The following is a 57163-nucleotide window of genomic DNA, read 5'->3' on the forward strand; positions in this document are numbered from 1 at the left end:
CCGCGGGTCACTCGCGGGCCGCCGCCGTGCTGCTCATGTCCGCGTAGCGGGTACCGGCCACCTGCGCCGCCAGCGGTTCGAGCGCGGAGAGTTCGGCCGCGGACAGGGTGAGCGCCGCCGCCGCGGCGTTCTCCCGCAGCCGGGAGGACCTGCGGGAACCGGGTATGGGCAGGACCGTGAGGCCGTGGACGCGGGACTGTTGGTGCAGCCAGGCCAACGCGATCTGTGCGGGGGTTGCGGCGTGGTCCGCGGCGATCGCGCGGACGGTCTCGAGGAGCGCGAGGTTGGTGCGAGCCTGCTCGCCGGTGAACCGGGGCATCGTCAACCGGGTGTCGCCCGCGCTCAGTTCGCTGCTGTCGGGGAGCGCGCCGGTGAGCAGGCCGCGGCCGAGGGGCGAGTACGCGACGAACGCCACGCCGAGCTCCGCGGCAGCGGGGACCGCCGACGTCTCTACATCGCGGCTGAAGAGCGACCACTCGGACTGCAGGGCGGTGATCGGGTGGACGGTGTGGGCCGCACGCAGTTCGGGGCCGGTCACCTCGCAGAGCCCCAAGTGGCGGACCTTGCCCTCCTGGACGAGTTCCGCCATCGCGCCGACGGTCTCCTCCAGGGGGACCGAGGGGTCGCGGCGGTGCGCGTAGTACAGGTCGATCGTGTCGATGCCGAGGCGCTTCAGGCTCGCGTCGGCGCACTGGCGGACGTAGGCGCGGTCGCCGCGGACCTGGTTCCAGGTCCGTTGGCCAGGCTGCCGCACGATGCCGAACTTGGTGGCGAGGAAGACGCGTTCGCGGTGGGCGCGGACGAAGGGGCCGAGGAGCACCTCGTTCCCGCCGTCCCCGTACAGATCGGCGGTGTCGAACATGGTGACGCCCACGTCGAGGGCGGCCTGCAGGGTGTCCTGCGCCTGGGCCGGGCTGGTGGGTCCATAGACCTCACTGAAGCCCATGCAGCCCAGGCCCTGCGCGCCGACTAACGGGCCATTGGTGCCGAGAGGTACGAGCGGGAGGGTGAGGGCAGACATGGGAAGGCTCTCCTTGTTGCGGTGGGTGGCCGGGAGGGCGCGAGTGTCACGCGTGGCGGGGGATGGTGATGTCGATGATCTCCTGTACACGGTCCGTGAGATCCTCGCGATTGTGCTGGACCCAGGAGATGTGCTGGCTGCCGAAGAACGCGGCGACGATGACCCGCGCCACGGAGGCGATGTCGGTGGTGGGCCGCAGCATGTCCTCGTCCTGGGCCTGTGCCAGTAGCTCGGTGATGAGCTGGGTGAACCCGCTGAACGGCGTCGGCATGTCGGCGTCGACCAGGTTCCGCTCGATCTGCAGCCGGGCACCGGCCTGCATCACCGGGTTGTCCCGCAGGGCGACCGCGGTCTGCAGGAGGAGCTCGGCGACCGCGTCGAGCGGCGGGAGCTGCCTGGCCGTGACCGCTTCGGCGATGGCGGGCAGCTGTGTGTAGAACTCCTCGGTGACCGCGACGGCCACCGCCTCCTTGTTCGTGAAATGGAAGTAGACGGCTCCCTTGGTCATCTCGGCGAGGTCGGCGATGTCCTGGAGCGTAACGGCGGGGAACCCCTTTGCGGCGAAGGCTGTCGCGGCGGCGTTGAGGAGCACCCTCCGGGTGCGGCCGGCCCGTTCCTGCTTGAGTTCCCGCGGGGCGGCCTTGGCTACGGCGGCTGTCCGGAGATGCTTGCTCATGATCCCTCTTCCGTACGTTTCGGCGGTGCCCGGTGCGCATGCCACGCACGAGATAAGTCCCTTGCAAGATACCTCTGCGAAGGTATATTTTCACGTTGCGCCACCACGGTATTCCCGAACCCGATGGGGGAGAGACCATGGACCAGTTGTACGAACTGTCGACCAGGGTCCCAGGCGAAACGGGCACCGCAGTAGTGGATGCCTCTCTGAAGTTTCTTCAACCGGTCTCCCGGCAACTGGTCCACCGGGCCGCCGTCGCGGAGGTCTTCATCACGGACGCCTTGCAAGTGGGCCAGGACCGGTTCCTCGTGGGAGCCCAGTGGCCTCGGGACCACGCAATGTACTATCCCGACGCTCAGGGCATGGCCGACCCCCTGCTGCTGACCGAGACGGTGCGTCAGGCCTTGGTCTACCTGGCGCACGAGTACTGCGGGGTCCCGCTGGGACACCGCTTCGTCGGCAGCGATACCCACTTCGAGATCACCGACCACGAGGCCCTTCTGGTCGGCGACACTCCGTTGCACGTCACCCTGGACGCCCAGTGGTCGTGGGTGGCGAACAGGCCGCCCCGGCGCTTCGGCATGCAGGTGGACGCAGTGGTGTCCGTGGCCGGGCGCGAGTGCGCCCGGGCCGGGCTGAGTGTCTACGCCGTCGACGAGGAGCTGTACCGGCGGCTCCGCTGGCGGGGGAGGCAGGGGCAGGGCCGTGACGAGGTCGCCCGCGTCGGGCACTGCGCCGCAACTCGCCTGCCGGCGGCCGACGTCGGGCGTCTGCGGGCCAAGGACAGCGTGCTGGGCCGCACGGAGGCGGGGGAGTGGCAGCTGCTGGTCGATCTTCACCACGCCGTGCTCTTCGACCACCCCGGAGACCACATACCGCTGATGGTCACCCTGGAAGGCGCCCGTCAGTTGGGCCACCGGCTGGTCCACCGCCGCCAGGACGCTCCCGCGGGAGCGGTACTGCGCGCCGTCCAGGTGGACTGCCCTGCCTTCGCCGACCTCGACGAACCGGTGTGGCTGTGCGCCGAGTTGCAGCCGTCGGTGACCGCGTCGGACGTCACGGGGCTGCACATCACGGCCGTACAGCGGGAGGAGACCGTCGCCACGGTCACCATGGAGTGGCTGCCCCGAGTCCTGCCTGCCGCGCCCGAGAAGGTCACCTTCTCCCCTGACACGGTCGGCTCCAGCGCGGCGGTGTAGCGGTGAGCACAGACCGGCGGGCCTTCCTCGACCGCTGCCGCTGTCTTCGATGTATGAGGGAACCAAAGGCCCACCGCACCCTGTGAGTTGCGCGGACCGCGTCGGCCGGCTGACGTCCGAACTCGAAGCGGAGTCGATCAGTGGGCCCTTCACGGCCGCGAGTGCCTCCCGTGTCGGGACGTGCGCGGAGGCGTGGGTAGGCAGGGAGCGCTCCTGCTCTCGCGGCATCGACGCCTCCAATTAAGAAACCGTTTAGAAAGTATTTTTCCACATCCCTGTCCGGCTCGACAAGGAGCTGAATGATGCTCGATCATGCTGAGCCGCAAGAAAGGCAACGATCCCGCCTTTGCCGTCCGGAGCGAACAGGCGACAGGCTTGCCGAGGACGCCGTACTGCGAGCCGCCCGGGCGGCAGGGCGTGCCGCCCGGGCGGCGGACCGAGACCGGCGGCTGGCTCCCGAGGTCGTGACCGCGCTCAAAGAGGCGGGTTTCGCACGTCACTTCGTGCCCCGCCGATGGGGCGGCCGGGAAGGCGGCTTCGCCGACCTGATCACCGCCACTGCGCTGATCGCCGGACAGTGCCCCTCGGCGGCCTGGTGCGGCATGCTCTGGGCCGCGCACGGGCGCTACGCCGCCAGGCTGCCCGAAGAAGGACAGCGGGAGCTGTGGGGGAAGGGCCCGGACACACTGATCGCTGCGGCCCTGACCCCGCCCGCCGGGGCGGCCCGCCCGGTACCGGGCGGCTGGCTGCTGGACGGCCGGTGGGACTGTGTCAGCGGCGTGGACCTCTCCCACTGGGTCCTGCTCGCGGCCCCGGTGGACGACAAGGTCGCGGCCGGTGTCAGCCCCGCCGGTCCGGCGCAGGCCGCGGCATGGGTCCTGGCGGTGCCGCGCTCCGAGGTGATCGTGCGCGACACCTGGCGCAGCACCGGGCTGCGCGGCACCGGCAGCAACTCCGTCGACGTACGCCGGGTGTTCGTCCCCGATCGGCGCGCCTGCCCGCTGGGCGACGTGCTCGCCGCCGTGGTCGAGCCCGGCGCATCACCGGCACGCCAGGCGCCCGCACATCTGGCCGGCGGCCCGATGTTCTGCGCGCCGGCGCTCGGCGCGGCCCGGCTCGCTCTGCGGTCCTGGACACGCTGGGCGACGACCTCGCCCGCCGGGCGCCCTGCGGCCCTGGGTGACCCGGCCGTCCGGCGGGTGCTGGCGCGCTCCGCCGGCGAGATCGACGCCGTGGCCCTGCTGTTGGACCGGGCCGGAGCCAGCGCCGACGCCGAGCCCACCGCGCCACGCGTCGAGGCGGTCAACCGGCGCGACGCCGCGGTGGCGGCCGAGTTGCTGGTGGAGGCCGTCGAACGACTGTTCAGGACGGGCGGTGTCCATGCCCGGGACGACACCAGCGAGGTCCAGCGGGCCTGGCGGGACACGCACACGGTGGCGGCGCACGGCGCCCTGCGGCTGGACGCCGCGGCTGGCGCGTACGCCGCCTGGGGCGAGGGCGAGTGGTCGGCGCCGATGTCGTGGGGTCCGCGGTGAGCCGGCCGGCCCGCCTGGTTTTCAGCGACGTCGACGAGACACTCATCGCAGTGAAGTCCATGTTCGACTTCCTCGCGTACTACTTCTGCGGCACCCGTGGAACGTCGGGCGCCCGCCACGCGGCGGACGTCCGCCGGGACCTGTCCCGTCGGGCGTCCGCCGGCACTCCCCGGGAAGCCATGAACCGCCTGTACTACCGCGCCTGGGCGGGCGAGCCCGCCGCCCGGGTCGCGGAGCTGGCCGAGGCCTGGTACGCCGAGCGGTCGGGGGCTCCCGGCTTCTACCTGGCCTCCACGCGCCGGGCGCTGGAACTGCACCGCGAGGCAGGGGACACGGTGATCCTGGTGTCCGGATCGTTCCCTGCGGTCCTCGCGCCCATCGCCGCCGAGGTGGGGGCGACGCGCCTGCTGTGCTCGGTCCCCGGGATCCATGACGGAGTACTGACCGGCCAACTCGTGGGTGATCCCTGTATCGGAGAGGGGAAGCGCGCGGCGGTGCGTGACATGCTGCGGAGCCGGCCAGCCGTGGACCCGGCGCAGTGCTACGCGTACGGGGACCACGTCTCGGACCTGCCGATGCTGGCGGAGGTGGGGAACCCGGTCATCGTCGGCGGATCGGCGCAGCTGCGGGCGCGGCTGCCGCGGGCGCGGGTGCTACGCCCGCAGGCCGTGGACGACGTTCCCGCCCTCCTGCGCCCCACGCGGGAGCAGCGCGGGGAGGAGTCCCACAGGGCCGGTGCCTGACCGGCTGTATGAGCGAGCGCGTCCTCGGCACGCGCCCGCTCCCTCCGGCGGGGCGAGGAAGGGATGCCGTCCGCGCCGGAGGGGGCGGGTGCACCTCACCGGTGCTGCGTACGGGCTCGTGACGCCGGTCAGCCCGGCGCCGTCGCGGACAGGGCCGCCCACAGGTCATCGAACCGTCGAGCCGCGTCGGCGTCGTCGCCGGGCACGGGATGGGGGATCCCGAAGAAGACCGACATCAGCAGGCGGGCCACGGCCTGCGGGGGCAGTCCGCCCGAGCCCCCGTCGTCGGCCTGCGTCTGGGCGACGGCACGGGCCAGCAGCAGGCAGATCCGCTCCACCAGCCCGTGGTCGTTGCGGTCCAGGTGGGGGACCTCCACGGCGAGCCGCAACGCGGACCGGGCCCGCGCGTCCTGGCGCAGGTGCCGGGTGAGGTCCAGGACCGTCTCGCGCAGCGTGTCGACCGCCGCGGGTCCCGGCCGGCCGGCCCGCGCCGCACGCAGGCTCAGTTCGGCCCCGGCCTCCTCGACCAGCGCCGCCGCGAGCTCCTCCTTGGAGGAGAAGTGACCGTACAGCGCGCCCTTGGTCATGCCGGTGCGGTTGACCACGTCGAGCAGCGTCGTGCCCATGTAGCCGTGCGCGGCGAACTCCTCAGCCGCCGCGTCGAGCACCTGCTCCCGTGTACGCACTGCACGCTTCTGAACCATGCTGAGCCTCCACCCGAAGAAAACCTTCAGAAAGGTATGTTATGTGGCGGTGTGCCGAACGCATTGATATGACCTTATCCAGGTGTCACCGGAGCGTGGCGATATCCCGCCATGGCCGCGCTCCGGGCCGCCCCGGCCCCAGCAGGCCGGGACGGGCCCGGAGTCCGGCGCCCGCGTCCTCCCCCGGCAGCAGTGCTCTGATCGGGCTTGGCGGCGGACTTTTGCAGGGGGCCGCGCACTTTGCCGCCTCCTGCGGCGCGCGTCGCTCCGGAAAGCAACGCACCGCCACTTCCCCCGGGGGGCGGGTTCTACGAGATCAGGCCCAGGTGCCGCAGGTCCGCCACATACTTCTCGATCAGCGGCCGGGACAGGTGCGGGATGTCCTGCTCGGTGCCGATGCCGGCGCCGCGCACGGCTGCGCGGAACTGCTCGGCGGGCAGCGCCGACGTCGTGCGAGGGGTGAGCGGCTCCCGCCAGGCGGCCATCAGCGGCAGCAGGGAGTACGGGCGCTGCGCCTGCGGCAGCGTCTGCAGCGCGGCCTCGAACTGCTCGCGCCACTGCCGGTGGCCGCCGACCCGGCGGACGGTGATTCCGCTGTCGACCAGCCAGTCGACCACGGTGTCCAGCGAGACTCCGTCGTCGTGCGGGTTGACCACGTTGAACGTCCGGAATTCGGCGTTCCGGTAGCCCAGGGCGGCCACGGCGGCGGCGACGAAGTCCCCCGGCAGCCCGTCGTAGTGTGCCCGCGGTCGCCGGCCGTCCTCCGCGCCGCGGTAGAAGGACTCGGGCGCGATCCCCGTGGCGATCAGGCTCACCAGCAGGCGGGTGAAGGTGTCCGGCACGTTGAGCTGCCCGGCGTAGCGGGCGTGCGCCAGGATCATGCCGCAGCGGAACACGGTCACCGGCAGCCCGCACAGGTCGTGGGCCTCGCGCAGCAGCACCTCGCCGGCCCACTTGCTGGTGGCGTAGCCGCCCGCCTGCCGGTCGTCGATCGCGCGCTCCGGGCTGTCCTGCCTGATGTCGGTGTCCTCGGCCGCGGTGGCAGCGCCGTGTGCGGCCAGGGCCACGGTGGACACGTACACGACCGGCTTCAGCCGGGTGGTCAGGGCGGCGCGGACGACCTCGGCGGTGCCGACCACGTTGGGTTCGAACAGCTCCCGATACGGCAGCACGTGGTTGACCAGCGCCGCCGGGTGCACGATGAGGTCCACCGTGGCGGTCAGCTGCTGCCAGTGCTGTTCGCTCAGGCCCAGGCACGGCGCGCCGATGTCGCCGGCCAGCACGCGCAGCGCGCCGCCGGCCGTCAGTTCGGCGAAGCGGCTCTTGAGCGCGGTGTCCCCGCTGTCCAGGGCCTCCTCCAGGCGCTGCCGGGCGGTGCTGTCGTCGGCGGCACGCACCAGGCAGACCAGCGTGCCGCCCACCGGGGCCAGGCGCTCAAGCCATTCCAGGCACAGCAGACGGCCGAGGTAGCCGTTGGCCCCGGTGAGCAGTACCGTGCGCGGCTCGCCGACCGGCCGGGGCAGTGCCGTGCTCGCGGTGAGGGTCGCAGCGTCGATGAACTTGTCCAAAGTGAGGTCCCCGGCACGCACCGAGGTGGCGTGTTCGCCGTGGACGGCGGCGAAGGTGGCCCGCTGCGCCGCGGCGGCGCCGCGCAGCCGCTCCACATGGGCGGTGATCTCGCCCAGGGTGTTGGCCGGTCCCAGGACGGTTCCGACCGAGACCTCGACGCCGAAGACCTCCCGCAGGAGGTTCGCGAACGACAGCGCCGACAGCGAGTCGCCACCCAGATCGGTGAAGCGCTGCTCCGGGTCCGGCTCGACGTCGAGCCCCGGCAGCAGCGCCTGCGCGGCGCGGGCGACCGTCTCGGCCACCGGGCGGTCGTAGTCCCGCCACACCGCGCGCAGCTCCGCGGCCTGACCCGCGGCGAGTTCGGCGTAGCGCTGTTCGAGCCGTTCGCCGTACCGCTCCTTCAGCCGCGGGCGCAGTTGCTTGGTCGAGTCGGTCAGCAGACCGTTGTCCTGGCTGAACGGCACGGTCTCGACGATCAGGTCGCGCGGGACCTCGTACGGCGCCAGTCCGGCCTGCGCGGCGACGCTGTGCAGCGACCGGCTGAGTGCTGCCTTCAGCGCCGCCTCGTCGCCCGCCTGTGCGATCGCCTCGGGGGTGGGCACCACCACGGCGAGCAGGTACGCACGGGAGCTGTTGCCGTACGCGAAGATCTGCCGCACCAGCGGGCTGGCGACGAGCGCCGCCTCCACCTTGGACAGCGCGACGAACTCGCCCTGGGAGAGCTTGAGTACGTTCTTGCGCCGGTCGACGTAGACCAGTTCGCCGGGTGCGGTCTCGGCCATGATGTCGCCGGTGCGGTAGTAACCGTCCTGGTCGAACACCTCGGCGGTGTCCTCGGCGCGCCGGTAGTAGCCGGGGGTGATGATCGCGGTCTTCACCAGCAATTCGCCGCGCGGGTAGGGGGAGTCGGTGGTGGAGTAGCCCAGTTCGGGTACGTCCACGAGCTTGTAGTCGAGCACCGGGGGGCTCTGCACGCGGTGGTCCAGCATGACCAGGCCGGTCTCGGTGGTGCCGTAGCTGTTCAGGAGCGGGACATCGAGGGCGTCGCGGAGGAAGGCGGCCAGCTCCGGGGCGAGCGGGGCGGACCCGCAGGGGGCGTGGATGACTCGCCCGCCCAGCACGTGGTCGCGCAGATGCGCGATCACCTCGGCGTGGTCGGCGTCGTGCAGTTCGCCGCGTGCCGCGCGCTGGTTGAGCTGGGCGTGGTAGCTCTCGAAGAGCAGTTCGCAGACCCGCGGCACCATGGCGATCTCGGTCGGCCGGATCAGCGCCAGATCGTCCAGGAGGGTGGACAGGTCGCTGTTGGCCACGAAGTGCGCGGTGCCGCCGGTGGCCAGCGTCTTGATCACCAGCCTCCTGGCGACCAGGTGGCTCTGCGGCAGGAAGTTGGCGGTGATCAACGGATACTGGTTGTCGGCCCCCGAGGGCGGACGCCACATGAGGGACACCGTCGACTCCGGGAACATCACGCCCTTGGGCGTGCCGGTGCTGCCCGACGTGTAGATGAGGGCCGACAGCGCGCCGTCCGCGCTGCTGTCCGGCGGCAGTTCGGGCACCGGCGGCAGCGAGCCCGCGCGGCCGACCACGTCGGACAGCAGCTCCAACGCCATCGGGGCGTCCGCCGCGGCCAGCAGCCGCTCGGCGTCCGCCAGCGCCTCCCGGTGCTCGGCGAGCTCGGGATGGTGGTCGAAGACGAGGATGCGGCGTACGCGGCTCTGCCCGGCCAGCGCTTCGAGCACGGTAGCCAGCCGGTCGGTGCTGGTGGCGAAGACGCGTGGGGCGGCCTCCGCCACCAGGTGACGGATGTGGTCGACCGAGGCGTTGGTGTGCAGGGGCACGGCGACCGCCCCAACCTGACCGCACGCCAGATCGACGGTGGTGTAGTCGGTGCCGGCAAAGCCCAGGATCGCGACGAAGTCACCTTCGCGCAGCGGGTGTTGCGGGTGGTGGTACCAGTCGGCGGCGACCGCGCCCAGCCGTGACCACAGCTCGCCGTACGAGATGGTGTCGAACCGGGGCAGCAGTCGCGCGGTGACGCGGCCGTCCACGCTGACGTACTGCCTGGCGCGCTCGCCGAGTGCGGGCCGGTCGGCGTACGCCGCAAGGGTGCGCCTGACGATCTCGGACAGGCGCGGCCCGCGTCCGGCCCTCTCCTCGAAGACGCCGGCCACCGGCATGCTGTCGGCGAGTTCCGGCTCGGCCCGGAACAATTCGGCAATACGCTCCTTCCGAGTTTTCCCTGCGGAAGCGCGCACAGTGGTGCCTGGTGAATCATTACCCATGACCACGCCTTTCTGTGACCGCGAATTCTTTCCGGCACATGAGCCCGGCTGAAAGCCGAAGAGAGCCACCACGGGCCGGGCCGGCGCATGGGAGCAGAAGGCTCCGGAGGCCAAGGCGCGGTCAGCTTAGCGTGCGGAAAGAAATGGGCGCCAGGCTGTCGCGGTGGTGGGGGAGGGGTGGGGAATGGTGTCAGCGATGCCGTTCGGAATTGCTCTCGTGCGGGTGGGCGCGGCGACTTCGTGGAGATCGCCGCGCACCGCGTCCGGGGCCGTGCTCTCGCGTCGCACCGCGTCCGGGGCCGTGCTCTCGCGTCGCACCGCGTCCGGGGCCGTGCTCTCGCGTCGCACCGCGTCCGGGGCCGTGCTCTCGCGTCGCACCGCGGGCGGCCCGGGCTACGCTGCCCCCGGCGGCCGTCGCACGGTTCACCCCCCGAGGGTGTGCGGCGGCCCCGTTGTCTTTGTCCGCCGGCACGGCCCCCTGTCTGCCGGCGGTGTGCAACCGGGGATTTCCCCGGTTGCACACCGCGCAGAGGGTGTCGCTGGGCGCTGTAAAAGATACCTTGGCGAAGGTATTCTTTGGCTGGGTCCGTCGGAGTGCGCACAGACTCTGCGGCCCTGACCGACAGCGGCAGGTGTGGCTGAGGAGTGGTCGAACGTGGCAGACAGCGAAGCAGTGCTCCAACGACGGGACGCGCGCATTCACCCACCGGATCGCGTGGACGCCGAGGCGCGGTACGCCGGATCGGACGCCGGCACGGAAACGGAATGGATACCGATCGCGGACCTCGATCTGTCCCACTCGCCGCGCTCCGCGGGGGAGAACGGCGAGCACATACGGGTCCTGGCGGAATCGCAGGCCGACCTGCCGCCCATCGTCGTGCAGCGCGGCACCAACCGGGTCATCGACGGCGTGCACCGGGTCCGCGCAGCCCGGTTACGAGGGCAGGAGGCCATCCAGGCGCGCTGGTTCGACGGCGACGACGCGAGCGCCTTCGTTCTGGCGGTCCGGCTGAACGTACGGCACGGACTGCCGCTGTCGCTGGCCGACCGGAAGGCGGCGGGCACCCGCATCCTGTGCGAGCAGGAGGGCTGGTCGAACCGCGCCATAGCGTCGGCCGTGGGGCTCTCGCCCAAGACGATCGCCGCTCTGCGCGAGGCGATCGGGCGGCCCGGCGGGCAGACCAGGCTCGGCAGGGACGGCCGCGTGCGGCCCGTCAGCACCGCCGCCGGGCGGGAGCGCGCCAAGGAGATGCTCCTGCGGGAACCCGCCTCCTCCCTGCGGGCGGTGAGCGCGGTCGCCGGCGTGTCCCCGGGCACCGTCCGCGACGTACGCGACCAGCTCCACCGGGAGACCAGGGCCGTGATCCCCGACAAGCGCCGCCTCCCGCCCGCGCGTCACGTGGAGACCGGGCGGGCGCAGGCCGCGTCCTCGGGGCAGAGCAAGCTCGACCGGTCCACCGCGCTGCTGCGCTCCCTGCGCACCGATCCCTCCCTGCGGTTCAACCAGTCCGGCCGGCTGCTGCTGAGCATCCTCGCGGTGGCCGCCATGGACCCGCAGGCGCAGGAGGGGCTCGTCCTCGACCTGCCCGACCACTGTCTCGACTTCGTCGCGGAACTCGCGCAGGCGAGCGTGCAGGCGTGGCAGGGCCTTGCCGCGCGCGTGTCGCAGCGCCGGGCGCAGCCGCCCGAGCAGAGGCAGCCCGCGCCAAACGCTGAAAAGCGAGAAAAACGCGGGGCTTGACGGGCTGGTGAATTCCTTGGTTTGGTCGTTGAGGCAACACCGGAAACACCGCAAAAAAACTTCCACAGAAAGCGCGTCGAATGCGCACCGGACAACTGATCTGGTCATCTGGGTTTGGGACGGGGTGTTGGTAAAATGACCGATGCATACGGCTGGACCGGAAAGGATCGCCGGGTTCAGCGAATTGTCCACTCGGCTTCCGGGACGACGTTCCTGGTTCCGCTCGACCACTCGCTGGCCGACGGCCCGGTGGCGTCCGCCGCCGGATTCGCCACACTCGTCGAGGAAATGGCCGCCAACGAGGTGGACGGGATCATCGTCCACAAGGGGCGCGTGAGGTTCCTGCCGGCCGACGCGCTCGGGCGGATGGCACTGATCGTCCACCTCAACGGCAGCACACAGCACGCGCCGGACAAGGACGCGAAGATCCTGGTGGGCGCCGTGGAAGAGGCGGTCGCCCTGGGCGCCGACGGCGTCAGCGTGCACATCAACCTCGGGTCGGACACCGAGGCCGCCCAGCTCACCGACCTCGGCGCGGTCGCCGGCCACTGCGCACGCTACGGCCTGCCGCTGCTCGCGATGGTCTATCCGCGCGGCCCCCGCATCACCGACCCGAGGGACCCGGTCCTGCTGGCCCACGCCGCGAACGTCGCGGCCGACCTCGGCGCCGACATCGTGAAGCTGCCCTACACCGGCTCGCCCCTGACGATGCGCGAGGTCGTCGCGGCCAGCCCGATCCCGGTCGTCACCGCCGGCGGCGGCGTACTGGAGGACACCGGGAAGTTCCTCGACCTCATCGACAGCACGATGGAGTCCGGCGTGCTCGGCGTCGCCGTCGGACGCAACGTCTTCCAGGCGGCGGACCCGGGCGGACTGGCCCGCTCGGTGGCCCGCCGGGTCCACGCCGGACCCCGCTCGCTCGAGGACCTGGCCGTCCTGCGCCAGGAACTGTCCGAAGCGACCCTCTGACAGCCCCCACCCGGCCGTCCTCACCAGGCCGGCCACCCACCACACAACGTGACGACCCGTCACCGACAGCCAGGCGCGACCACGACAGCAAGCCACCCACAATCAAAGGTGCGAACATGAAATCCGCATGGATCGACCTCCGCGGCACCGCTTCCGAACTCGCCACCGCCATCGTCGAGGAAAGCACCCACATCGGCATCGAGACCGTGGTGCTGGACGACCCCGAACTGGCCGGCAAGGTCCCGCCCAACGTGCAGAAGGCCGCCGTGGTCAACGGGGAGACGCCCACCACCCTGATCGACCAGCTCGTCGATGTGGTCGACATCCTCATCGCCGACCACAGCATCGCCGAGAAGTTCGAGGGACTCCGTCCCGACCTGCGCTCCGGTGTCCTGGTCAAGGTGCTGGACGAGCAGACCCTCGACCTCGCCTGCCGCATCGCCAACGAGGCGGACCTGACCCTCGTCGAGTTCCGCCAGGACCCCAGCAAGATCCCGCTGGAGATCCTGCTGGCCGCGGCCGACAAGGCCAAGGGCTCCATCGTCACCGTCGTCGAGGACGTCGAGGACGCGGCCACCACCCTCGGCGTGCTGGAGCGTGGCTCGGACGCGGTGCTCCTGGCCCCCAAGCGGGTCGGCGACGCCACCGAGCTGATGCAGGTCACCCGGGGCGAGGCCGCCTCCCTGGAGATGGAGGAGCTGGAGATCGTCCAGCTCACCCACCTCGGCCTGGGCGACCGCGTCTGCGTCGACACCTGCTCCCACCTGCGGCCCAACGAGGGCATCCTGGTCGGCTCGTACTCCACCGGCCTGGTCCTGGTCAGCAGCGAGACCCACCCGCTGCCGTACATGCCCACCCGCCCGTTCCGGGTGAACGCCGCAGCCTTGTCCTCCTACACCCTGACGCCCGGCAACCGCACCCAGTACTTGTCCGAGCTGCACTGTGGTTCGGAGATCCTGGCCGTCAGCACCGACGGCAGCGTGCGCACGGTGGTCGTGGGCCGGATCAAGATGGAGTCCCGTCCCATGCTGCGCATCGAGGCCCGCACCCGCAGCGGCCAGCTCGTGGACATGGTCGGTCAGGACGACTGGCACGTGCGGGCGCTCGGCCCCGGCGGCAGCGTGCACAACTTCACCGAGCTGCGGCCCGGCGACGTCATCCTCGGCCACACCATGACCGACCAGCGCCACGTCGGCTACGCGATCCGGGAGTTCCTCCACGAGCAGTGAAGCCCGCGTCGGTCACGTGACCGCCTGCGGGATGCGGCGGTCACCGCGGCGCTCGGGCAACGTCCTCCACGTCCCACGGATTTGAAGGAAGAGAGTGCGTGAGATGGCGCTCATAGTGCAGAAATACGGCGGAACGTCGGTCGCCACACCTGAAAAGGTCATCGAAGCTGCACGGCAGATCCGGGCGGCGCGCGAGGACGGAAACCAGGTCGTCGTCGTCGTGTCCGCCATGGGCGGGGCCACCGACGAACTGCTGCACCTGGCATCCGCGGTGACCGCCCGCCCCGACGCACGCGAACTGGACGCCCTGCTGTGCACGGGCGAGGCCGCGTCCGCCGGACTGGTGTCGCTGGCACTCAACCACCAGGGTGTCGCGAGCCGCTCGTTCAGCGGTCCCGAAGCGGGCATACGCACCGACCACCGCCACGGCCGGGCCACGATCGTGGAGGTGGACCCACACAGACTGCGGGAGGAGCTCGCCCGCGGAGCCGTCCCCGTCGTCGCGGGCTTCCAGGGCGAGTCGATCGTCACCGGGGCCCGCACCACCCTGGGCCGCGGCGGCTCCGACACCACCGGTGTCGCCCTGGCCGCCGCGCTCGGCGCGGACCACTGCGAGATCGTCACCGACGTCGCCGGCGTCTACACGGCCGACCCCCGCACGGTCGCCGGCGCCCGCCGGCACACCGCCCTGCTGTACGAGGAGATGGCCGAATTGGCCGTCAGCGGTGCGAAGGTGCTCGCCTCCGACTCGGTCGACTACGCGCGAACCCACGGCGTCGACCTGAAGGTACGCTCCAACAGCGCCGCGATCGGCCCGCAGACCTGGGTCGGCGACGGCCGACGCGCGTCCGGGGCGGCGTCCGGGGAGTTCTGGACGCCCGCAGGCCGCCTGCGCCCGATCGCCGGGGTCGCGGGCCGCTCCGGCCTGGTCCGCTGCGTCCTGCGGCGGATCACCTCCGACCACGTCCTGCGCCTGCTCGGCGAACTGGTCGAGCGCGAGACAGAGGTCGAGCTGCGCCGCTACGGCAACCTCGGCACCGAGGACGCCGGCGACATCGCGCTCACGCTGCCCGAGGACAGCGTGGAGGAGATGCGGGAACTGCTCGCCGACACCGACCGCGGCATCCGCCTCGACGAGGCGCACTGGACGTCGAACCTGGCCCGGCTCTCCGTCGTCGGCCTGGGCATCGGCCGGCAGCCGTACGCACCGCTGCGGCTGCTGGAAGCCCTGCGCTCGGTCGGCGCCGCACGCACCGACCTCCACGTCACCTCCAACCGGCTCAGCGTGCTGACCGGTCGCAGCGACCTGGCCGCGGCCACCCAGATCGTCCACGACACCTTCCTGTCCGAGCCGGCGACGCCCCTGGTCCACCCGGCGGACCCGGACCACGCCCGCGCCCCCTGGCCGCTGGCCGCCGGGCGCGGACAGCTCGACGCGCTGCCCGCCCTGGCCGCCGCCGAGTGACCCCGGCCCCCACACCACGAGGGAGAACACCGATGTCCGTCATCCCACTCGACCCCGGCCGTCCGGGCGGGCCGACACCGCCCGGCCTCGCCGGCGGGCCGGGGCCGGAGGGCCTTCGATGACCGCCACACCGACCTTCGACCCCACCTCCGACGACCAACTGGCCGACCCCTACCCCCTCTACGCGCAGATGCGCGCACAGTGCCCGGTACTCCACGACTCAGGCCGGGACATCTGGATCCTCACCCGCCACGAGGACGTGGCGCGCGTCGTCCACGACCCCGAGACCTTCTCCTCCGAAAGCGCGGTGCGGATCACCACGGGACCCGAGTCCGACGAGGTCAAGCAGGTCCTGGCCGAAGGCTGGGCGCTGACGCCGAACCTGACCGAGAGCGACGGCGAGGAGCACACCCGGCTGCGCGTGGCCGTCAACCGCGTCTTCACACCGCGGCGCGTGGCGGCGCTGGAGCCCTTCGTCCGGGACACCGCCGAGGAGCTGATCGACCGGTTCGCCGCGGACGGCCGGGCCGACATCATCGAGGGCTACGCCTGGCCCCTGCCGCTGATCGTCATGGCACGGATCCTGGGCGTGCCGCCGAGGGACGTGCCGCTGCTGCGGCAGTGGAGCTCCAACTGGCTGAAGCTGTCCGTCGGCACCGGCGAGCCGGCCGAGCGCGTCGAGTGGGCCCGCGACGTCGTCACCATGCAGCACTACGTGATGGGGCTGCTGGAGGACACCGACCGGGCCGGCGAGGACTCGCTCGTCTCCTCGCTGGCGCAGTACGGCCTCGAGCACGGACTCGACGACGTGGAACTGATGCGCATCGTGATGAACCTGATCATCGCCGGGCACGTCACGGTCACCCGCGCCATCGGTAACGGCCTGGTCACCCTGCTGCAAAACCCCCGCCAGCTCGCCGCTCTGCGCGCGGGTGAGGCGTCCGCCGAGGCAATGGTCGAGGAGATCCTGCGCTTCGAGTCCCCGGTGCAGGGCCTGTTCCGCACCGTGACGCGCGAGACCGAACTGGGCGGCAGGCACCTGGTGCCCGGCGACCGCGTGATGGTCCACTGGGGCTCCGCCAACCGGGACGGGTGCGTCTTCGACAACCCGGACGAGTTCACCCTCACCGGCAGGCCCCGCCGGCACCAGATGGCCTTCGGTCGCGGCGTCCACGCCTGCCTCGGCGCATCCCTGGCACGACTGCAGCTGCGCGTCGCCATCCCGCTGCTCTTCGACCGGCTCCCCGGGCTCCGCCTGGGCCCCGCCGGATCCCGCACCCGCGAACGCCTGGTCATAGCCCGCGGATTCGAGGAACTGCACCTCCACTGGAACGTCCCACCGCTGCGAGAGGCCGCATCATGACCGCACCAGCGCCCGGCCCGCAAAGCGTCGCCGGCCGGCCCGGGACCGTGTAGGCGGCCGCCATGACCTACGACGTGATCGTGATCGGCGGCGGATCCGCCGGCTGCGTCCTCGCCAACCGGCTGAGCGTCGACCCGCGGCGCTCGGTCCTGCTCCTCGAGGCGGGCCCCGACTTCGCCACCACCGACGACACACCATCGGACATCAAGGACGCGACCTACGCCCCGTACACCTACGACTGGGGCTACCGCTCGGTCCCGGACGCCTTCGGCAACGAGGTGCCCGTGCCGCGGGGCCGCGTCATCGGCGGCAGCTCAGCCGTCAACGTCTGCGTCGCCATGCGGGCCCGGCCCTCCGACCACGACGCGTGGGCCGCCGCGGCCGGCCCGGCTTGGGGCTACGCGCAGATGCTCCCCCTCTACCAGCAGATGGAGCACTACCCGTACGGCGAGGAGAAGTACCACGGCCTGGGCGGCCCCTACCGCATGACGCTGAGCGCCCCCGAGGACCTCGGCCAGCACGCCGTCGCCGCCCAGCGGGCCGGCGTGCGCCTCGGCCACGCGGAGGTCGTCGACTTCAATGCGCCCGGTGTGCCGGGATTCGCCCGCACCCCACTCAGCGCGGCCGGCGGCATACGGTTGAGCACCGCCATCGGCTACCTCAACCCCGTGCGCGATCGGCCCAACCTGCAGGTGCGCGGTGAGACGCTGGTCGACCGGGTGCTGTTCGGCGGCACCCGGGCCCGGGGCGTGCGGCTGGCCACCGGGGAGGAGATTCCCGCCCGGCACGTCGTGCTCAGCGCCGGCGCCTACAACTCGCCCGCCATCGCCCTGCGGTCGGGTATCGGCGACCGCGGCGACCTGAGGGCACTCGGCATCGATGTGGTGGCCGACCTTCCCGGGGTGGGGCGCAACCTCACCGAGCACCCCGCCTACTGGAACGTCCACGCGGCCAAGCCGCCCCAGGCCGAGGCCCGCTCGGTGTTCGGCAGCGTCCTCAGCGTCGCCACCGGGCCGGACGAGCACGACTTCGACGTGCAGATCCTGCCCTCCGCTGCCGTACCGGCCGGCAGTCTGCCCGAGCAGTTCGTGCCGCGGGCCGAGAATCATCCCACCGGCTGGGACATGGTCTTCTTCGTCTCCTGCGTCCAGCCCCGCTCCCGCGGGAGCGTACGGCTGGCGTCGCGCGACCCCGAGGACGCGCCGACGATCGACCTCGGCCTGTACACCGCCGCCGATGACGCCGAACGGGTCGCCGACGGGGTACGTCTGGCCCGCCGCCTGGCCCGCACCCGCCCGCTGGCCGACCTGCTGTTCGACGAGCGGGTGCCGGGCCCGGACATCAGCGACCGGGAACTGGCCGACGCCGTCCGCCGCGCCCCGGCGCACTACAACCACGGCAGCGCCACGATGCGCATGGGCCGCCCCGGCGACCCGACCGCCGTGGTCGACGCCGACGGCGCCGTGCGCGGCGTCGAGGGACTGACCGTCGCGGACGCCTCGGTGTTCCCGGCGATGCCCCGCGTGGCCACGAACGTCCCCGCCATCGTGGTCGCCGAGCGCATCGCCTCGGTACTGCGCGAACGACTCGCCCCGCACACCTGATCCCCACCACCAGCCGAAGCCGGGCGAGCCCGGCGCACCAACAGGAGGATTCCGTGTCCACGACCGTCGAAGCCGTACAGGTCCTGCGTACCCGCTGGTCGTCCGAGAACGAGGCCGACCGGTTCACCGTGGACGACCCGGCGACCGGCCGGCCCCTGACGGTCGTCCAGGGGGCCGACGCCGACCGGGTGGATGAGGCGGTCAGGACCGCCCACGAAGCCCACTACGCGTGGAAGGCCCGCACCCCACGCGAGCGCGGCCGCTGGCTGTGGAAGGTCGCCCAGGTGATCCGCGAGCACGCCGACGAGATCGCGGCGCTGGAGTCCAGTGACAACGGCAAGCCGTTCACCCAGGCGCGCCAGTTCGACCTGGAGGGTGCGGTCACCATCTTCGAGATGTTCGCCGGCCTGTGCGAGGCGATGCCCGGCCAGGCCCGCGACGCGGGCAGCATGCTCGACGTCACGGTGCGCGAGCCGTTCGGCGTGGTGGGCGCGATCGTGCCGTTCAACTGGCCTCCACTGCACACCGCGGGCAAGCTCGCCCCCGCTCTGGCGGCAGGCAACGCGGTGGTCATGAAGCCGCCGGAGCAGGCGCCCCTGTCGGTGCTGCGCATCGCCGAGCTGGTCCAGTCGGTGCTGCCGGACGACGTCGTGCACATCGTGCCCGGCGGCGGTGAGGTCGGCGCCCACCTGGCCGGCCACAAGCTGGTCGGCAAGATCTCCTTCACCGGCGCGCCCACCACGGGCCGGGCCGTGATCAAGACGGCTGCCGACAACCTGACGCCGACGCTGCTGGAACTCGGCGGCAAGAACGCCCTGATGATCTTCGAGGACGCGGATCTGGAGTCGGCCCTGCCCTGGGCGGTCGAGGGCGGCTACTTCAACCAGGGCGAGGCGTGCACCGCCTCCTCGCGGGTCCTGGTCCACGCCGACCTGCACGACGAGGTGGCCCGCCGCCTCGCGTCCGCCGTCCGGCGGCTGAAGGTCGGCGCCGGCTCCGACGCGGGCACCCACGTGGGCCCGCTGGTGAGCCCCGCACAGCGGCAGCGGGTGCTGGACTACCTGGACATCGGTGTCGGCGAGGGCGCCACCATCGCCGCGCAGGCACCCCTGCCCACCGACCCCGAGCTGGCCGACGGCTACTACGTGCCGCCGAGCCTGTTCACAGGCGTCACCCCCGACATGCGGATCGCGCAGGAGGAGATCTTCGGGCCCGTCGTGTGCCTGATCCCCTTCCGGGACGAGGCCGAAGCCGTCCGCATCGCCAACGGCACCGAGTTCGGCCTGGTCGCCGGCGTGTTCACCCGCGACTCCGAGCGCGCCCTGCGGGTCAGCCGCGAGCTGCGGGCCGGCGTCGTGTTCGTCAACCACTACAACCGCGCGTTCACCGGCACGCCGTTCGGCGGTGTGGGCGCCAGCGGGTACGGCCGTGAGCACGCCCTGGAGACCTTGCAGGAGTACAGCTTCAGCCGCAGTCTGCGCCTGCCCTCCGGCCGCGAGTCGATTCCCCGCTGGGCGCCCTCCCTCGACGTCGTCGACGAAGCCTGACCGGCATACGGACATCCGCAAGGTGGTGGCATGTGAGTACGACGATGCGCGCGGCGGTCTGCGTGGAAGCGGGCGGTCCCGAGGTCCTGCAGATCCGCGACCTGCCCATCCCGGAGGTCCGCGACGGCTGGAGCCTGGTCCGCGTGGAAGGCGCGGGCCTGAACCGCTCCGAGCTGAGGACCCGTCAGGGACACTCCCCGAGCGTCTCCTTCCCCCGCGTGCTGGGCATCGAGTGCGTGGGTACCGTGGCCGACTCCACCGACCCCCGGCTGCCGGTCGGGACGACGGTCGCGGCGGTCATGGGCGAGATGGGCCGCCAGTTCGACGGCGGCTACGCGCAGTACGCGCTGCTGCCGAACGCCCTGCTGATGCCGGTGACCACCACCCTGCCGTGGGAGGTCCTGGCCGCGCTGCCCGAGACCTACCTGACCGCGCACGGCGCCCTGGACGCCCTGGGCATCCTGCCTGGCGGGGGACGGCTGCTGATCCGCGGCGGGACCTCCTCGGTGGGGTTGGCGGCGGCGCGGATCGCCGCCGCCCACGGCATCGAGACCGCGGCAAGCACCCGCAACAGGGGCAAGGCCGATGCACTGAAGGCGGCCGGCGTCGACCATGTCCTCCTGGACGACGGCCGGCCGCCGGTTGATGCCGTGCGCGCGCTATGGCCCGACGGACCGGACCACGTCTTGGACCTGGTGGGGACCCACTCCGTGCCGGACTCGCTGCGGCTGGTGCGCCGCGGCGGGACGGTGTGCGTGGCGGGTTCGCTCAGCGGCTGGCTGATCCCCGATTTCGAACCGATCGCCATGATCCCGACCGGGACCAGGCTCACCGCCTTTCACAGCGACACCCTCAAGGGCAGCAGCGGCCAGGCTCTGTTGCAGCGGATCGTCGACGCGGTTCAGGCGGGCGTCTACCGCCCCCACCTCGACCGCGTCTTCGCCCTGGACGACATCGTGAACGCCCACCGCCGCATGGAGGCCGACCAGGCCACCGGCAAGACGGTCGTGCTGCCCTGGGCCGACGCCACCGGCGGACGAACCGGCCGATGACCCACCACGGCGCGAGCAGAAACCACATCCCCAGCGGACCAGGAGCGCAGCCATGATGACCGAGTTCGTCGAGACCGCCGTCGTCGGAGGGGGCCAGCAAGGGTGCTCGGTCGCGGGCTCCCTCGCCCGGCTCGGCTACCGGGCGGTGGTCTTCGAGCGGGGAGAGATCGGCCAGGCTTGGGCGAAGGAGCGCTGGGAGAGCCTGCGCGTCAACACGCCCAACCGGACCGTCACCTTCCCCGGCATGCCCTACGACGGCGACGACCCCGAGGGCTACATGCCCGCCCGCGAGGTCGCCTCGCGGCTGCGGCGCTACGTGGCCGAGGCGGGCATCGGCGTGCGCGAGCACACGCCCGTGCGGTCCGTCGAGTCACCCGTCGAAGCCCCCGCCTACCCCGACGCACGCTTCCGGCTCCACTTGGAGAACGGCCAGAGCGTCGAGGCCCGCAACGTCGTCGCCGCCCTCGGCGGCTACTGCGCGCCGCGCCTGCCCGAACTGACCGCCCGGATCGATCCGTCGATCACCCAGCTGCACACCCGCTACTACCGCACCCCCCAGTCCCTGCCGCCCGGCGCGGTGCTCGTCGTCGGCTCGGGCAACAGCGGCCAGCAGATCGCCGAGGACCTCAGCGACGCCGGCCGGCAGGTGTACCTGGCGGTCGGCCGCCACAAGACCTCGCCGCGCCGCTACCGGGGCGCCCAGGTCCTGGACTGGCTGCAACTGCTGCCCCTGGAGGGCAACTTGGAGTCCGCGTCCGGCGGGCGCGGCAACTCGCCGGTCCTGCCCGGCGTGTCGGTGCTCACCGGCAAGGCCGGCGGCCGTGACCTCAACCTCGGTGTGCTGGCTCGCAAGGGCGTCACTCTCGTCGGCACCGTCCGCGATGCGCACGGTGACGTCCTGCACCTGGAGGACAACGTCCGCGCCATCGCGCGGGACGCTGCCCGCGCCGAGTCCGAACTCCTCACGGCCATCGACACCGCGATAGCGCGGCACGGCCTGGTCGTGCCCGAGCGCACGCCTGTAGCTCCTTTCGACGACTCGCTGTTCGCGGACTACGGGGACAAGCTGGACCTGGCCGCCCAGAACATCACGTCGATCGTCTGGGCCACGGGATTCGTGCCCGACTACCGCATCCTGCCCCCCGCCGCCCTGGACGACAGCGGCATGCCGGTGCACCGTGCGGGGGCAGGCACCCTGCCGGGGCTGTACTACGCGGGCCTGCCGGAGGGCGGCTCGGTGATGCCGCTGCTCATCGCCTCCACCCGGATCCAGGCCGAGCGGGTCGCCCGCGGCATCCAGCTCGACAACACGCTGCGCCACCGCTCGCCGGCGGCGCTCGGCCGGCTCTGGGGCTGACCCGAGCCGGCGTTCGGCAACCTGGCCGACGCGAGCAGCGGCGCCCGGCGGGTCCTCCCGCCGGGCGCCACTGCGTTGACCGCGCGTCGGCGGCCCGTTCGTGCTGCGCTGCTGTCTCGCCCTGCCTTGTCGCTGGTGCGTCGTCTGCTGCCGCCCGGCCCCGCACGCACAGCCCGTCGGTGGCCGCACCGGCCGGGACCGGCGGATGGCGCCGGCGTCTTGATGGGCGAGGCAAGGGTCCGGCGATCTCCAGCGGGGCAGCTCCGCTAGTCGGTGATCCGGTAGTGGACAGCTCGCTTCCCGGTCGCTTCACCGAGCTGGAGGGCGATCTCGGCCGCGATATGGTCGGCTGTCTCCAGCGATGGCGCGCCGTCGACATCGACATACCAAGTACCGGCCAGCTCCCAGGATGCCTGGATGGTGGTGCCTCCAGTGCGAAGTGTGAGTAGGTGATCGTCCTGGACGATCTCGCACTGGAAGGACCTCGGCTGGAGGGCTGTGGCCAGGCTGACGCGGAGGGCCGGCCAGTCGTCGCCTTCTGCCGTGCTGATCGTGTATTCGGGCATGGACGCATCGTGTCAGCTTCGGTGGGTGCGTCATGTGGGTGGTGGTGGGACTGTGGTGGAGGGGCGGTTGTCCCGGAGCAGTGCCCGGAGCTGCCGGTGTCTGACAACCGGTGAGCAGGATCGGCGCGCCCTTGCGGTCGGCGTGGTCGAAGGCCCTCTCCAGCGCGGGAAAGATGCCGCTGAGCGCGTCGTGGAGCCGGTTGAGCAGGCGCACTCGGTCGGCGATCAGGTCGGAAGGGTCAGAGGTGAGCAGGGCCAGGTCCGCGGCGAGTCGGGCGGGCACGTCGACGAGTTGGACGTCGCGCCGCGGGCGCGCTGTCTCGGCGATCACGTAGGCGTCCCTGGCATCGGACTTGGCTTCCTCGCGGCAGGCGCCCGACATGCGGTTGACTGTCCGGCCAGAAACAGAGACGGCGCGTTGACCATGGGCGGCCGGTACGGCGAGCAGGAGCGCGGATGCGGTGCCGGTGATGTCCACGGCCCAGCACGCCTCCTCCGCCAGGTCGAGGATCTCGCCGGGCGCGCTCAGGGTCTCGCGTGCATCGTTGAGAACTTTCCGGAACTTACGGAGCGGCCCTGGTCATCCGGCCGATGACACGGACACGCCGACGGCGCCGCCCCAGGTTCCTGGCAGGCGGCGCCGGCGGCGCGGGAGCGTCAGGCCGGTCGCGGTACGACCTCCAGGTGCTGGGGCCCGTTGATGATGAAGGACTCCACGCGCGCGGGCTGCTGACCCGGGTGGGCCAGGGCGAGCTCGGGCAGCCGGCTGAAGAGCGTGCTCAGGGCGACCTCCGCTTCGAGGCGGGCGAGGTGCGCGCCGAGGCAGAAGTGGGGCCCGTGACCGAACGCGAGGTGTTCCTTGCTGGACCGTGTGGGGTCGAAGCGTTCGGGGCACTGCGGGTGCAGTTCCGGGTCGCGTCCGGCGGCCGCGAAGGCGACGGTGATCGCGTCGCCCTTGCGGATGACGACGCCTTCACCCAGGTCGATGTCCTCCAGGGCGCAGCGCATCGGTATGTGCATGATCGGGCCCTCGATGCGCAGCGTCTCCTCGATGACGTCCTTCCAGTCGATGGTCCCCTCGTGGATGCGGGTGAGGGTCTCGGGGTGGTCGAGCACGGCGTGGACGGCGCTGGTGATGAGGTTGACGGTGGTCTCGTAACCGGCGCCGATCATGAGGAAGAGCGTGCCGAGCAGTACGTCCTGGGACAGCGGCTCCTGGCCGGGGTCGGAGGGCAGCAGCAGGTCGCTGGTCAGGTCGGCGGCCGGGTGCTCCCGCTTGTAGCGCAGCAGTTCGCCGAGCCGCTCGTACAGGGTGTTGTTGGCGGCCAGTGCTTCCTCCGGGCCGAGGGAAGAGTTCAGCACCGCGTCGATCCCGGTGCCGATCTTGGTGCGCAGGTGGTCGGGGACGCCGAACAGGTCGCAGATGACGGTGATGGTCAGGGGCAGGGCCAGGGCCTGGCGGATGTCGGCGACGGCCCCCGGGGGCAGTGCGGCCAGTGCGTCGATCAGCCGGTCGGCCGTCGCCTGGACCTGCGGACGCATGCGTTCGACCTGCCGCGGTGAGAACGTGGGGGCCACGCGGCGCCGGGACCTGCGGTGCTCCTCGCCGTAGAAGTTGAAGAAGCTCTGCTGCAGGGCGAGGGCGGCCAGCGGCCAGCCGTCGGGCATGTGGGCGAGGTCGGGCCAGTGCTGTCGTATGTCGCGCGAGACGCGCGGGTCGTTGGTCAACGCCTGGATGACGCTGTGCCGGGTGACCGCCCAGGCGCGGACGGGGCCCGGCAGCTCCACCAGCACGGCGGGCGCCTCGCGCAGCGAGGTGGCTTCTGCGTGCATCGCCCGGCCGGTGGGATCGAGGACGGGGCAACGGGTGACGGACAGGGCTGTCATGGGGGACTTCCTGACTTCGGATCGGATGGGGAGGTACGTCGGTTCCGCTCAGCTGCCGGCGGTGGCGACGTCGGCGGGCGCGGCCACCGGCCGTGGGGCAGCGGCAGGTTGCACGGGTGAGCCGGCGGGGCGCTCGCGCAGGAACAGCGACGCAACCAGGCCGATGACGCCGGTCGCGGCCATGTACAGGGCGATGGGCGTCCAGCTGTGGTACTTGCCGAGCAGGGAGGTGGCGATGAGCGGGCTGACGGCGCCGCCGAGCAGACCGCCCACGTTGTAGCTGATGGACATCGCGGAGTAGCGCACCGCCGTGGGGAACAGCTGCGGGTAGAACGCCCCTTGGACGCCGTAGTTCGCGGCGAACCCGGCGAACAGCGCCAGGAAGCCGAGTGCCATCAGCGGCAACGACCTGGTCTCGAGCAGCGGGAACCAGGCGAACGGGGCCACCGTCATGACGACGATGCCGCCGACGAAGACCGCCTTGCGGGTGCGGCGGTCACCCAGCCGGCCGAACAACGGCATGGCGACGATCAGGAAGACGCACGACCCGGCGAGCAGCGTCAGCATCTCCGACCGGCCCACATGGATGGTCGAGGCGTATTTCAGCGAGAACACCGACCCGAGGTAGAACACCAGGAACATCGGGAGCGCCGACAGCGACGCGCACAGGGTGAGAAGACCGTGCCGCGACACGACCTCGAGCGCCGGTACGGTCCTGACCGCGCCCTGGGACTTCACCTGCTCGAACTCGGGGGTCTCCGCGAGCCGCAGCCGGACGCGCAGCGCGAAGGCCACGAGGATCGCGCTGAACAGGAACGGCAGTCGCCATCCCCACGACAGCACCTGCCGCTCCGGCAGCAGTGTGACGAGCAACAGGACGCCGTTGGCCAGCAGCAGTCCCCAGGCGTTGCCGGTGCCGACGACGGCGGTGAGGAAGCCGCGCTTGTTCGGCTGGGCGTTCTCCAGTGCCATGAGGAATCCGCCGCTGGACTCTCCGCCGAGCGAGCACCCCTGGACGAACCGGAGGACGGTCAGCAGGATCGGGGCGGCGACTCCGATCACGCGGTAGGTGGGGAGCAGGCCGATCAGGACCGTCGCGCCGCCCATCACGGTGAGCGTGGTGACCAGCGTCGTCTTGCGGCCCAGCCGGTCTCCGAGGTGCCCGAAGACGACGGCACCGAGCGGCCTGCCCACGAACGCGACCGCGAAGGTCGACAGCGACAGCAGCGTTGCGGTGGTGGGGGCGAAGGAAGGGAAGAACAGTTTGCCGAAGTACAGCGACGAGAACGACCCGTAGATGAGGAACTCGTAGAACTCGATGCTGTTGCCGATGAGGCTGCTCAGTACGGCTCTTCTGCGCTGCCCTTCGGATGTGAGGACGGGAACCATGGCGTCTCCGAGGCTCAATGGTCGACGGTGCCGGTGAGGTTGTGGGGCCGAGGGCCGGCCGAGCGGGCTGCGCCGGTGAAACGCCAGCCCGCTCGCCCATGGCATGAAGTGCGCCTGACGCGCGGCGCACGCCATCGCCTCGGCCGCCCCACCTGGTGAAGGGCGGGGAGCTAGCTGTGGAAGTCCTCCTCCCACCACTCCTGTGCCGAGCGCGTGAGCCGCTGCTCCTCGCGCCGGCGCAGTTCGGCCCGCTGTGTCTTGCCGGAGATGGTCTTGGGCAGTTCCGCGAACTCGATCCGGCGTATCCGCTTGTAGGGAGCGAGGTGTTCGCGGGCGTGCGCGAGGATCTGCTGCGCGGTCTGCGCCTCCGCCCGGTAGTCGGCGGCGAGTGCGATGTAGGCCTTGGGTACGGCCAGGCGCAGCGGCTCGGGTGAGGGCACCACCGCGGCGTCGGCGACGGCCGCGTGCCGCAGCAGCACGCTCTCCAGTTCGAAGGGGGAGATGCGGTAGTCGGACGCCTTGAAGACGTCGTCGCCGCGTCCCAGGTAGCGGAAGAGGCCCTCGGCGTCGCGAGTGGCGAAGTCGCCGGTGTGGTAGTGGCCGCCGTGCATGGCGCGTGCGGTCGCCTCGGGATCGCCGAGGTAGCCGCTCATCAGGCCCAGGGGCCGGCCGGCCAACGGCAGGCAGATCTCGCCCTCGGCAGAGCCGTCGGGGACGGGGGTGTTGGTCTGCGGGTCCAGCAGCGCCACGTCGTAGCCCGGCAGCGCCCAGCCCAACGCGCCCTCCACGGCCGGCATCCCCGGCGGGGTGCCGATCTGGGCGGTCGTCTCGGTCTGCCCGTAGCCGTCCCGTACCGTGACGCCCCAGGCGTCGCGGATGCGGTGCACGACCTCAGCGTTGAGCGGTTCCCCGGCGGCCACCGCCTCGCGCAGCCGCATCGGCCACCGGGTGAGGTCCTCCTGGATGAGGCTGCGCCACACGGTGGGCGGCGCGCAGAAGGAGGTCGCCGCGCAACGCGACATCATCTCCAGCAGCGGACGGGCTGCGAACCGGGGCTGGTTGACGACCAGGACCGTCGCCTGCGCGTTCCAGGGGGCGAACAGACAGCTCCAGGCGTGTTTCGCCCACCCGGGCGAGGAGATGTTCAGGTGCACGTCACCGGGGCGCAGACCGAGCCAGTACATGGTCGACAGGTGACCGACCGGATAGCTCAGCCCGGTGTGGCCGACCATCTTGGGACGGGCCGTGGTGCCCGAGGTGAAATAGATGAGCGACGGCTCCTCGGGTCGGGTCCGTACCGCTTCCCGCAGCGGTGCGGCGGCGTAGGCCCGCTGGTAGTCCTGCCAGCCCGCCACTGGGTCCCCGACGGCGACGCGGGTCCAACTGCCGTGCAGGCCGTCGAGTTTGGCGGTGAGGTCGCACTGCGCGATGACGTGCCGCACCGCGCCGCGCTCCAACCGTTCGGCCAGGTCGTCGGGGGTCAGCTGGACAGCCGCGGGGATGACCGCGGCGCCCAGCCGGAACGCGGCCAGCACGCATTCCCACAGCTCCACCCGGTTGCCGAGCATGAGCAGGACGCGGTCACCGCGCCGCACGCCGATCGACCGCAGCCATCCGGCGACCCGCCGGGATCGCTCGGCCAGTTCGGCGAAACTCAGTGCCGTGTCGGCGAGGACCGCGCCCTGCCGGTCGAGGTCGACCACGCGCAGCGCGGTGGCGTCGTTTCCGTCGGAGATGACGTCGAACCAGTCCGCGACCCAGCTGAACGTCTCGCCGAGCGCGGGCCGGGGGAAGGCGCGGGCGCGCGGCAGGTCCCCGTAGGAGGACAGCAGGTGGTCGCGGGCGCGCTGGAACGCGCCGGTTGCTGTACGCATGACGGCTACCTCCCGTTGAAGGTGGCGCGGCCGGGCCCGTCGGCGGCGAATCCCCGCATGCCGGTCAGCCGGTCCTCGGTGGCGAACAGGGCGGCGAAGACCGACCGTTCGATGGCCAGTCCGGAGGCGAGGTCGGTCGCCAGACCCTGGTCGACGGCCGTCTTGGCGGCGTGCAGGGCCAGTGCGGGGCCCTTTTCGAAGCGCCGCGCCCACCGCAGCGCGCTCTGCAGCACCTGGTCGGTCGGCACGACCTGGTCCACCAGGCCCAGCTCCAGGGCTTCGTCGGCACCGACCTGGCGGCCGGTGAAGATGAGTTCCTTGGCCTTGGCGGGGCCGATCAGCCGCGGCAGCCGCTGGGTGCCGCCGGCTCCGGGGATGACGCCGAGCAGGACCTCGGGCAGCCCCAGGCGTGCCTCGGTTCCGCAGATACGGGCGTCGGCGGTCAGTGCCAGCTCCAAACCGCCGCCGAGGGCGGGTCCGTTGATCGCGGCCACCACCGGTTTGGGGATGGCGGCCACCGCGTCGAAGGCGCCTTGGAGCACCGGCGCGTGCCGCACCATCTCGGCGTGCGTCATCGCGGCCATCTCCTTGATGTCGCCGCCTGCCGAGAAGGCCGTGGGCCCGCCGTGCAGGACCACCGAGCGGACCCGCTCGTCGGCTGAGGCCTGCTCGGCCGCGGCGCGCAGCGCGGACTGTGCCGCACGGTCGAGCACGTTCAGCGGCGGCCGGTCCAGGCGCAGGATGCCCAACGCTCCGTCGAGGTCCAGCCACGCGGAGAGGCGTTCTACCGTGGGTGTGCTCGTCATGACCACAGCAGGCCTCCGTTCACTTCGAGGACGTGGCCGTTGACGTAGCTCGATTCGGGTCCGGCCAGGAAGACGGCCGCGTCGGCGGCCTCGTCGGCGCCGCCGGGCCGGCCGAGCGCCAGCCGGGTCTTGTAGCGCGCCCAGATCTTGTCGTTCTCGGTGAGCTGCTGGCCCATGCCCTCGTCGAGGATGCCGGGGGCCAGGGAGTTGACCAGGATGCCGCGGGGGCCGAGCTCGATGGCGCTGACGCGGGTGAACATCTCCACCGCGGCCTTGGTGGCGCAGTATCCGGCCGCTCCGATGGCGACCCGGGTGGCCATGCTGGAGGAGACGTTGACGATCCGGGCGGCCTGGCTGCGTTCCAGGTAGGGAATCGCCGCCTGGGTGCACAAGAACACCCCGGTCAGGTTGGTGGCCACCATGTCCTGCCAGTCGGCGACCGGCAGCCGGTCCACCCGTCCGTCCCGGCTCACGCCGGCGTTGGCGACCAGGATGTCCACGCCGCCGAAGCGCTCGGCGGTCTCGGCCATCAGTGCGGCGACGGAGTCTGGGCTGGTGACGTCGACCGGGACGTAGGCGCCGCGGCCGGGGGAGAGGTCGAGGACCTCCTTGATGTCGTACGGGTTGCGTGCCGCGCAGACCACTTGCGCGCCCTCGAGCAGGTAGCGTTGCGCGATCGCCCGGCCCAGTCCCCGGGAGCCCCCGGTGATCACGGCCGTCTTTCCGGCGAGCCTCATCATGATTGTCCTTGCCTGACGTCGGGGACCGGGAGCACGGCGGAGCAGCCGGCCGTACCGATCACATCGAAGGGCGATCCGCAGCCGCGGCAGTCGTAGGGCACCTTGCAGACCGCGCCGCCGAAGCGGCCGGCCCGTACGACGTCGTCGCCGGCGCAGTAGGGGCATCGGGGTGTGTTGCCCGCCACGCGGTAGCCGGCGGCTTGCAGGGCGTCGTGGCCGGCGCTGGTCACCGCCGTGGGCTGCCACGCGCCGCGCTCCCACACGATCTCGATTCCGTGCCCCGGCGCGGCGTCGGTCAGGGCGGAGCGCACCCGGCGGGCGATCTCGCCGCGGGCGGGGCAGCTGAGCCGGGTGGGGGCGAGGTGGACCACGATCCGGCCCTCGGTCCGGGACACCGAGCGCACCACTCCGAGGTCGCCCAGGTTCACGTCGATCTCCGGATCGCGCACCTCGGCGACGACGCCGGTGAGCGGGTCGGGGCTCACAGGAACACCTCCGCGTCGTAGTGCTCGCGGACGAGGCGGCCGCGTGCGAGGCAGTCGGCCAGGACGCTGCCGCCCATCCCCGCGGCTCGCGGCACCGGCAGGTGCGGCAGGCGTGAGCCGGGGCCGCCGCTGTCGCCGACCAGTGCGGCCAGACGCTCATGCAGCGCTTCCGTGCGGGCGTCGTGCGGTGCGGCGCCGAACAGGTCGCCGGCGCAGTGCGTCACGTCGGCGTAGGCCTGCGTGAACTCCTCATGTGTCTCGGGCCAGGCGGCCAGCGCCCGCGCCCACCGCCGCCAGTGGTCCAGGTGGACCAGTTGTTCGTCGCGGATGGCGGCGATCGCGGGCTCGTCGTCGGCGCGCTCCTCGGCGAGCACGCTGACGGCCGCGGCGATCACCAGCCCGCACGCCACGGTGGACGGCCAGTCGCCGAGCCGGCCGATGACACGGGAGACCTGCCACTGCTCCTGCGGCCGTTCGAAGAAGTGGGTGTCGGCGGCGGCCTCGTCGAATCCGTGCAGCGACAGGATCGTCTCGGCGTGTGCCAGCGCTTCCTGCCCGATCGAGCCGACCGCCAGCGACTCCTCCAGGTCGATGTAGTCGACGATGCGTTCGCCCAGCCGGTTGCCCAGCACGAACAGGTCGTCGGCGAGTGCCAGCCACAGTCCGGTCCGGGCGCGATCGGCGCTTTCGCGCGTGTCGTTGTCGTGCGGGGCCTCGGAGCGCTGCTGCGGGGCGGTGTCCGGGGCAGCGGCGCGGTCGCGGCGGCGGGTGGTGGGGAAGCCGGGCTGACGGTGCGGCATCCGGGTCTTGGCGGCGAGCAGGCCGCGGTCGTCGGCGCTGGAGACGATCAGGTCGGTGCGCCGTACCACCCAGAGCCGAAAGAGGTCGTCGCGGCGCCCGTAGGTCTCCTTGGCCAGGTGCCAGGCGGCGTCCCGGCGCGGCGCGACGAGCGAGCCGACGTGGTTGAGCGGCGAGCCGCTGCCGGTCTGCGTGAACACCTCGTAGACGTCGGTGTCGGTGGGCACGTGCGGCATCACGCCACCCCCCGCAGCGCGCGCCGGTATCGCGTGTTGCGGTCCAGGGCGGCGCGCACCCAGTCCAGCCGGCGCTGCGACGCGGGGCCGCCGCCTGCGATGACCTTCTTCACCTCGGCCCAGTCGGGCATCGCGAACTCCCACGCGCCCGAGGGCGTCTGGCGGGCCAGCGCGGGATCCACGTGCACGCCGAGCTTCTGGAAGACCGGAATGATCTTGCTGAGCCAGGCCTGGCGCAGTTCGTCGTTGCCGTCGGGCTTCAGGCCGATCTGGTGCATGCGGTTGGCGTGCAGTGTCTCGGTGTCTGGGGGACCGAGGTAGGCGAGCACCCGCGGCAGCCACATCTCGAACCCCTCCTGCACGCGGCGGCGCTGGTCGGCGTCTCCGTGCGTCAGCACCTCGTGGGTCAGGTCCAGGGCGTGCTGGTAGTGGAAGGACTCCTCGCGTTCGATCTTGCGCAGCGCCCGGGCGTACGGCAGGTAGACGCCCTTCATCAGCGACCGGAACTGGAAGATCGCCGCCGAGTTCATCAGGAGGAGCCCCGGACCGAACTCCTCCCAGGTCTCGAAGGAGTAGTGGAAGATGTTGTGTACCTTCGAGCGGCCCTCCAGGTAGTCCACCAGGATCCGCTCGCGTGGCATGCCCAGGTCCTCGGCGACCCGTGCGGCCACGTGCCCGTGGCCCACCTCGTCCTGGACCTTGGCCATCAGCATCTGCCGCCTGGTGTAGCTGGGCGCGCGGTCCAGCCACTCGGCGAACGGCAGCACGCCCACCAGCTCGTTGAGAGCCTGGACGGTGGCGAACCGCCGTGCGCCCTCGCGTACCTCGTCGGGCATCGGGTCCCACAGTTCGTAGCAGCGGAGTCCGGCCGCTGTCGCTGTCGGCATGTCTGGTTCCTTTCGCAGCGCTTGCATGGTTTGCAGCGGTGTCGCGGGGCTCAGTACCAGCGGACGACCACGGCCCCCGCGGTCATGCCGCCGCCCACTCCGGCCAGCACCAGGCGCTCGCCCTGGCGGAACGGCCGCAGTTCGTTCTCCGCGCGCAGGGTGAGAGGGATGGAGGCGGTGGCGGTGTTGCCGAACTGCGGTGCGGTCAGCGGCACCCGGGCGGGGTCGACGCCGAGTTCGCGCGTGCACGCTTCCACCAGGCGGGTGTTGGCCTGGTGCAGGATGAAGCGGTCCACGTCCGCCAGCCGGACGCCGGCCGAGTCGAGCGCTTCGCCGACGACCTTGGGCAGCACGCCGAGCGCGTACTCGCGCACCTCGCGGCCCCGCATGCGGAACAGGTGCTCGCCCGCCTCCCGGCTGCGGGCATCCAGCGGCGTACGGGTGCCGCCGGCGGGCACCTCGACCAGCTCGCGGTGTTCGCCGTGGGCGACCAGCCGCCAGCCCAGCACGCCGTATCCGTCGGGCACCGGGCCGAGCAGTACCGCACCGGCCCCGTCGCCGAAGAGGCTGACGGTGCGCCGGTCGGAGCGGTTCATCAGCGAGGAGTACATGTCGGTGCCGACCACCAGGGCGTGATCGCCGCCCTGGCCGGCCAGCCGCGCCGACAGCATCGATTCGGCGACCGCCAGCGCGTACAGGAAGCCCGAGCACACCGCGTTGACGTCGAACGCCGCAACGTCGGACAGGCCGAGCTTGTTCTGCAGGATCGCCCCGGTGGAGGGCTGTGGCTGGTCCGGGGTCGAGGTGGCCACGACCATCACACCGAGCCGGGCCACCGCCTCCGGCAGCGCGCCCAGCGCCTCGCGCGCGGCGTGCAGCGCCAGGTCGGAGGTGACGGTGCCGGGCTCCCGGTACCTGCGCTCCAGGATGCCGGTCCGCTCGACGATCCAGTTCTCCTCCGCGCCCGTCCACTCGGCGACCTGCGCATTGTCGATGACCAGCGGCGGCACGTGACCGCCGAGGCCGAGGAATCCGAAGCCCATCACACGCCCTTCGCCGCAGCCTGGTCGTGCGATGTCCCGTCCGGTACCTGGACGACGGCGCAGGCCCAGGTCCAGGCCGCCCCACCGCTGATCACCAACGCGACGTCGCCCGGCTCGAGGGGCACCTGGTCGCGCAGGTCGGCGAGGTTCGCCAGGAAGTCCCCGCACCCCAGGTGGCCGGTGGCGGAGCCGAAGCGCAGGGCCTCGGCCTTGAGCAGCTCGTTGAGCACCGGGCCGTAGATCGAGTCGAGCAGGCTCGCCCCGAGCCGCGGCAGCGCGATGTACTTGATGCGCGGGTCGTCGGGCGTCAGCCCCGCGTCGTGCAGACTGTCTGCGATCACCTTGCGGATGTTGTGGCCGGCGATGGTCTCGAACTTCGTCCTGCCGTACTGCGCCAGATAGGACTTCTTGGGAGTGCGCAGGTCGATGAAGCCGTCGTGCCACATGGGAGCCGGGCTGAAGTCGTTGCCGTGCCGCATCATCAGCTCGAACTGGGCGTCGGTCGCGGTGGCCAGGGACAGCAGGGCGTAGTCGTCGGGTTCCGTGTCGCCCCGATGCACCAGGGCCGCGGTCCCGGCGTCACCGAAGCCGAGCCCGTAGTCGGAGGTCCAGCGGTCCATTCCGGGAGGGCAGAACCGGTCGCCCGTCGTGACGAGCACGGCACCGAGCCCGGCGTCGGCGTCCAGGTGCATCCCGGCCAGCTGGAGGGCCAACGCGCCGGCGTTGCAGCCTTGTTGGACGCCGTAGGGCGTGGCGTGCCCGGCGCCGACCGCTTGGGCCACGTAGTGCGGCGGCGACCACATGTCATGGCCCTGGTGGTAGATCCAGGTGTGCAGGACCAGACCGATGGCGGACGGGCTCCAGCCCGCCCTGCTCAGCGCGGCACGGCCGGCCTCCGCCGCCATCTCGGGGGCGGACAGTGTGGCCGAGAACGGCAGGTGGCTGACGCCGAGCCGCTCCGCGTCCGAGTCGGTCAGCTTCCCGGCCGCCACGGCGTCCTCGACGTTCTCGCGGTCCGGTGGAAACCATGAGGTCACGGTCTTGATCCGCAGATCGTTTCCGAATTTCATGCAGGCTCCTTCGAAAGCTCGGGATCCGTGTCGAGTGCGGGTCGCCGGCCGACGAGCGGGGGCCGGGTGAGTGCTCGGCAGTTCGTACGGCCGGGAAGAGGGGCACGCCGTTCCAGGCGCCGTGCGATACGCAGGTCGTCGACCACCGGGGTGGTCGTTGGCGCACTGGGCCACCAGTGGCTTCCGGCCCACAATCGCATACCTTCGCAGAGGTATGTAACTGCGACGGGGTGCGGCGCCCGTGAGCGAGCACTGGAGCGCACTGGGCCTGCGGGCGCCACCCGTGGCGCCAAGCACCGTCTTGCGCCGTCGGTGTCGCGCGGCGGCGTCTGCCCCTGTGCAAGTGAGGACCATCCTCACTTGCACAAGGTGGGGTCCGGCCCTCTGTACGGCCCGTGCCGCGGTCGGGGTGGCGTGCCTCAACTGTGCGATCCCGAGGTGAAGTTGGCCGATCCCGGCTCCCGTCCCAGATTTACATACCTTCACGAAGGGATTATTCTCGAGCGCAGAACCCACCTCGGGCGGCCACCGCCCCGCTCACCCCGAAGGAAGAAGCCACCCCATGGCCACCACAGACTCCCGATCGCCACGGTGGGCCGGGTACACACTCGCCCTGCTGGCGTTCACCCAGTTCATCGTCACCATCGACTACAACATCGTCTACGTGGCGCTGCCGGACATCGGCAGCCAGCTCGGCTTCTCCGCGCAGTCGCTGCAGTGGGTCGTCAGCGCCTACGCGGTCGCGCTGGGCGGACTGCTGCTGTTCGGAGGCCGCGCGGCCGACCGGATCGGCCCGCGACGCATGCTGGTGACCGGACTCGTCATCTACGCGCTCTCCTCCCTCACCGGCGGACTCGCGGAGAACGCCGGACTCCTGGTGTCCGCTCGTGCCCTGCAGGGTGTGGGCGGTGCGCTGCTGACGCCGGCGACGCTGATGCTCATCTTCACCACGTTCGCCCCGGGCCCGGAGCGCAACCGGGCCACGTCCGTGTGGGGCGCCGTCGGCAGCGCGGGCCTGGCGGCCGGCTCGCTGTTCGGCGGGGTGCTGACCAGTGCCTTCGGCTGGAGCTGGGTCTTCTTCGTCAACGTCCCGCTCGCGCTGATCGCGGCGTTCGCCGCCACCCGGATCCTGCCGCCCGACCGCCCGCTCGGCACCGGCCGCAGCTTCGACGCCGTCGGTGCCGTAGTCGCCACCATCGGTTCGACGCTGCTGGTGTTCGGCCTGGTCAGCGGCCCGGCCAAGGGCTGGGGCTCGCTGGAGGGCGCCGGCGCTCTGGCGGCCGGCGCGCTGCTGCTGGCGGTCTTCGTGCTGATTGAGAAGCGCTCCGCCGACCCCCTGGTGCCCCTGAAGCTGTTCCGCCTGCGGGGCCTGAACGTCCCCATGCTGGCGTTGATCGTCTTCCAGGCATCTCTGGGCGGTACGTACTACCTGCTCACCACCTACTTGCAGTCCGTGCTGAACTACAGCCCGTTCGCCGCCGGTATCGCCTTCCTGCCGCCGACCGTGATCTGCATGGTGGTGGCGATGAAGCTCAACGCCCGGGTGCTGGGTCTGCTGGGGGTCCGCACGACGCTCTTCCTCGGCACCGTAGGCACCTCCGTCGGACTGGCCGCGATCATCGCCGGCATGTCCACACACGGCTCCTACTGGGCACTGCTGCCGGGGATCGTGATCTGGGGCGCCGGCGGCGGCTTCGCCTTCCCGTCGCTCTTCGTCGCGGTGGCGTCCTCGGGGGCCGAACCGGCCCAGCAGGGGGTCGCCTCGGCGCTCGCCTCCACGTGCCGTCAGATCGGCGGCGCCCTCGGCCTCGCGGCTCTGGTCGCGGTGGCCAACGCGCACGCCGGCCACAACCCCGACCCGCACGCGCTGGTCGGCGGGCTGCGGATGGCAGGGTGGGTCGCGGCCGTCGGGACACTCGGCGGCGCGTTCATCGGACTCGGCCTGAAGAAGCAGCCCCGGCCGGCCCCCACGCCTGCCACCACCCCGGCGTCGACACCGGAAGTCACCGATGCCGCCACGCAGGCGGGCTGACGCCGCTGCAACCCAGTGAGTAACCCGGGCTCCCGCGCCCCGACCGGTGCGGGCGCCCGGAACGGGGGTGTCGCGGCGTTTGCACGACGCGGACCACCGGTGGCATGAACGGCGCCTACACGTGCTTGCCGGCGAGACGGCGCTCGCCGGCCCCGCTCGCCGACCGTGCGTCGGCCTTGGCGAAAATCCTGTGTGCGGGCGGCCGGGCAGGCGGCGCAGGACGGCGTCCTGGACTCGGCCACCCTCTGCACGGCCGGCAAAGAGGCCGCCGCTGCCGACCGCCCCCGCCACGGCACCGCGACAGCAACCGACGGATGAGACGTCGACAGCGATCGCTCAACCGTCCCCCTGCCGGGACCGCGGCACGATCCCCCTCTCCCACGGGGTTGACGACCGGGCACGGCGTCCTCCGGCACCGCGATCCGCGAGATCAAGGACGACAGGAGCTTTCCGATGCTTGTCCAGACCAGCCCGTCCGCCGAGGCCGAGGCGCCTCCCGCGAAGGAGGTCCGCCGGCTGGACCGGGTGATCATCCGGTTCGCGGGAGACTCCGGCGACGGCATGCAACTGACGGGCGATCGCTTCACGTCGCAGACCGCCTCGTTCGGCAACGACCTGTCCACGCTGCCGAACTTCCCCGCGGAGATCCGGGCGCCCGCAGGAACCCTGCCGGGCGTGTCCTCCTTCCAGCTGCACTTCGCCGATCACGACATCCTCACGCCCGGCGACGCGCCGGACGTGCTGGTCGCGATGAACCCGGCCGCCTTGAAGGCGAACCTGCCGGACGTGCCGCGCGGCGCCGAGATCATCCTCAACACCGACGAGTTCACCGAGCGCGCACTGGCCAAGGCCGGGTATCGGACAAGCCCGCTCGAGGACGGCTCCCTGGACGGCTACAGCGTGCATCCGGTACCGCTGGGGACCCTGACGGTGGAGGCACTGAAGGAGCACGGGCTGTCCCGCAAGGACGCCGACCGGTCGAAGAACATGTTCGCGCTGGGCCTGCTGTCGTGGATGTACCACCGGCCCACGGAAGGCACGGAAGCTTTCCTGCGGCGCAAGTTCGCCAAGAAGCCGGCCATCGCCGAGGCGAACATCGCCGCCTTCCGGGCGGGCTGGAACTTCGGCGAGACGACCGAGGACTTCGCGGTCTCGTACGAGGTGGCTCCGGCTCTGAAGGCGTTTACGCCGGGTACCTACCGTTCCATCTCCGGCAACCTCGCGCTGTCCTACGGGCTGGTCGCCGCGTCCCGCCAGGCGGACCTGCCGCTGTTCCTCGGCTCGTATCCGATCACCCCGGCCTCGGACATACTGCACGAGCTGAGCAAGCACAAGAACTTCGGCGTACGCACCTTCCAGGCCGAGGACGAGATCGCCGGCATCGGCGCCGCCCTGGGCGCGGCCTTCGGAGGTTCGCTGGGCGTGACGACGACCTCGGGTCCGGGGATCGCGCTGAAGTCGGAGACCATCGGCCTGGCGGTCTCGCTGGAGCTGCCGCTGCTGGTGATCGACATCCAGCGAGGCGGGCCGTCGACCGGGCTGCCGACCAAGACCGAGCAGGCGGACCTGCTCCAGGCGATGTTCGGGCGCAACGGCGAGGCGCCGGTACCGCTGATCGCCCCGGCCACGCCGTCGGACTGCTTCGACGCGGCGCTGGACGCCGCCCGGATCGCGCTGACGTACCGCACTCCCGTCCTGCTGCTGTCGGACGGGTACCTGGCCAACGGCTCCGAGCCCTGGCGGATCCCGGACACCGGTGAACTGCCCGACCTGCGCGTGCAGTTCGCCTCCGAGCCGAACCACACTTTGGACGACGGCACCGAGGTCTTCTGGCCGTACAAGCGCGACGAGCACACCCTGGCACGGCCGTGGGCCATCCCCGGCACGCCGGGCCTCGAGCACCGTATCGGCGGCATCGAGAAGGCCGACGGCTCGGGCAACATCTCCTACGACCCGGCCAACCACGACTTCATGGTCCGCACCCGGCAGGCCAAGATCGACGGGATCGACGTACCGGCTCTGGACGTGGACGACCCGCACGGGGCCCGCACGCTGGTGCTGGGCTGGGGATCGACGTACGGACCGATCACGGCGGCGGTACGACGCCTGCGGGCGGCCGGCGAGTCGATCGCGCAGGCACACCTTCGCCACCTCAACCCCTTCCCGCGCAACCTCGGCGAGATCCTGTCCCGGTACGACCGCGTCGTCGTCCCCGAGATGAACCTCGGACAGCTGGCCACGTTGATCCGCGCGCGATACCTGGTGGACGCCCATTCCCACAACCAGGTAAACGGCATGCCGTTCAAGGCGGAACAGCTTGCCACGGTGCTGAAGGAGGCCATCGATGACTGACGCCGCAAACGCACTGCTGCAACTGGTCCCCAAGGCCGAGGCCAGGCAGTCCATGAAGGACTACAAGTCCGATCAGGAGGTCCGCTGGTGCCCCGGCTGCGGTGACTACGCCGTCCTCGCCGCCGTGCAGGGCTTCATGCCCCAACTCGGCCTGGCGAGGGAGAACATCGTCTTCGTCTCCGGCATCGGCTGCTCCTCCCGCTTCCCGTACTACATGAACACCTACGGGATGCACTCCATCCACGGCCGTGCCCCCGCCATCGCCACCGGCCTTGCTGCCTCGCGCCGTGACCTGTCGGTGTGGGTGGTCACGGGTGACGGCGACGCGCTGTCCATCGGCGGCAACCACCTCATCCACGCCCTGCGCCGCAACGTCAACCTCAAGATCCTCCTCTTCAACAACCGGATCTACGGACTGACCAAGGGCCAGTACTCGCCCACCTCCGAAGTCGGCAAGGTCACCAAGTCGACGCCGATGGGCTCCCTCGACACCCCCTTCAACCCGGTCTCCCTAGCCCTGGGCGCCGAGGCATCCTTCGTCGCCCGCACCGTCGACTCCGACCGCAAACACCTCACCGAGGTCCTGCGGCAGGCCGCCGACCACCCCGGCACCGCCCTGGTGGAGATCTACCAGAACTGCAACATCTTCAACGACGGCGCCTTCGAAGTCCTCAAGGACAAGGAGCAGGCCCAGGAGGCCGTCATCCGCCTCGAGCACGGCGAGCCGATCCGCTTCGGCACGCCTCTCGCGGACGAGAAGGGCGCCAAGGGCGTCGTGCGGGACCCCGCCACCGGCGACCTGCAGATCGTCGACGTCACCCCGGAGAACGAGGCGCGAATCCTCATCCACGATGCCCACGCGGCGTCCCCGGCCACGGCCTTCGCGCTCTCCCGCCTCGCCGACCCGGCCACCTTGCACCACACCCCCATCGGCGTACTGCGCTCGGTCGACCGCCCGGTCTACGACACCGAGATGGCCCTGCAGCTCGACACCGCTGTTGAGATGCAGGGCAAGGGCGACCTCGCTGCCCTCCTCGCCGGCGGCGACACCTGGACTGTGCGGTCGGCTCCGGGCCGCCGCCCGCTATGACGACCGTCAAAATGCAGCGGGGGGACAGGACATGGGTACCAGCGGGAACCTAATCCGCTGTGGCGAGAGCCCGCTGCCCGCTCATGGGGCGGGCCCGCCGGGAGCGGTGCAGGTGGGGCTGATCGACCTTCCGTGGACCGGTGACGCGGCGGACGGCGGCCGGGATGTGCTGGACGCGGAGGAGCGGGGCAGGGCGCGCGGGTTCGTACGCGACTGGGCTGGGGCCCGGTACTGCGGTGTGCGTATCGCGCTCCGCCGGTTGCTCACCTTGCGGCGCAGGATCAGGTCCTTCGCCGCCTGCACGTCCTCCAGATCGTGCTCCAGCCTGGACAGCGGGAGACTGATGACCGGGGTCGTGGCCCGCAGCACGGCCTGGCCCTGGCACTACTACTACGCGAAGGGAGAAGCCGAGGGCACGACCCAGCAGGTCCACAACCTGTTACCGGTCAGGATCCGTCGCGCGCACGGCCGCAGCGTGGAGCCCACCGCGGCCGTGATCGACGCGCAGAGTGTGAAGACCTCGGCGAATGTGGCCGAGAGCAGTCAGGGCATCGACTGACCCGTCTCGCCGAAGGCGGGCCAATCTCGGTTGCTGCGAGCCATCTGACTGTGTGTCTCAGAACCTTGGCCGTCTGCTGTTTTCTCGCCCTTCTGAGCCGCCGCCGCGCCTGGCTCTCTACGGTCGTCGTACTCAGCGCCGGGTGGAGGAGAATCCCGATGACGTCGAACGCGACGCTGGCCTAGCGTTCCGCCCATGACCTCTCTGGGCGCCGACACCAACGACAAGGCCAGCGTGACCATCCGCTGCCAGGACAACACCTTCGTGGGCGTGACCTTCTGCGACCGATTCAGATCCGACGCGGACTCCGTGCACCGGAGGGCCGTCAGATTACGTTCACCTGGGACAGCACCAAGGTCACCTCCAGCCACCGGCGCCGGCAACACCACCGCCTTCCACTGGCTGCTGGGCCAGGACCAGACCACCACCGAGGGCACCGTCCGCATCACCGACCCGCGCGGCAAGAACACCTTCAAGACCGTCGACGGCTGCTGGCGCGTATCAAGCGGACCGAGGACCCCCTCGGTCACACCCGGTCCAAGACGTGGGGCCCGCGTCTTCGAGCTGCTGTTGCAGGGCCGTGCGGGTCTCTTCGACGGCTGCCGGGTCGACGTCGGCATCGACGGGGTCGGGTTGCAGGCAGACGAGGCAGTGGCCACCCTCGACGGCCCGGGCCGCAAGGGACTGCATGCACCGAGGGCAGACGACGAATTCGAAGGGGGAGAGCTGGTCGATGGCCGAGGCTGAACGCGCGAGACGGGAGAGGTCGAGGTGCACCTGGGCGACGACGGCATGCCGCGCCTCTACGAGGTCGGCAACCGCCGAAAGTTCCGGTGCGGGTGGATGTCGAGGGCCAGGCGGTGTGTCCGTGGGTGACGTGGTTCGTCGATGTTGCGACGAAGGTGATCCTGGGGGTGGCTGTCACCCCGCATGAGCCGGCTCGTGACGTGGTGCTGGCGGCGTTGCGGGCGGGCATCAGCCACGCCGGACCCTACGGGCCGTGCGGTGATCTGCCCACCGTGGTGCGGCTGACACCCCGGCCGCCGTCCGCCTGAAGAACATCGCCCGTTTCGTCGACTTCGTCGGTGAGAGCTTCACCCGCGCCGCGGAGCAGGCCCGCGAGGTCCTTTACACGAAACCCAAAACGACCTCGGACGGCACTGACTGAGCCGCGCTCAGAACCGACAGGCACCGAGGGTGCGTCGCTCAGGTGGCTTCTGCCGGGAGGAGGCGCGTCACCATGGCGTCGATCAGGGCATCGAGCCGGTGCGGCGTGAGGAGTTCCGGAACGGTCAGGTCGTCGACGATCAGCCCCAGCATGGCCAGGTAGAGCAGGACCACCCCGGTGCGGTCGCCGGGCAGGCCACAGCCCAGGTGGAAGCCGATGTTGGCGTCGAGCTCGTCGGTGAAGAAACGCGTCAGCTGAGTGTGGAGTTCGGGCCGCCGGGTGGCCTCCAGGCGCAGTTCGAGCATGGCCAGGTGGCTGCTGCGTTCGCGGCGCATGCGGTTGAGGAGCTGTAGCAGCAGGGTTTTGACCAGCTCGTGTGATGGCTCGGCGTTCATCGTGTCGGCCAGCTCGGCCGGATCGGGGGTCAGGCGCTCGCGGGTGCGTCCCATGACCTGGGCCAGCATGTCGGCGCGATTGGCGAAGTAGTTGGACGCCGTCCCGGTGGGCACGGCCGCCTCCTTGTCGACGGCGCGCAGCGTCAGGCCCCGGGAGCCCTCGCGGGCGAGGACCTCGATGGCGGCATCGAGCAAGGCGGTGCGGCGGGCCGGGTTCTGACGCATCGACAGCTCCTGAGAAACTCATTGACACCACTGCGTTTGCAGTACTAAGTTCAAACCACTGCAACCACAGTACACCAATTGGCGTGGCACACGGGGAGCCGGACGGCTCGCCCACGCCCGCGTCGGCCCCATGGAAGAGAGACCGGATGCGCAAGCTCACCTACTACGTCGCTGCCAGCCTCGACGGCTACATCGCCGGCCCGGACGGCAGTTACGACTTCTTCCCCTTCGAGGGGGAGGTCCAGGAGGCGATCCTCGCCGAGTATCCCGAGACCATGCCGGTGCACGTCCGTGGGCCGCTCGGCCTGACCGCCGCCCCGCACCGGCACTTCGACACCGTGATCATGGGTCGTGGCACCTATGAGCCGGCCTTGAAGGCAGGCATCACCAGCCCTTACGCCCACCTGAAGCAGTACGTCGTCTCCCGCACCCTGGTCTCCCCCGACCCGGAGGTGGAGATCGTCGCCGACGACCCGGCCGCGCTGGTGCGCGACCTGAAGAAGCAGGACGGCATGGACGTCTGGCTCGCCGGCGGCGGCAAGCTGGCCGCCGCGCTCCGCGACGAGATCGACGAACTGATCATCAAGCGGAATCCGGTCGTCATCGGCACCGGCATCCCGCTGTTCGACGGCCCGTTCGCCCCCACCGGCTTTCTGCGGACCGCGCGCCGCAGCTTCGACTCCGGCGTCAGCATCGTCACCTACACGAGGAAGTGACATGAGAGTGCTCGCCACCCCGTCACTGCTGGCGGCCACCGTGGCCACAGGTCTGATGGCCGGTCTCTTCGCCGCCTTCGCCTACGCCGTCATGCCCGGTCTGCATCGCGGCGACGACCGCACGTTCGTCACCGCGATGCAGCAGAACAACGAGGCGACCCTCAACGGATGGTTCATGATGTGCTTCCTCGGGGCGATCGTGTCACTGAGAGTTGCCGCCGCCGCCCTGTGGACGCGCGGAGCACACAAGGTCGTCGCGTGCGTATCGCCGCGCTGATCCTGTACCTGGCGATGTTCGTCATCACCACCTGGTGATCTTCCGGCGACGCCGTGCAACCCATTGAGCGAAGCGTTCCGCATATAAGGGGGCGGTCTTTCGCGAAAGGAGTCGTTGTTCACGACAGCCGGTCCGGCCGGCCGGCGGAAGCCAGTTCGTCGTTGAGCGGGACGTTGATCGACGGGTGTCGAACCGGTGGCGTACTCGTTCCCGGCAGGCCTGCGGAGAGAGACGGTCGACGGAGCAGAGCGCGGCGGGCAGTTGTCCGGGCCGGTCGCAGATGAAGCCGGTGACGCCGTCATCGACGATTTCCGGTACTGAGCCGCGGCGCAGGGCGACGACTGGTGTGCCGCATGCCATGGCCTCCACCATGACCATGCCGAAGGGCTCCTCCCAACAGATAGGGAAGACAAGGCACCGGGCGTAGGCGAGCAGGTCGAGTTTGGTGGCGTGATCGGCTTCGCCGATCCATCGGGCGTCCTCGCCCAGCCGGGGCCAGACCTCTGCGTCGACATAGGGGCGCTCCGCCGGGTCGTTGCACGCGCCGGCGATGACGATCGGCATGTCCGCCTGGCGGGCTGCGTCAATGGCCAGGTGGACTCCCTTGTCCGCGGCGAGTCGGCCGAGGAAGACGGCGTGGCGGCCCTTGTGGAGAGGGTCACCAGATGCACCGTGTCGCCCAGGGCGCGGTAGTACTCGCCGGTTGCTCCGGAAACGGGTCCGTGCGCGGTCACCACGGTGGGGGCGCGGCGCTGCTGTGCCTGAAGGGGGCCTGCGGTGCTGTGGTCGTGGATGAAGTTGGGATGAAGAGAGGCCAGAGTTCTGGCCGCTCGTGCGGCATGCACCACTTCCGGCCCGACAGATCCCAGGTGGTCGCCCTGGGGGGTTTCGTAGGTGGCGACGAAGCGGCCCAGGGTTCCGTTGTGTCCCACGCCGATGACGGTGACCCGGTGGCCCAATTCGACGAGCCCGTCGACCAGGGCCGCGCACATCGCCTCGGTGCCTCCGTAGCCGGTCGGCGGGAGTTCGAACCAGGGCGTCGAGATCATCGCGATGTTCAGCGGAGGGGTGCCGGGCATGTCGTTCACTCTCCTGCCGGCAACTGGTCAGGGGTCTGGTGGTGTTGGTGGTTCGGTACCGCGCGCAGGGGCCGACGGGGCTGGTGCACTATCTCGATGTCCTCGGGTAGCCCTGTGATGCGGGTCGACTCGCTGTCCACCTCCAGTTCGGCACGTCGGCCGGCCAGCGGGATGTTGTGGATGCGCAGACGTCCGTAGCGGGCCGGCCAGGCGGGGGCAACCCATACCTGACCGTGCGACATCCAGGGGTCGATCCGCAGCAGCGCGCGTACCAGTTGTACCGGGGTGGCAGCGGCCCAGGCCTGCGGGGAGCAGGAGGTGGGATACGGCAGCGGCGCGTCGTAGTCGCTGCGGTCGAAGCCGCAGAACAGCTCGGGCAGCCGGCCGCCGAAGGCCTCTGCGGCGTCGAGGATGCCGGTCGCCACGCGCTGGGCCTGTTCCACGAAGCGGTACCGCATCAGGCCTGTCGTCACAAGGGCGTTGTCGTGCGGCCAGACCGAGCCGTTGTGGTAGCTCATGGGGTTGTACGCACCCATCGTGGACGCCAGGGTGCGCACGCCCCAGCCGGTGAACATCTCCGGTGACAGCAGCCGCTCTGCCACCTGCTCGGCCTTGTCGCGGTCGGCGATCCCGGTCCAAAGGCAGTGGCCCATGTTGGAGGCCAGGGCGTCGATCGGGCGTTTGTCCCGGTCGAGGCCGACCGCGTACCACCCGCGTTCAGGCAGCCAGAACCGCTCGTTGAAGGCCTCCTTCAGCGCGGCCGCCCGTTGCGCCCAGTGCTCGACCGCCTTCAGGTCGCCCGCCTCGTGGGCGAAGTGCGAGCGCACGACGTAGGCCGCGTAGACGTAGCTCTGCACCTCGCACAGGGCAATCGGCGGTTCGGCCAGGCTGCCGTCGGCGAAGTTGATGCCGTCGTAGGAGTCCTTCCACCCCGGTTGAGCAGGCCGTTGCCGGTCATCCGCTGGTATTCCACGAAGCCGTCGCCGTCCCGGTCGCCGTACTCCTCGACCCACTGCAGCGCCCGATCGGTATGCGGCAGCAGCGCCTCGACGGCATCGGGGGCGATGCCCCACCGGCTGAGCTCCCCCAGGACGATCACGAACAACGGGGTGGCGTCGGCAGTGCCGTAGTAGACGCTGCGGCCGCCGCGGGCCAGCGGGAAGTCCAGGCCGAACCGGGTTTCGTACAGGATGCGCCCGGGCTGTTCCTCGGTGTCCGGGTCGGCCTTGCGGCCCTGGTCGCGGGCCAGGGTCTGCAGGGTGCCCAGGGCCAGGGTCTGGTCCAGCGGCAATGCCATGTACGAGGACAGCAGCGAGTCCCGGCCGAACAGGGCCATGAACCAGGGGGCACCTGCGGCGACCGCCCTGTGCTCGGGGTGCCGCGGGTCGAAGATGCGCAGCGCGCCCAGGTCCTCCAGGCTCCGCCGCAGCGTCCTGTGCAGTTCCTGGTCCTCGATGTCGGTGATGCGCGGGGCGCTCGCGCGCCAGGCGCGCAGGCGGCGCGCCGACCCGGACTCGCCGGGCTCCGCGCCCGGGGGGAAGACGCCGCCAGCCTCCTCGCCCTCGACGCTGGGGCGGACCAGGACGGTGGTGTGCCATTCGCCGCGCGCCAGCAGTTCGGCCAGAAAATCCAGCCCGTCCGGCCGCGCGGTGGCGTCGCTGCTCTCCACCCGCACTCCGCGCAGGGAATCACCCGAGTGCAACAGGAGTTCCAGAGCCTCGCCGGTGGGCGTGGCCGTGACCTCGCCCACCAGGCGTACGCGGCTCTCCTTGACCGCTAACACATCGGCGAAGTCGGCTCCCACATGCAGTGAGACCGGCACCGTCATCGGACGCGTACTGAGATTGCGCAACCGGAGGTCCTCGCGCATCCCCTCGCCGACGTAGCGTCGACGTTCCAGCAGGAGTTCGCCAGTCGGAGATGACCCGCATGTCGCGGAAGAACAGCCCCTGCGGCACCTCGGCCTACATGTCGCCCGAGGTGCCCGAGACGCAGAACGTCGGCCCCTCGACCAGTGTGACGGTGGCCGCCGTGAGTACGGCCGGTTCCGTCTCCTCGATGATGGCGCCGACCTCGTCGGTCATGGCTCCTCCTAGCCCGGGGCGCCGACGAGAGCCTCGAAGTCCCGGGGCAGCTGGGACATCACGTGGCGGAATTCTCCGTCACTGACTGCGTCCCTCAGGGTGCTCAGCTCGGCCCGTACGCCCTCGCGGGCCTCGTCAGGGCTCACCCCTGCTCGCCTGCTCACGCGATTGATGAACTCGTCGAGTCCGAAGGGCTCGGCCTCCGGAGTGGGAGAGACCAGCGGTTCCTTCAGCGGCTTGGGCAGTTCGGACGCGAGGTCCTCGGCCTCACCCCTGGTGAGCCGCTCGGCCAGGGTATGCAGGGTGGCGCGAGTGAGGGGCTCCGCCTTCTCCGGGGGGACAGCGGCGCGCCGGGTGATGGTGTCGAGAAAGGTGTTGTAGTCCATGAGCCGTCCTTCTTTCTGTAGCTGTGCAGTTCGCTGTTTGAGATCACTACCGAAGGGTGCGTTGTGCGTGTGCGTGTGCGAGTGGCGGGCTGATGCGCGTCATGGTGCATGCGCCTCAGCAGAAGTCGAGCAATATCCGGTATTTCCAATACTTCTATGCTCCGGATGTGGGCCACTCCTGCCTGCTCCTAGCGGGAGGAAAAGCGGTGAGCTCGATAGACCTCCGAGCACAAGTGCAGACGGCCTCCGTCACGGCAAGGGGACGCCGGCGCCGGTCTGCCGGATACGAGTCAGGACGCCCTGCCTGTGGCGCGGTCGGCTTTCCCGCCGCCGCGTTCGGTCGGCCCGTTGGCCCGTTCGGCGTCGAGAGCGACAGAGCGTTTGATGCGGGCGAGCTGTCGTGTGATGTCCGTCAGCCACACTTCCAGATCAATGACCGCGGGGGGACGGCCGGCGCGGCTCTCACCCACACCCAAAAGATTGGCATGACCTTGGTCGTGCGATCCGGTCAGCCGCTCACGTTTGAGGCGCTGCAACGCTGTGCAGCCGTCCTGCGGACGGACGGACGGACGGACGGACGGACGGACGGACGGACGGACGGACGGCTGGCTGAGGAGATGTCTGCGCACTTCATGCTGCTACGGCCTGGCATGCGCAGGCGCTCACCCAGGGGTTCTGCGAATCTTGACCGCGTAACAGCCGATGTCGGCGCGTGTGGGGCGACGCCGTCCGGTTCCCGGTGGCGCCTGTTTCGGAAATCCTGGTGCTCTCTGTCCGGTGAGCAGTGCTCGTTCCAGCAGGTGGGGGTCTGGGGCAGGTGTTCGACATGCGGCCTCCCCAGCACCGAGTTCGACGTGACTGTGTCGGATCAACAGACGGATTCTCTGCAGCGGCGAGTGTGGGTGAGAACGGCCTGCCACCGGACGAAGCCGAGGAGTTGCTGCGGGAGAAGGAGCAGCTCGAGCACGCGATGGAGAGCCGACCGGTCATCGACATGGCCCGTGGTGTGCTGATGGCGGGCTTCGGCTGTCAGCCGGAGGAGGCGTGGGAGATCCTGGTGACGGTCTCCCAGCACGCGAATGTCAAACTGCGGGAAGTCGTCGAGGCTGTCACCTCGGCCGCGACCGGGAAGCCGATGCCCACGCTGCTGCAGGAGGACCTGGCGACGGCCGTGCAGGCATGGCAAGCGGGTCGGACATGATCGCGGATCCTGCGGGTAGCTGGACGGTGTCTGCTGGGGGAGGGCCGTCAAACCTGGGGAGGTCGAAGCGGCCCTCCCTCCCCTCTTCCGGGTGGGGCGGCGGTGACCTGCTGGTTTTGGCTGACAGGCTGTGCCGGGCGGTGGGAGGGTGGGGCTCAGGGCGGCGATTCGGGCCGCGTCAGAGCCAAGGTGATGGCCCTGCCTTTGAGAATGATCAGTCCCGGTCGGCTTCGCGGGATGCCGGCTGTCCGCTCCTGCGGGAGCTTCAGCGGGTGATTCGCCTGGTCATGACGTGATGGCGGCCCAGGTGATCAGCGATTCGGAGTGCTGGATGAGCCGTTCGTAGTCGCGTGCGTGTCGGCGGGCGTGCATGATCCAGGCCAGGGACCGCTCGACGACCCAGCGGCGGGGGAAGGATGACGAACCCGACGGCGCCCTTCGGTTGGCTGACCGTCTTCAGAGTCAGTCCGAGGTGCTTCTTCGCCCAGGTCACGAGCTGTCCGGCATAGCCGGAGTCCGCCCAGACGATGGTGATCTCGGGGTGACCCCGAGACGTCCAGCGCCACGCACTGCCCCGTATGCGACAGCACCCTTCCCTCCGCCAATGTCACGGTTACCGCCCTGACCCGTGACCTCGCACATCTGGACGGTGATCTCCAAGTAATCGGCAGCGACGGGCCGGCGATCCAACGCCTGATTCAGCCAGGAGGAGGAGCGCCTGCAGGAACTGCGCTCTGCACTCGCCCGGGATCAAGAAGAGATCAACAAAGTCACCGCGGGCATGCGCGCCCTGCGACAGGAACCCGACGATGCGCGCCGCACCGCCATGGTCCAGGGCGGATCAGTCTCTATCTGGACACTGCCGCTCACCGCGCGGTAAGCCCTCAAGTGGAAGACCGGCGAGAAGAGCTTCGTCAGCAGATTGCCGACCTCGAAGAACTGCTCAGCGACGACACCCAGAGTGAGCGCCTCGCCAGCTACCTCTCGCTGATCAGCCAAAAGATCACCGGCAAGGCCGCAGCACTCATCCTGGAGCACTCGGAAAACCCCCCGCCGACCCGATACTCGCGACAGTGGGGTTCTGTCCCTTGCGCTTGCCGGTGGGGGTGATCAGGTCGGGCTGGATCTGCTTGACGGACTCGCCGCCCGCCCGGCGCCGCAGGACGCTGTGCAGCATGTCCTCGGTGATGACGGCCGGCCGCCGTGCTTGCCCTTGCGGGCGGCGGCGTCGAGCCCTTCCAGGGTCGACTCGCGGAGGTTCTCCCGCTCGGCCCCCGCCGGCGCCGCGAAGAATGCGAACAGCAGCTTGCCGTGCCCGCTGGGGTCGTACATTCCCGCGAGGGGGCCGGCGAGTATCTCCAGCACCAGGCCGTGGGCGAACAGGTGGTCGGCGAGCGCGGTGAGTTCGGCGGCGTCGCGGCCGAGCCGCTTCATCTCGTACACCGTGAGGATGACCCACCAGTCGGACTGTGGCCATCCACTCCCTACGGGCGTACGCGGATGACTGTCTTCCCGCTGCGTCGCGTGGTCGGGTTGAGGGCACCAATGGCATCATCGAGGCTCGCGACGTCACCGATGTTTGTCCGCAGCCGTCCGTCCCGCACCCGCTGCACGATCTCACCCAGTTCGGCACGATCGGTCTCGACAACGAAGTCCACCGCCAGGCCGTCAGTGGGCCGCGCCTCGACCGGGCCGACGATGGACACCAGCGTTCCTCCGGCCTTGATCAGGGCAGCGGACCGCTTCTGAACGTCGCCACCGATGACATCGAAGACCAGATCGACGCCGCCGACGTCTTTCAGCGCGTCGTTCTCGAGGTCGACGAACTCATGCGCGCCGAAGTCGAGTGCCTTCTCACGGTCGGCGGCGCGTCCGGTGCCGATGACGTAAGCGCCGGCCTCACGTGCGAGCTGGGTCACCATCGTCCCGACTGCCCCGGCTGCGCCATGGGCGAGGACGGTCTGGCCAGCCTGAAGGCGGCCGTGCTGGAACAGCCCCTGCCACGCGGTCAGACCTGAGATTGGCAGTGACGCGCCTACCGTGAAGTCGACGTCGCCGGGCAGCGGTGCGAGGTTGCGTGCTTCGATCGCCACGTACTCCGCAAGGGTGCCGTCGCGGTGCCAGTCGGCGAGGCCGAACACCCGCTGCCCGATCGACAGCCCCGTCGTGCCGTAGCCGAGGGCGGTGACCACTCCGGCCAGTTCGTGGCCGGGGATCGACGGTGTCTTGTCACGGCCGGCGCGATCGGTCCAGGTCGATGGCCACTCCATCTCAGTCGGGACGAAGCCCGATGCATGAATCTGAACGATGACGTCGTTGATCGCTGCGGGCGGCTCAGGCCGCTCCGTCAGCGTCATCCCGGCCGTTCCCGCGGCCTGGTCGGTTACCACAATGGCTTTCATTGAGATTGTCCCCTTCCTCGTATGTGTTGCGGTTTTTTGGTTTTCGGGTGGGTGTTTAGAAGCCCACGTTGTCGAGGATGCCCTCCGCCCCGCCGGGGACGTCGTCAGGCGAGGGTGTGTTCAGTCGTGACAAGGTGAATCAGCCTCCGGTGAGTGGTCGTCGTCAGCCCGGATTGCGCTTGAGATGTTTTTGGGCTCATCAGCCCACTTCTTGAGTGAACACCGCTCACAACTGGGCTGTCAAGCCCAATCCAGGTATCGTCCTGAAGCATGAAACCCACCACAGGAGCTCGGGAGCCCCACACGCTCACCGGCAAGGGACAGGCAACGCGGGCCCGCATCCTGGAGCACGCCGCGGAGCTCATCTACACCAAGGGGGTCCACGCGACGAACAACGAACAGCTCCGCCGCGCCGCCGGCGTCAGCGGATCGCAGCTCAACCACTACTTCCCGACCAAGGAGAGTCTCGTCCTGGCCGTGATCGCCTGGCAGGCCGAGCGCGTCCTCACGTTCCACCGCGGCGAGCGATTCGCCTGCTTCGACAACCTCGACGCGTTTCGGGCGTGGGCGGATTTCTATGTCGGTTACGAGCGTGCCTACCAGGAAGGCTGCAGCCTCGGCTCCCTGGCGAGCGAGATCATCAAGACGGACCTTGACGTTCACGACGAGCTCGCGACTGCGTTCGACCAGTGGAGGGTCATCTTCCGCGATGGAATCGAGCGCATGCAGCAACTCAGCCGCATCAGCGCTGAGGCAGATCCCACGCAGCTGGCCAATCTGCTCCTTGCTGCCTTCCAGGGCGGCATGCTCCTCGCGCAGGTCGCGCGGGACATCGCTCCACTGAAAGATGCGTTGCAGACAGCCATCGACTACATGCAGACCTTCGCGACGTCTCCCGACGCCGACGTACTCCAAGCTCGGTAGCCGCCTCCACGTGTACGAGTCAGCGGAGCTTGGCATTATGCGGCGCTGCGGAGCACTCCGCCGGCAAACGATCGCGCCCCAACCCGAGTGCCACGTGCCAGACGCCGTCCCCCCGCTTGTGGCCGATTCGCCACAAGCGGCGAGCTCGTGACCTGCATCAACAGGCCAGCCAACTTGTCATGCAAGGACCCGAAACAGCTTCTCCAGAGCGTCTCCGTTGCGCCAGTTGTAGCGGACGCAGTCCTGGTACCACTGGTCGGGCAGGTTGGCGTGGTCGTCTAACGATGAGCTGGAAGTTGGGGGCGAGGTCGCTGGTGAAGCGGTACATCAGCTCGAACATGCCGCGGACGGTGTGGCGGTCGGCGTCGGAGCGGATGAGGTCGGGGCTGCCGCTGCCTCGGGCGACTTCGGAGGGGTAGAAGGGCTGGGTGACCTGGTCCAGCAAGAGCATGCGGGGCACGGGCCGCTGGTGCAGGGTGAAGAAGCGGTGCAGGGCCAGGTGGGCGACGAGGTGGTAGCCGACCCAGTTCTCGCCGCTGCCGATGCGCAGCAGCGGACGGATGCCGTCGTCAGTGTCGGCGAGGACGGTCAGCTTGCGTCAGGCGGTGCTTCTCTTTCGGCGGCGTGCCGTAGGGGCGAGGGCGTCGATGAGCTGGTCGCGGCTCATCTTCGACCGGCCGGGGAGGTCCTGTTCGGTCGCCCGCTGGTACAGCTGCGCCTTGCTCAGCTTCTGCAACTCGCTTCCGTCCGTGCCGCGGCCGCGGTCCCTCGTCGATGCCCGGGCCTGTTTTGGCGGGGCCTTCCTGGACGCCGTCTTCTTCGCCGTCTTGCTCGCCGACGGAGCTCGCGGACGACTTCAACGGTGACGGATACGCGACCTGGCCATCGGCATGTCCAGATCGCCCACCGCCGCATACACCCCGGGCGACCCGTCGGCTTCCGTGCCGAGGACTACAAGGGTCGCAACATCGTGGGGACGAGCACGCCGCTGTGCCGCGGAAATCCACTGATGGACGCGCCGCCAGGCGGAGGTTGATGGTCAGTCCCGCGGCGTGGTACCGGTGCACCGCGCGTTGAGTCGGACGGTGACGGTGGTGCCGACGCCCACGGCGGACTCCACCGAGACCTGACCGTGGTGGGCATGGATGATCGCCTCCACGATGGCCAGGCCCAGGCCGGAACCGCCGTAGGCGCGGCTGCGGCTGGCCTCGGCACGCCAGAAGCGCTCGAAGACGCGCGGCAGGTCCTGGGGTGCGATGCCGGGGCCGTCGTCGGCCACCTCGACCTGGACGCGTCCGGGGGTGGTGGTGACGGCGACCTGCACGGCGGTCTGTGCCGGGGTGTGCTGGACAGCGTTGCCGACGAGGTTGCGCAGCACCTGCTGAAGGCGGGCGGTATCGCCGGTCACCCGGGCGGGTCCACCGGCGGTCAGCGTGATGCTGCGGTCGGGGTAGATGACCTGCGCGTCCTCCACCACACTGGCGGCCAGCGCGGTCAGATCGAGAGGGTCCTGCTCTATGGGCCTGCCGGCGTCGAGGCGGGCGAGCAGTGAGAGGTCCTCGACCAGCAACCGCATGCGGCCGACCTCGTTCTCGATGTGGCCGAGGGCGGTCTCCAGCCGCGGGCCGGTGAGTCCGCCCTGGCGGTGCAGGTCGAGCCAGCCGGAGATGGTGGACAGCGGAGTGCGCAGTTCGTGCGAGGTGTCCGCGGCCAGCGAGCGGACGGTGGCCTCAGCGCGGGCCTGCGCGTCGAAGGCCCGGTTGACGGCTTCGGCCAACTGGTCGGTCTCGCTGCGGTTTCCGCGAGTGGGAAGGCGTTCGGTCAGGTGTCCTTCGGCGATGGCGTCGGCGCTGTCGGCCATCTTGGCCAGCGGCCGCATGCCCAGCCGTAGCACGAGGACGGCGAGGGCGAGCAGCAGGACCAGAGCGCCGGCGACGATGGCCAGTTGGCGGGCGATCAGGGCGTCGGTGGTGGAGTCGTCGACGGAGGTGTCGATGGCCAGGATGAACGCGGCCGGCTGCACGGATTCGCCCGCCCGCTCCAGGGTGATGCCGGGGCTGGGGATGCGGATGGCGCTGAGGTCGTCCAGGCCCTCGACGTTGTCGTAAGCGACGACGCGACCCGCGGGGACGGCGGCGGTGACGCGTACCAGCGCTTGGGGGGCGAGGTCGGCCGCTCCGGTGGACAGCAGGATCCGGTCGTGGGCGTCGACGGCGATGCTGCCCAGCGGCGGGCCCAGCAGAGCGGAGAGCTGGTCGCCGTTGGCGACCTGGGGGCCCTGCGCGATGACGGCCCGCATACGGGCGGCGGTGTCCTGCAGGGTGCGGGCGTAGCGTTTGTGGAGGAAGTCCTCCAGCAGCAGCGCGCTGGTCACCGAGCTGGCCGTCAGCCCGGCCACGAGCAGGATGGCGAGTCCGGCCAGGATGCGCAGGCGGACGCTGGCGCGGGACAAGTGCAGGCGGCCGTGGAGGCCGGCGAGGTTCATCGGGCGGCCTGCTGTCGGAGGGTGTAGCCGACGCCGCGCACGGTGTGCAGCAGCGGGGTGCGGCCGTGGTCGATCTTGCGGCGGAGGTTGGAGACGAAGCGTTCGACGACGACCGAGTCGCCGCCGAAGTCGTACTGCCAGACGGCTTCGAGTATCTGCGATCGGGACAGCACCTGGTCCTGGTGGGACATGAGGTGGTGCAGGAGCCGGTACTCGGTGGGCGACAGGTCGATGACGTCGCCGCCGCGGCGCACCTCGTGGCGCAGGTCGTCGATCTCCAGGTCGGCGCAGCACAGTGTCGACTCCTCCGCGGTGGGCGGGCCGCCTCGGGCCCGGCGGAGCAGTGCCTGGAGGCGGGCGCCGACCTCGACGACGCTGAACGGCTTGGTGACGTAGTCGTCGCCGCCCAGGCGCAGGCCGCGAACCCGGTCCTCCACCGCGTCACGTGCGGTGAGGAACAGCACGGGGACCGTGATGCCCTGTTCCCGCAGAAGCTGAAGGATCTCGAAGCCGTCCGCCCCGGGGAGCATGACGTCCAGGACGATGACGTCGGGCGAGCGGCGGGCGACCTGGGCCAGCGCCTCGGTCAGGTCGCCCGCCACGTCCACGCTGAATCCGGCGAAAGTGAGCGCGGAGATCAGCAACTGCCGGATACCAGGGTCGTCGTCGATGACCAGGACGCTGTCAGGGCCTTGGCCGGCGTCGGCAGGGACATCGCTGACACTCATCTGTGCTCCTTGAGTTGGGACGGCGGCCGCCCGCTCCCCGGTACCGGCGGAATTGTTCATCGTGCCGCGGACTCGCTCTCCCGATGGGGCCCGGCGAGTGCTGTCGCGGGCACCTGGTCGAGCTTGACGTTGTCGCCTTCGACGTCCAGGTGCGGCAGGATGCGGTCCAGGCGGCGCGGGATCCGCCAGGCGCGGTCGCCGAGCAGAGCGAGGACCGCGGGCACGAGGGTCATCCGGACCAGGAACGCGTCGACCAGGACGCCGAAAGCGAGTGCGAAGGCGATCGGCATGACGTCGGGGTCCTCGCCGAACAAGAAGGCGACGAAGACCGTGATCATGATCAGGGCGGCGGAGGTGACCACCCGTGAGGCGTTGCGTGCTCCGACGAGGATCGCACGGAGGGCGTCCTTGCGATGGCCGTAGTCCTCGCGCATCGCGGAAACGAGGAACACCTCGTAGTCCATGGCCAGGCCGAAGAGCACTGCCATGACGATGATGGGGGCGAAGCTGGCGACCGGGCCGAGACTGGGCACGCCCAGCAGTCCGGACAGCCACCCCCACTGGAAGACGGCGACGGTCGCGCCGAAGGCCGCGCCGACCGAGAGCAGGAATCCGACGGTGGCCTTGACGGGGATGGCGATGGACCGGAAGGCGATCATCAACAGCAGCAGGGACAGGCCCACGACGACGACTGCGAACGGGATCAGCGCGCCGCTGAGCTTGGTGGAGACATCGATACTGACGGCGGTCTGGCCGGTGACAGCAACGTAGCTGCCGCCCTGCCGGGCGACTGCTGCGGTGGCCGTGTTCAGACGGGAGACCAGATCGCTGGTGGCCTGGCTGCGCGGGCTGGTGGTCGGGGTGACCTGGATACGTGCGGCCGCCCGGTCCTTCGCGGTTTCGATCCCGCTGATGTCCGCGATGCCGTGTACGTCATGGAGTTTCTTCTCCACTGCCGTGGCCGTGGCCGTGGCGTTGTCGCCCTCGACCAGGACAATCAGCGGGCCGTTGGCGCCGGGGCCGAAGGCAGCGCTGATCGTGTCGTACGCCTGGCGGGTGGACGTCGACTTCGACCACGACCCGTCGTCGGTCAGGGCCGTTTCCAGTTGCAGAGCGGGGGCGGCGATCGCCAGGAGCCCGACGGTCACGACGATCAGGTTGCGCACCGGGTGCCGCAGAACACCGCCCACCCACCTCGTGCCCATGGTCGCCTTGTCCGGGTGGGCGGTACGGGCCGCCCGTGAGCCCGGCTTGGGAATGAGCCTGCGCCCGAAGGCGGCCAGCAGGGCGGGCAGCAGTGTCAGCGCCATGATCACGGCCATCGCGACGGCGCCCGCCGAGGCCAGGCCCATGGAGGTCAGCATCGGCACACCGGCGACCGACAGCCCGGCCAGGGCGACGAGCACGGTCGCCCCGGCGAACACGACCGCGCTGCCCGCGGTCGCGGTGGCCCTCGCCACCGATTCCCTGACGGGCATGCCCGCTGCGAGCTGCGACCGGTGACGCGAGACGATGAACAGCGCGTAGTCGATGCCGACCGCAAGACCGAGCATGATCGCCAGGGTGGGGGCGTTCTCGGAGATTCCGACCACTGAGGACAGGCCCAAGATTGCCATCATGCTGCCGACCACGCCGAAGACAGCGGTAAGCAGCGGCATCCCGGCCGCCAGCATCGAACCGAAGGTGATGAACAGGATCGCCAGGGCGACGAGGATGCCGATCAACTCGGTCGCCGGGGACGTCGACGGCGCGAAGGCGTCACCGCCGTACACCACCGTCAGACCGGCCTTCTCCGCGGAGGCCCCGGTGGCCTTCAGAGCGTCCAGCGTGCCGGCCGGGACGTCGCTGTCCTTGGCCGCCGTGAAGGTCACATCGGCGACCGCGGTCCGGCCGTCTGCCGAGACCGGACCGACCTTGAAGGGATCGCCGACCGAGGTCACACCGCTGACGTGACCGGCCGCCGTGAGGCCGCTCTGCAACGGCTGCCGCAGCGCGGGCTCGGTCAGCTTGTGACCAGGCGGCGCCTGGAAGACGACCTGCGCGGACTGCTTGTCCGGGTCCGGCCAGTGCTGGTCCATCTTCGTCAGCGCGGTCTGCGCCGGGGAACCGGGGATGGAATCGGTGTTCTGGAATGAGCCGGGGAACAGCAGTCCCAGGCCGACAATGGCTGCCAGGGCGACCAGCCATCCGATCAGCATCGTGCGCCACCGGCGGGCACCGAAAGCGCCCAGCCGGTACAGGAACGTAGCCATGACCAAATCCCTCATCAAGTAGTGGAAGTGACATGACTGATGCTGGTCGGCACACTTGACGGCCGACGCACCCTGCGCTTGACGGTTCCTTGACGGTTTGGGCGAGACCGCGCGGTGCGTTCGCCGACGCCTGCGAACGAGCCGGGGAAGGAGTATGAGCGCGGTCGGCAGCAGTGCGGACAACGCGGCTGCGGAGAACTGGAACGCGTCCATGAAGTGGGAGACAGTCAGGGGCGCGAAGGCATGACCCACCGCTCGCCACGCTGCGTTCCGCTGCGCCAGCCGCTGCAACACCCGACGCCGGCACTCCCGCCTCGGACAACGCTCCCCGATGGTCGACGAGAACGCGCCCTTCGCACCCTCACCCGCCGACGCACCCTCAGGCTTCCGGGACAGCACACGGGATGGATGGCCACCGCCCCGACGACCCCGAGGTCCCTGGGCACAGAACCCGGCGTACAGCCCGCCTCGTCCGCCGGCGGCCGTGGTCATAATCCGTATCCTCCGGTACCGACCGCTCTGCTCGATGACGACGCCCGCAACCTGGAGGCAGAGTCCGGACGCGGACTTCTGATCGTCGAGGCTCTCGCGACGGCCTGGGGTAGCTCACCCGCGGGGCGCGGTAAAACCACCTGGTTCGAGATCGGCGTTCGCGGAGACGAGCCGCCACGAACGGAGGGCGCCCGGTGACTCGTGCGGCCCGGCGAGGAAGGCACTCGGAGATCACTCCTCGTCCTCGCCGATCCGGAAGAGCTTGTCGATTCCCAGCGTCTCCGCCAGGTTCACAGCCCTGTTGGCAGCTCCCACGGCGTTGATCGCGGCCATGGCGCACGTATCGCGACTTCTTCTGCCGCGAGCTGGACGCCCGCTGGAGACCTTCGTTCCGTGTCCGCCACCGGTGCCCGGTCTTCTGCCCGATCCCGAGCTGCTTGCAGGCGTCCACGGTGCCCACCCCGGCTGCCAGCAGGCGC

48 protein-coding genes and 6 pseudogenes are annotated in these 57163 nt (G+C 70.5%); 23 read left to right on the forward strand and 31 right to left on the reverse strand.

Translation table 11 applies throughout. From position 1 onward, the window contains the following. Positions 1-7 precede the first annotated feature (7 nt). Together ACWGJM_RS35235 and ACWGJM_RS35240 are read right to left on the reverse strand one after the other, a co-directional pair. Positions 8-1021 (reverse strand): aldo/keto reductase, encoded by a 1014-nt coding sequence (locus ACWGJM_RS35235; RefSeq protein WP_453415833.1) that lies wholly within the window; start codon positions 1019-1021, stop codon positions 8-10. A 46-nt stretch (positions 1022-1067) separates the two neighbouring features. Continuing rightward, positions 1068-1697: a ScbR family autoregulator-binding transcription factor gene (locus tag ACWGJM_RS35240; RefSeq protein ID WP_453415834.1), complete on the reverse strand. Its 630-nt coding sequence runs from the start codon at positions 1695-1697 to the stop codon at positions 1068-1070. 137 nt (positions 1698-1834) lie between these two features. Here ACWGJM_RS35240 and ACWGJM_RS35245 point away from each other — a divergent pair, with 137 nt between their 5' ends. The 3 genes from ACWGJM_RS35245 to ACWGJM_RS35255 all read left to right on the forward strand — a co-directional run bounded on the left by ACWGJM_RS35245 (position 1835) and on the right by ACWGJM_RS35255 (position 5174). Further along, positions 1835-2896 carry a ScbA/BarX family gamma-butyrolactone biosynthesis protein gene (locus ACWGJM_RS35245; RefSeq protein WP_453415835.1) on the forward strand — a complete coding sequence of 354 codons (1062 nt, stop codon included), beginning with the start codon at positions 1835-1837 and terminating at the stop codon, positions 2894-2896. A 464-nt stretch (positions 2897-3360) separates the two neighbouring features. Then, positions 3361-4431, forward strand: coding sequence for an acyl-CoA dehydrogenase family protein (locus ACWGJM_RS35250; protein WP_453415836.1), 1071 nt, complete (start codon positions 3361-3363; stop codon positions 4429-4431). Continuing rightward, positions 4428-5174, forward strand: a complete 747-nt coding sequence (locus ACWGJM_RS35255) for an HAD family hydrolase (protein ID WP_453415837.1) — start codon at positions 4428-4430, stop codon at positions 5172-5174. Before ACWGJM_RS35250 ends, ACWGJM_RS35255 begins: the two co-directional genes overlap by 4 nt. Before the next feature lie 128 nt (positions 5175-5302). Here the strand turns inward: ACWGJM_RS35255 and ACWGJM_RS35260 are convergent, their stop codons facing one another. Together ACWGJM_RS35260 and car are read right to left on the reverse strand one after the other, a co-directional pair. After that, positions 5303-5878 (reverse strand): TetR family transcriptional regulator, encoded by a 576-nt coding sequence (locus tag ACWGJM_RS35260; protein WP_453415838.1) that lies wholly within the window; start codon positions 5876-5878, stop codon positions 5303-5305. Between the two features lie 308 nt (positions 5879-6186). After that, positions 6187-9702, reverse strand: coding sequence for a carboxylic acid reductase (gene car, locus ACWGJM_RS35265; RefSeq protein WP_453415839.1), 3516 nt, complete (start codon positions 9700-9702; stop codon positions 6187-6189). Positions 9703-10384: 682 nt separating this feature from the next. Here car and ACWGJM_RS35270 point away from each other — a divergent pair. From ACWGJM_RS35270 to ACWGJM_RS35310, 9 genes are all read left to right on the forward strand, one after another. Continuing rightward, complete coding sequence (locus tag ACWGJM_RS35270; RefSeq protein WP_453415840.1) at positions 10385-11470, forward strand: hypothetical protein; 1086 nt, start codon at positions 10385-10387, stop codon at positions 11468-11470. 135 nt (positions 11471-11605) lie between these two features. Next, on the forward strand, positions 11606-12439 hold the full coding sequence (locus tag ACWGJM_RS35275; protein WP_453415841.1) for a 2-amino-3,7-dideoxy-D-threo-hept-6-ulosonate synthase: 834 nt from the start codon (positions 11606-11608) through the stop codon (positions 12437-12439). Positions 12440-12555: 116 nt separating this feature from the next. Continuing rightward, complete coding sequence (locus ACWGJM_RS35280) at positions 12556-13668, forward strand: 3-dehydroquinate synthase II family protein (protein WP_453415842.1); 1113 nt, start codon at positions 12556-12558, stop codon at positions 13666-13668. 103 nt (positions 13669-13771) lie between these two features. Then, positions 13772-15133: an aspartate kinase gene (locus tag ACWGJM_RS35285; RefSeq protein ID WP_453415843.1), complete on the forward strand. Its 1362-nt coding sequence runs from the start codon at positions 13772-13774 to the stop codon at positions 15131-15133. A gap of 118 nt (positions 15134-15251) precedes the next feature. After that, positions 15252-16496 (forward strand): cytochrome P450, encoded by a 1245-nt coding sequence (locus ACWGJM_RS35290; protein ID WP_453415844.1) that lies wholly within the window; start codon positions 15252-15254, stop codon positions 16494-16496. 62 nt (positions 16497-16558) lie between these two features. Next, positions 16559-18100 (forward strand): GMC family oxidoreductase, encoded by a 1542-nt coding sequence (locus ACWGJM_RS35295; RefSeq protein ID WP_453415845.1) that lies wholly within the window; start codon positions 16559-16561, stop codon positions 18098-18100. A gap of 53 nt (positions 18101-18153) precedes the next feature. After that, positions 18154-19647 carry an aldehyde dehydrogenase family protein gene (locus ACWGJM_RS35300; protein WP_453415846.1) on the forward strand — a complete coding sequence of 498 codons (1494 nt, stop codon included), beginning with the start codon at positions 18154-18156 and terminating at the stop codon, positions 19645-19647. Positions 19648-19679: 32 nt separating this feature from the next. Continuing rightward, positions 19680-20699, forward strand: coding sequence for a zinc-binding dehydrogenase (locus ACWGJM_RS35305; protein ID WP_453415847.1), 1020 nt, complete (start codon positions 19680-19682; stop codon positions 20697-20699). 52 nt (positions 20700-20751) lie between these two features. Beyond that, complete coding sequence (locus ACWGJM_RS35310) at positions 20752-22056, forward strand: flavin-containing monooxygenase (RefSeq protein ID WP_453415848.1); 1305 nt, start codon at positions 20752-20754, stop codon at positions 22054-22056. A 266-nt stretch (positions 22057-22322) separates the two neighbouring features. Here the strand turns inward: ACWGJM_RS35310 and ACWGJM_RS35315 are convergent, their stop codons facing one another. The 12 genes and pseudogenes from ACWGJM_RS35315 to ACWGJM_RS35370 all read right to left on the reverse strand — a co-directional run bounded on the left by ACWGJM_RS35315 (position 22323) and on the right by ACWGJM_RS35370 (position 33837). Further along, positions 22323-22622, reverse strand: coding sequence for a hypothetical protein (locus ACWGJM_RS35315; protein WP_453415849.1), 300 nt, complete (start codon positions 22620-22622; stop codon positions 22323-22325). 88 nt (positions 22623-22710) lie between these two features. Beyond that, positions 22711-23178 (reverse strand): annotated as a pseudogene (locus ACWGJM_RS35320) (IS110 family transposase); the annotation flags it as partial. Positions 23179-23279: 101 nt separating this feature from the next. Next, entirely contained in the window at positions 23280-24509 is a 1230-nt protein-coding gene (locus tag ACWGJM_RS35325; protein WP_453415850.1) for a cytochrome P450 family protein, read from the reverse strand. A 48-nt stretch (positions 24510-24557) separates the two neighbouring features. Then, the gene (locus ACWGJM_RS35330) at positions 24558-25916 is read right to left on the reverse strand and encodes an MFS transporter (protein ID WP_453415851.1); all 1359 of its coding nucleotides are present in this window, start codon (positions 25914-25916) and stop codon (positions 24558-24560) included. A 152-nt stretch (positions 25917-26068) separates the two neighbouring features. Then, positions 26069-27772 carry an AMP-binding protein gene (locus tag ACWGJM_RS35335; protein WP_453415852.1) on the reverse strand — a complete coding sequence of 568 codons (1704 nt, stop codon included), beginning with the start codon at positions 27770-27772 and terminating at the stop codon, positions 26069-26071. A gap of 5 nt (positions 27773-27777) precedes the next feature. Beyond that, positions 27778-28578, reverse strand: a complete 801-nt coding sequence (locus tag ACWGJM_RS35340; RefSeq protein WP_453415853.1) for an enoyl-CoA hydratase/isomerase family protein — start codon at positions 28576-28578, stop codon at positions 27778-27780. Continuing rightward, on the reverse strand, positions 28575-29318 hold the full coding sequence (locus tag ACWGJM_RS35345) for an SDR family NAD(P)-dependent oxidoreductase (protein ID WP_453415854.1): 744 nt from the start codon (positions 29316-29318) through the stop codon (positions 28575-28577). Before ACWGJM_RS35345 ends, ACWGJM_RS35340 begins: the two co-directional genes overlap by 4 nt. Beyond that, on the reverse strand, positions 29315-29803 hold the full coding sequence (locus tag ACWGJM_RS35350) for a PaaD-like zinc ribbon domain-containing protein (RefSeq protein ID WP_453415855.1): 489 nt from the start codon (positions 29801-29803) through the stop codon (positions 29315-29317). Before ACWGJM_RS35350 ends, ACWGJM_RS35345 begins: the two co-directional genes overlap by 4 nt. Beyond that, on the reverse strand, positions 29800-30837 hold the full coding sequence (locus ACWGJM_RS35355; RefSeq protein WP_453415856.1) for a Phenylacetic acid catabolic protein: 1038 nt from the start codon (positions 30835-30837) through the stop codon (positions 29800-29802). The genes ACWGJM_RS35350 and ACWGJM_RS35355 overlap by 4 nt, the downstream gene beginning before the upstream one ends. Continuing rightward, positions 30837-31724 carry a Phenylacetic acid catabolic protein gene (locus tag ACWGJM_RS35360; protein ID WP_453415857.1) on the reverse strand — a complete coding sequence of 296 codons (888 nt, stop codon included), beginning with the start codon at positions 31722-31724 and terminating at the stop codon, positions 30837-30839. Before ACWGJM_RS35360 ends, ACWGJM_RS35355 begins: the two co-directional genes overlap by 1 nt. Positions 31725-31774: 50 nt before the next feature. Next, on the reverse strand, positions 31775-32767 hold the full coding sequence (locus tag ACWGJM_RS35365) for a 3-oxoacyl-ACP synthase III family protein (protein WP_453415858.1): 993 nt from the start codon (positions 32765-32767) through the stop codon (positions 31775-31777). Next, positions 32767-33837, reverse strand: a complete 1071-nt coding sequence (locus ACWGJM_RS35370) for a ketoacyl-ACP synthase III family protein (protein ID WP_453415859.1) — start codon at positions 33835-33837, stop codon at positions 32767-32769. Before ACWGJM_RS35370 ends, ACWGJM_RS35365 begins: the two co-directional genes overlap by 1 nt. Positions 33838-34399: 562 nt before the next feature. Here ACWGJM_RS35370 and ACWGJM_RS35375 point away from each other — a divergent pair. The 7 genes and pseudogenes from ACWGJM_RS35375 to ACWGJM_RS35405 all read left to right on the forward strand — a co-directional run. Beyond that, positions 34400-35869, forward strand: a complete 1470-nt coding sequence (locus ACWGJM_RS35375) for an MFS transporter (protein ID WP_453415860.1) — start codon at positions 34400-34402, stop codon at positions 35867-35869. 453 nt (positions 35870-36322) lie between these two features. Continuing rightward, positions 36323-38221 carry a 2-oxoacid:acceptor oxidoreductase subunit alpha gene (locus ACWGJM_RS35380; protein ID WP_453415861.1) on the forward strand — a complete coding sequence of 633 codons (1899 nt, stop codon included), beginning with the start codon at positions 36323-36325 and terminating at the stop codon, positions 38219-38221. After that, complete coding sequence (locus tag ACWGJM_RS35385) at positions 38214-39311, forward strand: 2-oxoacid:ferredoxin oxidoreductase subunit beta (protein WP_453415862.1); 1098 nt, start codon at positions 38214-38216, stop codon at positions 39309-39311. The genes ACWGJM_RS35380 and ACWGJM_RS35385 overlap by 8 nt, the downstream gene beginning before the upstream one ends. Before the next feature lie 112 nt (positions 39312-39423). Beyond that, a complete protein-coding gene (locus tag ACWGJM_RS35390; protein WP_453415863.1) occupies positions 39424-39870 on the forward strand; it encodes a hypothetical protein in 447 nt (148 codons plus the stop codon). Positions 39871-40065: 195 nt separating this feature from the next. Then, positions 40066-40617: a hypothetical protein gene (locus tag ACWGJM_RS35395; RefSeq protein ID WP_453415864.1), complete on the forward strand. Its 552-nt coding sequence runs from the start codon at positions 40066-40068 to the stop codon at positions 40615-40617. A 125-nt stretch (positions 40618-40742) separates the two neighbouring features. Then, the gene (locus ACWGJM_RS35400) at positions 40743-40925 is read left to right on the forward strand and encodes a hypothetical protein (RefSeq protein ID WP_453415865.1); all 183 of its coding nucleotides are present in this window, start codon (positions 40743-40745) and stop codon (positions 40923-40925) included. After that, positions 40904-41038, forward strand: a pseudogene (locus tag ACWGJM_RS35405) (MarR family transcriptional regulator); the annotation flags it as partial. The gene ACWGJM_RS35400 and the pseudogene ACWGJM_RS35405, both read left to right, overlap by 22 nt. 38 nt (positions 41039-41076) lie before the next feature. On the opposite strand, the gene ACWGJM_RS35410 reads toward ACWGJM_RS35405, so the two are convergent. After that, the gene (locus ACWGJM_RS35410; RefSeq protein ID WP_453415866.1) at positions 41077-41658 is read right to left on the reverse strand and encodes a TetR/AcrR family transcriptional regulator; all 582 of its coding nucleotides are present in this window, start codon (positions 41656-41658) and stop codon (positions 41077-41079) included. Between the two features lie 146 nt (positions 41659-41804). Here ACWGJM_RS35410 and ACWGJM_RS35415 point away from each other — a divergent pair, with 146 nt between their 5' ends. Next, entirely contained in the window at positions 41805-42374 is a 570-nt protein-coding gene (locus tag ACWGJM_RS35415; RefSeq protein WP_453415867.1) for a dihydrofolate reductase family protein, read from the forward strand. A 1-nt stretch (position 42375) separates the two neighbouring features. Beyond that, complete coding sequence (locus ACWGJM_RS35420; protein ID WP_453415911.1) at positions 42376-42651, forward strand: hypothetical protein; 276 nt, start codon at positions 42376-42378, stop codon at positions 42649-42651. Between the two features lie 24 nt (positions 42652-42675). On the opposite strand, the pseudogene ACWGJM_RS35425 reads toward ACWGJM_RS35420, so the two are convergent. From ACWGJM_RS35425 to ACWGJM_RS35445, 5 genes and pseudogenes are all read right to left on the reverse strand, one after another. After that, positions 42676-43281: pseudogene (locus ACWGJM_RS35425) on the reverse strand (glycosyltransferase); the annotation flags it as partial. Positions 43282-43373: 92 nt separating this feature from the next. Further along, positions 43374-43730: pseudogene (locus ACWGJM_RS35430) on the reverse strand (glycosyltransferase); the annotation flags it as partial. A 5-nt stretch (positions 43731-43735) separates the two neighbouring features. Beyond that, positions 43736-44587, reverse strand: coding sequence for an amylo-alpha-1,6-glucosidase (locus ACWGJM_RS35435; RefSeq protein ID WP_453415868.1), 852 nt, complete (start codon positions 44585-44587; stop codon positions 43736-43738). Then, positions 44521-45648: pseudogene (locus tag ACWGJM_RS35440) on the reverse strand (glycogen debranching N-terminal domain-containing protein); the annotation flags it as partial. The gene ACWGJM_RS35435 and the pseudogene ACWGJM_RS35440, both read right to left, overlap by 67 nt. Positions 45649-45822: 174 nt before the next feature. After that, positions 45823-46200 (reverse strand): DUF2267 domain-containing protein, encoded by a 378-nt coding sequence (locus ACWGJM_RS35445; RefSeq protein WP_453415869.1) that lies wholly within the window; start codon positions 46198-46200, stop codon positions 45823-45825. A gap of 898 nt (positions 46201-47098) precedes the next feature. Here ACWGJM_RS35445 and ACWGJM_RS35450 point away from each other — a divergent pair. Next, the gene (locus ACWGJM_RS35450; RefSeq protein ID WP_453415870.1) at positions 47099-47401 is read left to right on the forward strand and encodes an ANTAR domain-containing protein; all 303 of its coding nucleotides are present in this window, start codon (positions 47099-47101) and stop codon (positions 47399-47401) included. Between the two features lie 257 nt (positions 47402-47658). Here the strand turns inward: ACWGJM_RS35450 and ACWGJM_RS35455 are convergent. From ACWGJM_RS35455 to ACWGJM_RS35470, 4 genes and pseudogenes are all read right to left on the reverse strand, one after another. Beyond that, positions 47659-47945: pseudogene (locus tag ACWGJM_RS35455) on the reverse strand (transposase); the annotation flags it as partial. A 206-nt stretch (positions 47946-48151) separates the two neighbouring features. Further along, complete coding sequence (locus ACWGJM_RS35460) at positions 48152-48439, reverse strand: hypothetical protein (protein WP_453415871.1); 288 nt, start codon at positions 48437-48439, stop codon at positions 48152-48154. 72 nt (positions 48440-48511) lie between these two features. Next, positions 48512-48835: a recombinase family protein gene (locus tag ACWGJM_RS35465; protein ID WP_453415872.1), complete on the reverse strand. Its 324-nt coding sequence runs from the start codon at positions 48833-48835 to the stop codon at positions 48512-48514. 50 nt (positions 48836-48885) lie between these two features. After that, the gene (locus ACWGJM_RS35470) at positions 48886-49803 is read right to left on the reverse strand and encodes an NADP-dependent oxidoreductase (RefSeq protein ID WP_453415873.1); all 918 of its coding nucleotides are present in this window, start codon (positions 49801-49803) and stop codon (positions 48886-48888) included. A 270-nt stretch (positions 49804-50073) separates the two neighbouring features. Between ACWGJM_RS35470 and ACWGJM_RS35475 the strand changes: the two genes are divergently transcribed. Beyond that, on the forward strand, positions 50074-50727 hold the full coding sequence (locus ACWGJM_RS35475; protein ID WP_453415874.1) for a TetR/AcrR family transcriptional regulator: 654 nt from the start codon (positions 50074-50076) through the stop codon (positions 50725-50727). A 157-nt stretch (positions 50728-50884) separates the two neighbouring features. Here ACWGJM_RS35475 and ACWGJM_RS35480 read toward each other — a convergent pair whose 3' ends face one another. From ACWGJM_RS35480 to ACWGJM_RS35500, 5 genes are all read right to left on the reverse strand, one after another. Continuing rightward, on the reverse strand, positions 50885-51319 hold the full coding sequence (locus ACWGJM_RS35480; protein WP_453415910.1) for a DUF3732 domain-containing protein: 435 nt from the start codon (positions 51317-51319) through the stop codon (positions 50885-50887). Between the two features lie 6 nt (positions 51320-51325). After that, entirely contained in the window at positions 51326-51463 is a 138-nt protein-coding gene (locus ACWGJM_RS35485; RefSeq protein ID WP_453415875.1) for a hypothetical protein, read from the reverse strand. 303 nt (positions 51464-51766) lie between these two features. After that, positions 51767-53212: a sensor histidine kinase gene (locus ACWGJM_RS35490; RefSeq protein WP_453415876.1), complete on the reverse strand. Its 1446-nt coding sequence runs from the start codon at positions 53210-53212 to the stop codon at positions 51767-51769. Further along, positions 53209-53940 (reverse strand): response regulator transcription factor, encoded by a 732-nt coding sequence (locus ACWGJM_RS35495; RefSeq protein WP_453415877.1) that lies wholly within the window; start codon positions 53938-53940, stop codon positions 53209-53211. Before ACWGJM_RS35495 ends, ACWGJM_RS35490 begins: the two co-directional genes overlap by 4 nt. A gap of 56 nt (positions 53941-53996) precedes the next feature. Continuing rightward, a complete protein-coding gene (locus tag ACWGJM_RS35500; protein WP_453415878.1) occupies positions 53997-56192 on the reverse strand; it encodes an MMPL family transporter in 2196 nt (731 codons plus the stop codon). Positions 56193-57163 lie beyond the last annotated feature (971 nt).

Source organism: Streptomyces sp. NPDC054834, assembly GCF_053611185.1.

Excerpts from the sequence above, each read along its gene's own strand:
- ACWGJM_RS35295 (WP_453415845.1), top strand. The coding sequence starts at position 16,559 with ATGACCTACGACGTGATCGTGATCGGCGGCGGATCCGCCGGCTGCGTC.
- ACWGJM_RS35500 (WP_453415878.1), bottom strand. The coding sequence starts at position 56,192 with ATGGCTACGTTCCTGTACCGGCTGGGCGCTTTCGGTGCCCGCCGGTGG.
- ACWGJM_RS35495 (WP_453415877.1), bottom strand. The coding sequence starts at position 53,940 with ATGAGTGTCAGCGATGTCCCTGCCGACGCCGGCCAAGGCCCTGACAGC.
- ACWGJM_RS35325 (WP_453415850.1), bottom strand. The coding sequence starts at position 24,509 with ATGACAGCCCTGTCCGTCACCCGTTGCCCCGTCCTCGATCCCACCGGC.
- ACWGJM_RS35290 (WP_453415844.1), top strand. The coding sequence starts at position 15,252 with ATGACCGCCACACCGACCTTCGACCCCACCTCCGACGACCAACTGGCC.
- ACWGJM_RS35415 (WP_453415867.1), top strand. The coding sequence starts at position 41,805 with ATGCGCAAGCTCACCTACTACGTCGCTGCCAGCCTCGACGGCTACATC.
- ACWGJM_RS35360 (WP_453415857.1), bottom strand. The coding sequence starts at position 31,724 with ATGCCGACAGCGACAGCGGCCGGACTCCGCTGCTACGAACTGTGGGAC.
- ACWGJM_RS35315 (WP_453415849.1), bottom strand. The coding sequence starts at position 22,622 with ATGCCCGAATACACGATCAGCACGGCAGAAGGCGACGACTGGCCGGCC.
- ACWGJM_RS35310 (WP_453415848.1), top strand. The coding sequence starts at position 20,752 with ATGATGACCGAGTTCGTCGAGACCGCCGTCGTCGGAGGGGGCCAGCAA.
- ACWGJM_RS35365 (WP_453415858.1), bottom strand. The coding sequence starts at position 32,767 with ATGGGCTTCGGATTCCTCGGCCTCGGCGGTCACGTGCCGCCGCTGGTC.
- ACWGJM_RS35355 (WP_453415856.1), bottom strand. The coding sequence starts at position 30,837 with ATGCCGCACGTGCCCACCGACACCGACGTCTACGAGGTGTTCACGCAG.
- ACWGJM_RS35470 (WP_453415873.1), bottom strand. The coding sequence starts at position 49,803 with ATGAAAGCCATTGTGGTAACCGACCAGGCCGCGGGAACGGCCGGGATG.
- ACWGJM_RS35465 (WP_453415872.1), bottom strand. The coding sequence starts at position 48,835 with ATGAAGCGGCTCGGCCGCGACGCCGCCGAACTCACCGCGCTCGCCGAC.
- ACWGJM_RS35410 (WP_453415866.1), bottom strand. The coding sequence starts at position 41,658 with ATGCGTCAGAACCCGGCCCGCCGCACCGCCTTGCTCGATGCCGCCATC.
- ACWGJM_RS35395 (WP_453415864.1), top strand. The coding sequence starts at position 40,066 with ATGACCTCTCTGGGCGCCGACACCAACGACAAGGCCAGCGTGACCATC.
- ACWGJM_RS35380 (WP_453415861.1), top strand. The coding sequence starts at position 36,323 with ATGCTTGTCCAGACCAGCCCGTCCGCCGAGGCCGAGGCGCCTCCCGCG.
- ACWGJM_RS35240 (WP_453415834.1), bottom strand. The coding sequence starts at position 1,697 with ATGAGCAAGCATCTCCGGACAGCCGCCGTAGCCAAGGCCGCCCCGCGG.
- ACWGJM_RS35445 (WP_453415869.1), bottom strand. The coding sequence starts at position 46,200 with ATGGACTACAACACCTTTCTCGACACCATCACCCGGCGCGCCGCTGTC.
- ACWGJM_RS35260 (WP_453415838.1), bottom strand. The coding sequence starts at position 5,878 with ATGGTTCAGAAGCGTGCAGTGCGTACACGGGAGCAGGTGCTCGACGCG.
- ACWGJM_RS35340 (WP_453415853.1), bottom strand. The coding sequence starts at position 28,578 with ATGACGAGCACACCCACGGTAGAACGCCTCTCCGCGTGGCTGGACCTC.
- ACWGJM_RS35475 (WP_453415874.1), top strand. The coding sequence starts at position 50,074 with ATGAAACCCACCACAGGAGCTCGGGAGCCCCACACGCTCACCGGCAAG.
- ACWGJM_RS35490 (WP_453415876.1), bottom strand. The coding sequence starts at position 53,212 with ATGAACCTCGCCGGCCTCCACGGCCGCCTGCACTTGTCCCGCGCCAGC.
- ACWGJM_RS35420 (WP_453415911.1), top strand. The coding sequence starts at position 42,376 with ATGAGAGTGCTCGCCACCCCGTCACTGCTGGCGGCCACCGTGGCCACA.
- ACWGJM_RS35335 (WP_453415852.1), bottom strand. The coding sequence starts at position 27,772 with ATGCGTACAGCAACCGGCGCGTTCCAGCGCGCCCGCGACCACCTGCTG.
- ACWGJM_RS35275 (WP_453415841.1), top strand. The coding sequence starts at position 11,606 with ATGACCGATGCATACGGCTGGACCGGAAAGGATCGCCGGGTTCAGCGA.
- ACWGJM_RS35280 (WP_453415842.1), top strand. The coding sequence starts at position 12,556 with ATGAAATCCGCATGGATCGACCTCCGCGGCACCGCTTCCGAACTCGCC.
- ACWGJM_RS35345 (WP_453415854.1), bottom strand. The coding sequence starts at position 29,318 with ATGATGAGGCTCGCCGGAAAGACGGCCGTGATCACCGGGGGCTCCCGG.
- ACWGJM_RS35245 (WP_453415835.1), top strand. The coding sequence starts at position 1,835 with ATGGACCAGTTGTACGAACTGTCGACCAGGGTCCCAGGCGAAACGGGC.
- ACWGJM_RS35370 (WP_453415859.1), bottom strand. The coding sequence starts at position 33,837 with ATGAAATTCGGAAACGATCTGCGGATCAAGACCGTGACCTCATGGTTT.
- ACWGJM_RS35375 (WP_453415860.1), top strand. The coding sequence starts at position 34,400 with ATGGCCACCACAGACTCCCGATCGCCACGGTGGGCCGGGTACACACTC.
- ACWGJM_RS35385 (WP_453415862.1), top strand. The coding sequence starts at position 38,214 with ATGACTGACGCCGCAAACGCACTGCTGCAACTGGTCCCCAAGGCCGAG.
- ACWGJM_RS35235 (WP_453415833.1), bottom strand. The coding sequence starts at position 1,021 with ATGTCTGCCCTCACCCTCCCGCTCGTACCTCTCGGCACCAATGGCCCG.
- ACWGJM_RS35285 (WP_453415843.1), top strand. The coding sequence starts at position 13,772 with ATGGCGCTCATAGTGCAGAAATACGGCGGAACGTCGGTCGCCACACCT.